Annotated in this window: 63 protein-coding genes and 1 riboswitch (1 of these 64 only partly in view); of the genes, 43 read left to right on the top strand and 20 right to left on the bottom strand. The window is 34.1% G+C overall.

The window, feature by feature from the left end; genetic code table 11:
* Both gldD and ACFSR1_RS11430 read left to right on the top strand, forming a co-directional pair.
* Window positions 1–236: the end of a gliding motility lipoprotein GldD gene (gene gldD / locus ACFSR1_RS11435; protein WP_378292570.1), read on the top strand. 337 nt of this gene lie to the left of the window's left edge; 236 of the gene's 573 nt are visible here — the last part of the coding sequence; the start codon falls outside the window, past its left edge; its stop codon occupies window positions 234–236.
* Window positions 237–319: 83 nt separating this feature from the next.
* Complete coding sequence (locus tag ACFSR1_RS11430; RefSeq protein ID WP_378292568.1) at window positions 320–1,195, top strand: DMT family transporter; 876 nt, start codon at window positions 320–322, stop codon at window positions 1,193–1,195.
* Between the two features lie 52 nt (window positions 1,196–1,247).
* Here ACFSR1_RS11430 and ACFSR1_RS11425 read toward each other — a convergent pair whose 3' ends face one another.
* Both ACFSR1_RS11425 and ACFSR1_RS11420 read right to left on the bottom strand, forming a co-directional pair.
* A complete protein-coding gene (locus ACFSR1_RS11425) occupies window positions 1,248–3,311 on the bottom strand; it encodes a M16 family metallopeptidase (RefSeq protein ID WP_378292566.1) in 2,064 nt (687 codons plus the stop codon).
* A gap of 13 nt (window positions 3,312–3,324) precedes the next feature.
* Entirely contained in the window at window positions 3,325–4,647 is a 1,323-nt protein-coding gene (locus ACFSR1_RS11420) for a M16 family metallopeptidase (RefSeq protein ID WP_378292564.1), read from the bottom strand.
* A 172-nt stretch (window positions 4,648–4,819) separates the two neighbouring features.
* Here ACFSR1_RS11420 and ACFSR1_RS11415 point away from each other — a divergent pair, with 172 nt between their 5' ends.
* From ACFSR1_RS11415 to ACFSR1_RS11400, 4 genes are all read left to right on the top strand, one after another.
* Complete coding sequence (locus ACFSR1_RS11415; RefSeq protein WP_378292562.1) at window positions 4,820–5,293, top strand: DUF4199 domain-containing protein; 474 nt, start codon at window positions 4,820–4,822, stop codon at window positions 5,291–5,293.
* Between the two features lie 97 nt (window positions 5,294–5,390).
* Window positions 5,391–6,080, top strand: a complete 690-nt coding sequence (gene rplU / locus ACFSR1_RS11410) for a 50S ribosomal protein L21 (protein ID WP_378292560.1) — start codon at window positions 5,391–5,393, stop codon at window positions 6,078–6,080.
* A gap of 44 nt (window positions 6,081–6,124) precedes the next feature.
* Window positions 6,125–6,385: a 50S ribosomal protein L27 gene (gene rpmA, locus ACFSR1_RS11405; RefSeq protein WP_378292558.1), complete on the top strand. Its 261-nt coding sequence runs from the start codon at window positions 6,125–6,127 to the stop codon at window positions 6,383–6,385.
* Between the two features lie 753 nt (window positions 6,386–7,138).
* Window positions 7,139–7,477 (top strand): hypothetical protein, encoded by a 339-nt coding sequence (locus ACFSR1_RS11400; RefSeq protein WP_378292556.1) that lies wholly within the window; start codon window positions 7,139–7,141, stop codon window positions 7,475–7,477.
* Between the two features lie 93 nt (window positions 7,478–7,570).
* Here ACFSR1_RS11400 and ahcY read toward each other — a convergent pair whose 3' ends face one another.
* Window positions 7,571–8,887, bottom strand: coding sequence for an adenosylhomocysteinase (gene ahcY / locus ACFSR1_RS11395; RefSeq protein WP_378292554.1), 1,317 nt, complete (start codon window positions 8,885–8,887; stop codon window positions 7,571–7,573).
* 138 nt (window positions 8,888–9,025) lie between these two features.
* Between ahcY and ACFSR1_RS11390 the strand changes: the two genes are divergently transcribed.
* From ACFSR1_RS11390 to ACFSR1_RS11350, 9 genes are all read left to right on the top strand, one after another.
* Window positions 9,026–9,658, top strand: coding sequence for a 4'-phosphopantetheinyl transferase family protein (locus tag ACFSR1_RS11390; protein ID WP_378292552.1), 633 nt, complete (start codon window positions 9,026–9,028; stop codon window positions 9,656–9,658).
* 35 nt (window positions 9,659–9,693) lie between these two features.
* A complete protein-coding gene (locus ACFSR1_RS11385) occupies window positions 9,694–10,068 on the top strand; it encodes a GxxExxY protein (protein ID WP_378292550.1) in 375 nt (124 codons plus the stop codon).
* Between the two features lie 100 nt (window positions 10,069–10,168).
* Window positions 10,169–10,429, top strand: a complete 261-nt coding sequence (locus tag ACFSR1_RS11380) for a hypothetical protein (RefSeq protein ID WP_378292548.1) — start codon at window positions 10,169–10,171, stop codon at window positions 10,427–10,429.
* On the top strand, window positions 10,413–11,045 hold the full coding sequence (gene pnuC / locus ACFSR1_RS11375) for a nicotinamide riboside transporter PnuC (protein ID WP_378292546.1): 633 nt from the start codon (window positions 10,413–10,415) through the stop codon (window positions 11,043–11,045). The genes ACFSR1_RS11380 and pnuC overlap by 17 nt, the downstream gene beginning before the upstream one ends.
* Window positions 11,006–11,569, top strand: coding sequence for an AAA family ATPase (locus ACFSR1_RS11370; protein WP_378292544.1), 564 nt, complete (start codon window positions 11,006–11,008; stop codon window positions 11,567–11,569). The genes pnuC and ACFSR1_RS11370 overlap by 40 nt, the downstream gene beginning before the upstream one ends.
* 1 nt (window position 11,570) lies before the next feature.
* Window positions 11,571–13,136: a DUF4301 family protein gene (locus tag ACFSR1_RS11365; RefSeq protein ID WP_378292542.1), complete on the top strand. Its 1,566-nt coding sequence runs from the start codon at window positions 11,571–11,573 to the stop codon at window positions 13,134–13,136.
* Window positions 13,133–13,534, top strand: a complete 402-nt coding sequence (arfB, locus tag ACFSR1_RS11360) for an alternative ribosome rescue aminoacyl-tRNA hydrolase ArfB (protein WP_378292540.1) — start codon at window positions 13,133–13,135, stop codon at window positions 13,532–13,534. The genes ACFSR1_RS11365 and arfB overlap by 4 nt, the downstream gene beginning before the upstream one ends.
* A gap of 199 nt (window positions 13,535–13,733) precedes the next feature.
* Window positions 13,734–14,063 (top strand): hypothetical protein, encoded by a 330-nt coding sequence (locus ACFSR1_RS11355; protein ID WP_378292538.1) that lies wholly within the window; start codon window positions 13,734–13,736, stop codon window positions 14,061–14,063.
* A gap of 184 nt (window positions 14,064–14,247) precedes the next feature.
* Entirely contained in the window at window positions 14,248–15,600 is a 1,353-nt protein-coding gene (locus ACFSR1_RS11350) for a sigma-54-dependent transcriptional regulator (protein ID WP_378292536.1), read from the top strand.
* Here ACFSR1_RS11350 and ACFSR1_RS11345 read toward each other — a convergent pair.
* Window positions 15,597–18,038, bottom strand: coding sequence for a hybrid sensor histidine kinase/response regulator (locus ACFSR1_RS11345; protein ID WP_378292534.1), 2,442 nt, complete (start codon window positions 18,036–18,038; stop codon window positions 15,597–15,599). The two genes, ACFSR1_RS11350 and ACFSR1_RS11345, sit on opposite strands and share 4 nt — an antisense overlap.
* A 324-nt stretch (window positions 18,039–18,362) precedes the next feature.
* Here ACFSR1_RS11345 and ACFSR1_RS11340 point away from each other — a divergent pair, with 324 nt between their 5' ends.
* From ACFSR1_RS11340 to moeB, 9 genes are all read left to right on the top strand, one after another.
* A complete protein-coding gene (locus tag ACFSR1_RS11340) occupies window positions 18,363–20,546 on the top strand; it encodes a TonB-dependent receptor (RefSeq protein ID WP_378292533.1) in 2,184 nt (727 codons plus the stop codon).
* A 62-nt stretch (window positions 20,547–20,608) separates the two neighbouring features.
* A riboswitch (TPP riboswitch) is annotated at window positions 20,609–20,706 on the top strand.
* Window positions 20,707–20,782: 76 nt separating this feature from the next.
* Window positions 20,783–20,983, top strand: a complete 201-nt coding sequence (gene thiS, locus ACFSR1_RS11335) for a sulfur carrier protein ThiS (RefSeq protein ID WP_378179411.1) — start codon at window positions 20,783–20,785, stop codon at window positions 20,981–20,983.
* Between the two features lie 46 nt (window positions 20,984–21,029).
* On the top strand, window positions 21,030–22,889 hold the full coding sequence (gene thiC / locus ACFSR1_RS11330) for a phosphomethylpyrimidine synthase ThiC (protein WP_378292531.1): 1,860 nt from the start codon (window positions 21,030–21,032) through the stop codon (window positions 22,887–22,889).
* 88 nt (window positions 22,890–22,977) lie between these two features.
* The gene (locus ACFSR1_RS11325) at window positions 22,978–23,586 is read left to right on the top strand and encodes a thiamine phosphate synthase (protein WP_378292529.1); all 609 of its coding nucleotides are present in this window, start codon (window positions 22,978–22,980) and stop codon (window positions 23,584–23,586) included.
* A gap of 7 nt (window positions 23,587–23,593) precedes the next feature.
* Window positions 23,594–24,349: a hydroxymethylpyrimidine/phosphomethylpyrimidine kinase gene (locus tag ACFSR1_RS11320; protein ID WP_378292527.1), complete on the top strand. Its 756-nt coding sequence runs from the start codon at window positions 23,594–23,596 to the stop codon at window positions 24,347–24,349.
* Window positions 24,350–24,355: 6 nt separating this feature from the next.
* Window positions 24,356–24,994, top strand: a complete 639-nt coding sequence (locus ACFSR1_RS11315) for a thiamine phosphate synthase (RefSeq protein ID WP_378292525.1) — start codon at window positions 24,356–24,358, stop codon at window positions 24,992–24,994.
* Between the two features lie 3 nt (window positions 24,995–24,997).
* On the top strand, window positions 24,998–25,780 hold the full coding sequence (locus ACFSR1_RS11310; protein ID WP_378292523.1) for a thiazole synthase: 783 nt from the start codon (window positions 24,998–25,000) through the stop codon (window positions 25,778–25,780).
* A 126-nt stretch (window positions 25,781–25,906) separates the two neighbouring features.
* The gene (gene thiH, locus ACFSR1_RS11305; RefSeq protein ID WP_378292521.1) at window positions 25,907–27,019 is read left to right on the top strand and encodes a 2-iminoacetate synthase ThiH; all 1,113 of its coding nucleotides are present in this window, start codon (window positions 25,907–25,909) and stop codon (window positions 27,017–27,019) included.
* Window positions 27,020–27,051: 32 nt separating this feature from the next.
* Complete coding sequence (gene moeB / locus ACFSR1_RS11300) at window positions 27,052–28,116, top strand: molybdopterin-synthase adenylyltransferase MoeB (protein WP_378292519.1); 1,065 nt, start codon at window positions 27,052–27,054, stop codon at window positions 28,114–28,116.
* Here the strand turns inward: moeB and ACFSR1_RS11295 are convergent.
* Window positions 28,109–28,543 carry a hypothetical protein gene (locus tag ACFSR1_RS11295; protein ID WP_378292517.1) on the bottom strand — a complete coding sequence of 145 codons (435 nt, stop codon included), beginning with the start codon at window positions 28,541–28,543 and terminating at the stop codon, window positions 28,109–28,111. The genes moeB and ACFSR1_RS11295 overlap by 8 nt on opposite strands.
* 166 nt (window positions 28,544–28,709) lie before the next feature.
* On the opposite strand from ACFSR1_RS11295, the gene greA reads away from it, so the two are divergent.
* The 3 genes from greA (at window position 28,710) to ACFSR1_RS11280 (ending at window position 30,114) form a co-directional block, all read left to right on the top strand.
* Window positions 28,710–29,186: a transcription elongation factor GreA gene (gene greA, locus ACFSR1_RS11290; RefSeq protein ID WP_378292515.1), complete on the top strand. Its 477-nt coding sequence runs from the start codon at window positions 28,710–28,712 to the stop codon at window positions 29,184–29,186.
* A gap of 119 nt (window positions 29,187–29,305) precedes the next feature.
* Window positions 29,306–29,695, top strand: a complete 390-nt coding sequence (locus tag ACFSR1_RS11285) for an HIT family protein (protein ID WP_378292513.1) — start codon at window positions 29,306–29,308, stop codon at window positions 29,693–29,695.
* Between the two features lie 2 nt (window positions 29,696–29,697).
* Window positions 29,698–30,114 (top strand): acyl-CoA thioesterase, encoded by a 417-nt coding sequence (locus tag ACFSR1_RS11280; RefSeq protein WP_378292512.1) that lies wholly within the window; start codon window positions 29,698–29,700, stop codon window positions 30,112–30,114.
* A gap of 5 nt (window positions 30,115–30,119) precedes the next feature.
* Here ACFSR1_RS11280 and ACFSR1_RS11275 read toward each other — a convergent pair whose 3' ends face one another.
* Window positions 30,120–30,479 carry a hypothetical protein gene (locus ACFSR1_RS11275; RefSeq protein WP_378292510.1) on the bottom strand — a complete coding sequence of 120 codons (360 nt, stop codon included), beginning with the start codon at window positions 30,477–30,479 and terminating at the stop codon, window positions 30,120–30,122.
* A gap of 36 nt (window positions 30,480–30,515) precedes the next feature.
* The gene (locus tag ACFSR1_RS11270; RefSeq protein WP_378292508.1) at window positions 30,516–31,727 is read right to left on the bottom strand and encodes a sensor histidine kinase; all 1,212 of its coding nucleotides are present in this window, start codon (window positions 31,725–31,727) and stop codon (window positions 30,516–30,518) included.
* Between the two features lie 136 nt (window positions 31,728–31,863).
* On the opposite strand from ACFSR1_RS11270, the gene ACFSR1_RS11265 reads away from it, so the two are divergent.
* The 4 genes from ACFSR1_RS11265 (at window position 31,864) to upp (ending at window position 34,678) form a co-directional block, all read left to right on the top strand.
* Window positions 31,864–32,739 carry a flavin reductase family protein gene (locus ACFSR1_RS11265; RefSeq protein ID WP_378292506.1) on the top strand — a complete coding sequence of 292 codons (876 nt, stop codon included), beginning with the start codon at window positions 31,864–31,866 and terminating at the stop codon, window positions 32,737–32,739.
* An 8-nt stretch (window positions 32,740–32,747) separates the two neighbouring features.
* On the top strand, window positions 32,748–33,122 hold the full coding sequence (locus ACFSR1_RS11260; protein WP_378292505.1) for a DUF3127 domain-containing protein: 375 nt from the start codon (window positions 32,748–32,750) through the stop codon (window positions 33,120–33,122).
* Between the two features lie 236 nt (window positions 33,123–33,358).
* Window positions 33,359–33,997 carry a leucyl/phenylalanyl-tRNA--protein transferase gene (gene aat / locus ACFSR1_RS11255; RefSeq protein WP_378294499.1) on the top strand — a complete coding sequence of 213 codons (639 nt, stop codon included), beginning with the start codon at window positions 33,359–33,361 and terminating at the stop codon, window positions 33,995–33,997.
* 27 nt (window positions 33,998–34,024) lie between these two features.
* A complete protein-coding gene (gene upp / locus ACFSR1_RS11250) occupies window positions 34,025–34,678 on the top strand; it encodes a uracil phosphoribosyltransferase (protein WP_378292503.1) in 654 nt (217 codons plus the stop codon).
* Between the two features lie 8 nt (window positions 34,679–34,686).
* Here upp and ACFSR1_RS11245 read toward each other — a convergent pair whose 3' ends face one another.
* Both ACFSR1_RS11245 and ACFSR1_RS11240 read right to left on the bottom strand, forming a co-directional pair.
* On the bottom strand, window positions 34,687–35,091 hold the full coding sequence (locus tag ACFSR1_RS11245; RefSeq protein ID WP_378292501.1) for an ACT domain-containing protein: 405 nt from the start codon (window positions 35,089–35,091) through the stop codon (window positions 34,687–34,689).
* Between the two features lie 2 nt (window positions 35,092–35,093).
* Window positions 35,094–35,657 carry a DNA-3-methyladenine glycosylase I gene (locus ACFSR1_RS11240; RefSeq protein ID WP_378292499.1) on the bottom strand — a complete coding sequence of 188 codons (564 nt, stop codon included), beginning with the start codon at window positions 35,655–35,657 and terminating at the stop codon, window positions 35,094–35,096.
* 101 nt (window positions 35,658–35,758) lie between these two features.
* Here ACFSR1_RS11240 and ACFSR1_RS11235 point away from each other — a divergent pair, with 101 nt between their 5' ends.
* Window positions 35,759–36,370, top strand: a complete 612-nt coding sequence (locus ACFSR1_RS11235; RefSeq protein ID WP_378292497.1) for a thioredoxin family protein — start codon at window positions 35,759–35,761, stop codon at window positions 36,368–36,370.
* A gap of 2 nt (window positions 36,371–36,372) precedes the next feature.
* Here the strand turns inward: ACFSR1_RS11235 and ACFSR1_RS11230 are convergent, their stop codons facing one another.
* From ACFSR1_RS11230 to ACFSR1_RS11205, 6 genes are all read right to left on the bottom strand, one after another.
* Window positions 36,373–37,080 (bottom strand): hypothetical protein, encoded by a 708-nt coding sequence (locus ACFSR1_RS11230; RefSeq protein ID WP_378292495.1) that lies wholly within the window; start codon window positions 37,078–37,080, stop codon window positions 36,373–36,375.
* Between the two features lie 33 nt (window positions 37,081–37,113).
* Complete coding sequence (gene truB, locus ACFSR1_RS11225) at window positions 37,114–37,821, bottom strand: tRNA pseudouridine(55) synthase TruB (RefSeq protein ID WP_378292493.1); 708 nt, start codon at window positions 37,819–37,821, stop codon at window positions 37,114–37,116.
* 9 nt (window positions 37,822–37,830) lie between these two features.
* Window positions 37,831–38,625, bottom strand: a complete 795-nt coding sequence (locus ACFSR1_RS11220; protein ID WP_378292491.1) for an undecaprenyl-diphosphate phosphatase — start codon at window positions 38,623–38,625, stop codon at window positions 37,831–37,833.
* Between the two features lie 62 nt (window positions 38,626–38,687).
* Window positions 38,688–38,954 carry a DUF3098 domain-containing protein gene (locus ACFSR1_RS11215; RefSeq protein ID WP_378292489.1) on the bottom strand — a complete coding sequence of 89 codons (267 nt, stop codon included), beginning with the start codon at window positions 38,952–38,954 and terminating at the stop codon, window positions 38,688–38,690.
* Window positions 38,932–39,348 (bottom strand): hypothetical protein, encoded by a 417-nt coding sequence (locus tag ACFSR1_RS11210; RefSeq protein WP_378292487.1) that lies wholly within the window; start codon window positions 39,346–39,348, stop codon window positions 38,932–38,934. Before ACFSR1_RS11210 ends, ACFSR1_RS11215 begins: the two co-directional genes overlap by 23 nt.
* Window positions 39,349–39,357: 9 nt before the next feature.
* Window positions 39,358–40,236 carry a cell division protein FtsX gene (locus tag ACFSR1_RS11205; RefSeq protein ID WP_378292485.1) on the bottom strand — a complete coding sequence of 293 codons (879 nt, stop codon included), beginning with the start codon at window positions 40,234–40,236 and terminating at the stop codon, window positions 39,358–39,360.
* A gap of 234 nt (window positions 40,237–40,470) precedes the next feature.
* On the opposite strand from ACFSR1_RS11205, the gene ACFSR1_RS11200 reads away from it, so the two are divergent.
* The 5 genes from ACFSR1_RS11200 to ACFSR1_RS11180 all read left to right on the top strand — a co-directional run bounded on the left by ACFSR1_RS11200 (window position 40,471) and on the right by ACFSR1_RS11180 (window position 47,000).
* A complete protein-coding gene (locus ACFSR1_RS11200) occupies window positions 40,471–41,400 on the top strand; it encodes a ketopantoate reductase family protein (RefSeq protein ID WP_378292484.1) in 930 nt (309 codons plus the stop codon).
* Between the two features lie 295 nt (window positions 41,401–41,695).
* Window positions 41,696–44,509 (top strand): leucine--tRNA ligase, encoded by a 2,814-nt coding sequence (gene leuS / locus ACFSR1_RS11195; RefSeq protein WP_378292482.1) that lies wholly within the window; start codon window positions 41,696–41,698, stop codon window positions 44,507–44,509.
* Between the two features lie 145 nt (window positions 44,510–44,654).
* Window positions 44,655–44,915, top strand: coding sequence for a SemiSWEET family sugar transporter (locus tag ACFSR1_RS11190; protein WP_378292480.1), 261 nt, complete (start codon window positions 44,655–44,657; stop codon window positions 44,913–44,915).
* Window positions 44,916–45,048: 133 nt separating this feature from the next.
* Window positions 45,049–46,164, top strand: coding sequence for an alanine dehydrogenase (ald, locus tag ACFSR1_RS11185; protein WP_378292478.1), 1,116 nt, complete (start codon window positions 45,049–45,051; stop codon window positions 46,162–46,164).
* Window positions 46,165–46,307: 143 nt separating this feature from the next.
* A complete protein-coding gene (locus ACFSR1_RS11180) occupies window positions 46,308–47,000 on the top strand; it encodes a zinc metallopeptidase (protein ID WP_378292476.1) in 693 nt (230 codons plus the stop codon).
* A 57-nt stretch (window positions 47,001–47,057) separates the two neighbouring features.
* On the opposite strand, the gene ACFSR1_RS11175 is transcribed toward ACFSR1_RS11180, so the two are convergent.
* Both ACFSR1_RS11175 and ACFSR1_RS11170 read right to left on the bottom strand, forming a co-directional pair.
* A complete protein-coding gene (locus ACFSR1_RS11175; RefSeq protein WP_378292474.1) occupies window positions 47,058–47,528 on the bottom strand; it encodes an Lrp/AsnC ligand binding domain-containing protein in 471 nt (156 codons plus the stop codon).
* Window positions 47,529–47,599: 71 nt separating this feature from the next.
* Window positions 47,600–48,970 (bottom strand): saccharopine dehydrogenase family protein, encoded by a 1,371-nt coding sequence (locus ACFSR1_RS11170; RefSeq protein WP_378292472.1) that lies wholly within the window; start codon window positions 48,968–48,970, stop codon window positions 47,600–47,602.
* Between the two features lie 153 nt (window positions 48,971–49,123).
* Between ACFSR1_RS11170 and ACFSR1_RS11165 the strand changes: the two genes are divergently transcribed.
* Together ACFSR1_RS11165 and pckA are read left to right on the top strand one after the other, a co-directional pair.
* Complete coding sequence (locus tag ACFSR1_RS11165; protein ID WP_378292470.1) at window positions 49,124–49,507, top strand: DUF423 domain-containing protein; 384 nt, start codon at window positions 49,124–49,126, stop codon at window positions 49,505–49,507.
* Window positions 49,508–49,574: 67 nt separating this feature from the next.
* Window positions 49,575–51,191, top strand: coding sequence for a phosphoenolpyruvate carboxykinase (ATP) (pckA, locus tag ACFSR1_RS11160; protein ID WP_378292468.1), 1,617 nt, complete (start codon window positions 49,575–49,577; stop codon window positions 51,189–51,191).
* A 92-nt stretch (window positions 51,192–51,283) separates the two neighbouring features.
* Here the strand turns inward: pckA and ACFSR1_RS11155 are convergent, their stop codons facing one another.
* Complete coding sequence (locus ACFSR1_RS11155) at window positions 51,284–52,030, bottom strand: uroporphyrinogen-III synthase (protein ID WP_378292467.1); 747 nt, start codon at window positions 52,028–52,030, stop codon at window positions 51,284–51,286.
* Between the two features lie 32 nt (window positions 52,031–52,062).
* Complete coding sequence (locus tag ACFSR1_RS11150; RefSeq protein WP_378294498.1) at window positions 52,063–52,659, bottom strand: DUF4271 domain-containing protein; 597 nt, start codon at window positions 52,657–52,659, stop codon at window positions 52,063–52,065.
* Here ACFSR1_RS11150 and ACFSR1_RS11145 point away from each other — a divergent pair.
* From ACFSR1_RS11145 to ACFSR1_RS11130, 4 genes are all read left to right on the top strand, one after another.
* Entirely contained in the window at window positions 52,595–52,732 is a 138-nt protein-coding gene (locus tag ACFSR1_RS11145) for a hypothetical protein (RefSeq protein ID WP_378294527.1), read from the top strand. The two genes, ACFSR1_RS11150 and ACFSR1_RS11145, sit on opposite strands and share 65 nt — an antisense overlap.
* Before the next feature lie 159 nt (window positions 52,733–52,891).
* The gene (locus tag ACFSR1_RS11140) at window positions 52,892–53,623 is read left to right on the top strand and encodes a polyprenol monophosphomannose synthase (protein ID WP_378292465.1); all 732 of its coding nucleotides are present in this window, start codon (window positions 52,892–52,894) and stop codon (window positions 53,621–53,623) included.
* 2 nt (window positions 53,624–53,625) lie between these two features.
* Entirely contained in the window at window positions 53,626–54,966 is a 1,341-nt protein-coding gene (locus ACFSR1_RS11135) for a dihydroorotase (RefSeq protein WP_378294497.1), read from the top strand.
* Window positions 54,963–55,505, top strand: a complete 543-nt coding sequence (locus ACFSR1_RS11130) for a DUF4296 domain-containing protein (protein ID WP_378292463.1) — start codon at window positions 54,963–54,965, stop codon at window positions 55,503–55,505. The genes ACFSR1_RS11135 and ACFSR1_RS11130 overlap by 4 nt, the downstream gene beginning before the upstream one ends.
* Here the strand turns inward: ACFSR1_RS11130 and ACFSR1_RS11125 are convergent.
* The gene (locus tag ACFSR1_RS11125; protein WP_378292461.1) at window positions 55,474–56,484 is read right to left on the bottom strand and encodes an NAD-dependent epimerase/dehydratase family protein; all 1,011 of its coding nucleotides are present in this window, start codon (window positions 56,482–56,484) and stop codon (window positions 55,474–55,476) included. The two genes, ACFSR1_RS11130 and ACFSR1_RS11125, sit on opposite strands and share 32 nt — an antisense overlap.
* Window positions 56,485–56,587: the final 103 nt, after the last annotated feature.

Raw genomic sequence — 56,587 nt, 5'->3', positions numbered from 1 at the left:
CTATACAGCCAAAGGACTTTATGTACCCGGAGAAAAAAGTATATGGTAGAATATACGAAGTGACCGGAAATGCAGCTTCTTCCTGTCAGTTTTATGTAACAGATAGCGTCAATAATTTTGTATCTGGTTCTGTTTATTTTAAAGTAAAACCGAACTATGATTCTATTCTTCCGGCAGCAAAATATTTACGAAATGATATTATTCATTTTATGGAAACGGTTCAGTGGAAAGAATAACGCTAAACGTTCGTTAATTTTTCTACATACTACGTAACTACTTTCATAATTTTAGTGATTTTTGCAGCTTATTCAAGAAGCCAATGCAAAACGCCAGATTAAAATGGATCTATTTAGCAGTCTTATCACTTGTTTGGGGTAGTTCGTTTATACTGATTAAAAAATCATTGATAGGACTTACACCAATGCAATTAGGAGCGCTACGAACATTGTTTGCAGCTGCTTTTTTGTTTCTGATAGGTTTTAGAAGTATGAGAACTATCAAGAAAAAAGAATGGAAATGGATTATTATTTCTGGTTTTTTGGGCACATTTGTTCCGGCATTCTTGTTCGCTTTTGCAGAAACCGAAATTGATAGTGGGATCGCTTCGGTTCTTAATTCTACAACGCCATTAATGACTTTGATTTTAGGTGCTCTAGTCTTTTCTATTCGCTTTAGCAGAAACCAATTAATAGGAGTCATTGTTGGGTTGATTGGTTGTCTTGCATTGATATGGGAAGGTGCTTCGGTTAATCCAAACCAAAATTATTGGTATGCTACTTTAGTGCTTTGTGCTTCTGTTTGCTATGCAACGAATGTAAATATTATAAAACGGTACATGCAGCAAATTTCTCCAATGGCAATTGCTAATGGTAACTTTATAGTTCTTGTCATTCCTTCTCTTATCGTTTTGTACTACGCTGATTTTTTTAATAAAAGTGTTATCACAAATCCAGAGATGCACACAAGTTTGATATACATTTCGATTCTTGCAATCGTTGGAACCGGTATTGCCAAAGTATTGTTCAATAAATTGGTACAAATCAGTAGCCCTGTTTTTGCTACTTCGGTTACCTATACAATACCGATAGTAGCTTTGATGTGGGGGTTGTTGGATGGCGAAGAGTTTTCTCTTTATCAGGTGCTTGCTGCCGGGATTATTATTTTGGGAGTTTATATTGCAAACCGAAAAAAATAAAGGTCCGATCTTAAGAACGAACCTTTATCATATTATTTAACAGCGATAGATTTTATTTGAAATCTTCATCACTCACTCCTTCGTTTATTTTAATTTCAGAAACATTGAAATCAAACTTTTGAGGACCTGCAGATATAGAGATGGTATGAGGAAACATGATTCCGTTTGCTTCTTTATAATTGCTATAAGCCACTGTAGAAGATACTTTTTGACCTCCTTGTTCCTGTATAACAACGTCTTTTACTTTTAATCCTGTTTCAGTATCAAAGAAAGAAGTTCTTTTTTCGCTCATTTTAAGTTTGTAAGCTTTTCCTCCCTCATAAGGTTCAATACCTTCTAGTTTGGCATCCTTATTATTAAGTCCAGAGAATGGATAGATTTCCTTCTTTGCATCGGTAATCTGGGCTTCGGTGTAGTCTATTTTTTGACCTTGAGCCATTACATATCCTTTAGTTCCATCAAATACATTTTTGTTTACAGAATTACCTCCAAATAATATATTTGTAAGTGATTGGTTTTTTGAGGTAACCTTCGTAATCATTTGAAGTGTCGCTCCACCCATAGAAGCCTCTGCCGTGGTAAAAGTTGATTGTACAGCTTCTAATTTATCTTTGCCTCCAATTGCTTTAAAATAAGTATCTAAAACTGATTGAGCAGTTACTCCTTCAGGTGTAGCAGCATTATAATCGGGCTTTTCTGTTTTGTTTCCGTATTTGTCAAAATATAAAACTGGTACTTTTTTGTTGTTAAAAGTTACTTTTTCAAGATTTTCTATGACATCACTTCCTTTACCGGTAACAACAATACGAGCATTACTTGAGCTAAAGTATTTTTTTGCTGCTTTTTGAACGTCTTCTACAGTAATAGCGTTTATTCGTTCTATATAGGTTTTGTAGAAATCCTTAGATAAACCTTCTGTTTCAATATTTAGAGCATATCGTGCAATAGTTTCTGGTTTTTCTAATGCAAGTACAAAATTACCGAGGTATTTTGCTTTAGTGTTCTTCAATTCTTCTGCAGAAACAGGTTTTTTAGTTATAAGGTCTATTTCTTTCAACATTTCGACAACAGAGCTATCTGTAACAACGTTACGAACACTTGCTGTTGCTCTAAATGTTGACGGAGCATATTTGTCATTTCCAATTCTGGAATAAGAGCCATAAGTATAGCCTTTGTCTTCACGAAGATTTAAGAAAAGACGCGCTTCTCCACCACCACCTAAAATTTGGTTAGCAACAAGTGCAGAAAAATAATCCGGATCGCTCATTTTAAGGTCAACTAGATTTTGAACAGCAATTTCAGATTGTACTGCATTAGGAACATCTACAAAGTTAATCTGCGTGTATTGCGCATTTGATGGTTTCGTATAACCAACAGATATTGAAGTCTTTTTTGTCCAAGGACTAAAATTTTTCTTAACTAATTTTTGTACTTCTTCAAATTTAACATCTCCTATTACAATTAAATACGAATTAGCAGAAGTGAAATAATCCGAATAAAATTTTTCTACGTCAGCAAGAGTTACATTGTTTACGGTTTCTTCTGTAGCAAATTCTCCGTAAGGATGTTTTACTCCATATGCTAAAGCATTTTGTACTCTACTAGCGATAGAAGCAACATCTTTTTCCTGAGATTTTAATCCTGTAATTAGTTTTGCTTTTTCTTTTTCGAATTCTTCTTGAGTAAAATTAGGATTAATTGCTGCATCCGCCATTAATTCCAAAATTCTCGGAAAATATTTAGAAAGTGAAGAAGCAAAAGCGCTTTGAGATCCAAAATTCATGCTAGCTCCTAAAAAATCCACTTCTTCATTAAAGTCGTCTTTGGAAATTGATTTAGAACCATTACCAAGCAAGCTAGAAGTAAGACTAGATACTCCTGCTTTTTCTCCTTCTCTGATAGGAGAATTGTCAATTTGTAATTGGATACTAACTCTTGGTAATTTGTGATTTTCAACTACCAGTACCTTTAGTCCATTACTTAACTCGAAACGTTGCGCTTCTTTTAAATTTATTTCTGGAGAAGGTCCCGGTTGTGGCATTTTACTCCTATCTACTTGTGCTTGTAGGTTTATGACCATAAAAGCCAAAACCAATGTTATAAGTACTTTTTTCATGTTTTAATATTTCTTAGTTTTTGGCTTTTTCTTTTGGCAAATAGTCTATTACTAGTCTTTGATTTGGCTTTAGATGTCTATCAGCAACCTCTTTAATCTCTTCACGAGTAATTGAACGGTAAATCTCTATTTCTTTATTAATTAGATTAGTGTCGTTATACAGCATATTGTATCTTGCTAAAGAATTAGCAATTCCTGCTACACTCGAATTAGAGTTAACAAAGCGATTTTCAAATTTGTTTTGTAATTTTTTATAATCTTTTTCAGAAATAAGCTCCGTTCTTATTTTGGCTATTTCTTCTTCCATTTCATTAATCAAAACATCAAGTTTTGTGTCACCAACAGGCAGTGCAAAAACTAAATACATTCCATAATCTTCTTGCGGAATACTAAATGCTCCTACTTGTAATGCTTGTTTTTGGTCGTCAACTATTTTTTTATAAAGTTTAGAGCTCTTTCCATCGCTTAGATATGTAGAAATCATTTCTAGAACATAGGCATCTCTTTCTTTAAAACCGGGAGTTCTATAAGCCAGACCGGTAGCCGGTATCTGTATATTCGCATCATATGCTTTAGCATTTATTTGCTGTGTAATAGGCTCTTCTTTTGGGTAGTTTCTAACCACTTCTTCTCCTCTAGGAATTGGAGCAAAATAGTCTTCTATTAGTTTTTTAGTTTGGTCAATATTGATATCACCTGCTACAACTAATACGGCATTGTTAGGAACGTAGTATTTTTTGTTATATGCAATTACATCTTCCAAAGTGGCAGCATCCAAGTCTTTCATATATCCAATGTTTGGATCCTTATATGGATGTACTTTGAATAAGTTTTTTCCTAAAACAGGTAAAAATTGTCCGTATGGAGAATTATCATAACGGAGTCTTTTTTCTTCTTTCACAACTTCTTGCTGCGTGTCTATACCTTTTTGATCAATTACAGGGTGTAACATACGTTCTGATTCTAACCATAATCCTAGTTGTAGATTGTTAGAAGGAAAGACTTCATAGTAATATGTTCTGTCTTGAGAAGTATTGGCATTGTTTTGCCCTCCGTTAGAAGACACGATTTCAAACCATTTTCCTCTTCCTATATTTTTTGTTCCTTCAAATAATAGGTGTTCAAAAAAATGAGCAAATCCTGTACGTCCTTCTGTACGATCTTTTCCGCCTACATGATACATTACTGAAGTTGTAACAACAGGTGCGCTATTGTCTTGATGTAGAATTACGTGCAGACCATTATCCAGGTCATATTCTGTAAATTCTACTTCTTGTGCACCACCAGACACTGCTATCAAGAGTCCACAAGCGATTGTGTAAAGTTTATTTTTCATTAGTAATAATTTTGTTTATAGAATTTGTGTGCAAAGATCGCATTTTGTTACGGTTTTCGCCAGAAAGAATTATCATGTTTTAAACTACTCAATTACAATAAATTAACAGTTTTTTAAGCCTAAAAACCGCTAATAATGCATAAATTTCTGTTAATTCCAAACAATAGAAACTATGAAAAAGTCTACTATCCCCGTTAAATATGGTATTTTGATTGCAATTGGACTCATTGCGTATTTTTTGATTTTGTCTTTAATAGGGGTGCAAACGAATCCTATTTTTAGTTTAGGTAATGGAATCATTGTGGCCTTCGGTTTATATAAGGCTATGAAAGACTATAAACTCGAAAAAGGAACTACATTTGAATATCAGAAAGGTTTTATGGCAGGATTGTTCACTGGATTTAATGCTACCCTTATTTTTACTATTTTCTTTGCTATTTATGTTACGAATATCAACACTAATTTCCTTCCTGAAATGCTTGCTAACTGGAGTTCTCACTATCATGTAGGTGTTGGAATTGTAGTGTTTGTTGCGGCTATTATGGGTTTTGCGACAACATTTGTATTGACCTTATCTTTTATGCAGCTATTTAAGGATAGTTGGAATATTAAAAAAAAACATAATTCACATCCCATAAAGGCGTAAAATATTTGTCATTTAATTAATTAGCAGTATATTTGCAACCGCTTATTTTCGAATAGGCAAGTTCTTTAGATATAAAAAATTAATTAAACGTTACGCTATGTACGCAATTGTAGAGATAGCAGGGCAGCAATTTAAAGTTGCAAAAGACCAAAAAGTTTTTGTTCATCGTTTAGCAGGAGAAGAAGGAGATAAAGTCTCTTTTGACAAAGTACTTCTTACTGCAGACGGAGATCAGGTGACTTTAGGCGCCCCGGCTATAGATGGAGCTCAGGTAGGAGCAAAAATCACGAGACACCTAAAAGGTGATAAAGTTATTGTTTTCAAGAAAAAGAGACGTAAGGGATACCGTGTTAAAAATGGTCACCGTCAATCTCTTACTGAAATCATAATAGAAAGTATAGTTGCCTCTGGAGCTAAGAAAGCCGCTCCTAAAAAGGAAACTAAGAAAGCTGCACCAAAGGCTGAGAAGAAAGTAGAAGCTAAAGCTGCTGCTCCTAAAAAAGAAGAAGCACCAAAAAAAGCTGCTCCTAAAAAGTCAGCTAAAGCGGATGATCTTAAAAAGATTGAAGGTATTGGACCTAAAATCGCATCTACATTAGTAGAAGCAGGTATCGCAACATTTGCCGACTTGGCAAAGACTGACGCTGCTAAGATTTCAGAAATTATTGCTGGTGTTCGTGGAAATCACGTAACAGACACTTGGCCTGAGCAAGCAAAATTAGCTGCAGACGGTAAGTGGGATGAATTAAAGAAATGGCAAGACGAATTGGATGGTGGAAAAGCTTAATCGCTACATTCAGTTTTAAGTTTAACATATAAAACCAAGAAATTATGGCTCATAAAAAAGGAGTTGGTAGTTCTAAGAATGGTAGAGAATCAGAATCGAAACGCTTAGGTGTGAAGATTTTTGGTGGTCAAGCTGCCATCGCTGGTAACATCATTGTAAGACAAAGAGGTACAGCACATAAACCGGGTGAGAATGTTTACGCTGGTAAAGACCATACATTACACGCCAAAGTTGATGGTGTGGTTAAGTTCACAAAGAAAAAAGATAATAAATCTTATGTTTCTATAGTTCCTTTTGAAGCATAAGGATATTTTCCTTTGTAATACATACAAAAACCTTTTCAAGATATCTTGAAAAGGTTTTTTTTGTTTTGTAAAAGATTTACATATGTAAAGAACACATATTGTTTTGTATTCTTTGATAAGTTTCACGAGATTAGAATATATAGATCGAACTTTTTTTGTTTCCAAAGTGTCGCAAACGATTTCCTCGTTTTCAAAATGATCTGATACACTCTTATTAGGTTCTTTAATATTTTCGTGAATGTCGATGTTGGTGTATCTGTTTGTTAGATATTTTATCGCTTTATTATTATCAAAATAAATTCTGGTTTCTGATGTACTCCAGTCTTCTTGTGTGACTAATAGCGCTCCTGTTTGTTTGTCATAGACAGAAGTGTCATTGTCTATGTGTTCTTCGGTAAAATAGAAGAATAAAAATTTGGTCCTTAACATAATATCTATTGTGCGAGGTATAATGTCCCTCATCATACGAGTGGATAATGAGTTTTAGGTCATTGTCTTTATAATAGTAAGTTATAGGCCTTCAATACTTAAATCTTTACATGAATAAGAAATCTCTTTTTCTTTAAGCTGATTTTTTTCTTTTAATTTGGAAATTAGTACAAATTGTTTTTTAATATTTTGAATGGCATCTTTATTACTTTGTCCTAAGATGATCGAGGTGAAAAAACAAAAAGTAAAAAGTAATTTCATAGCGAACTAGCTGAAAGGAATTGCCTAAATTTATAATCCTAAATCACAAAACTGAATAAAAGTATGAAAATTTCAATAATTCGTTTTTTCTGTTGCACTCTTTTAATGTTGTTTGTAATTACAGAAACGATAGGGCAAGACATTCCTAAATATGATTATCTAGAAGTTATTGTAATACAAAAAGCTAATAATAGTGGACGAGTAAAAAGAATAAAAGTTCAGGAGCAAAAATCATTAGAAGGGAAACAGATAACGATTAAGCAATTGGAAGATTTGGAAGGAACTTCGGATTTGCTAAATTATATGAATGCTGCCAACTGGGAGTTTGTAGATCGACAGTCTATAGTGTCTGAAGAAAATGATCCTGTGTGGATGAGTTATATTTTTAGGAAAAGGAAATAAGTCAAAATAAAACCCTCACTTTTTGGTGAGGGTTATTTCTATATTCTAAAAGCGAAGCGATCTAAAAATTCAGAAACGCCAGTACGCTAAAATCTAGTATCTGTAATGTTCAGGTTTAAAAGGCCCTTCTACAGTTACACCAATATATTCTGCTTGATCATTACGAAGTTCTGTTAATTCAACTCCGATCTTAGCTAAGTGTAATTTTGCTACTTTTTCATCTAAATGTTTTGGTAGCATATAAACTTCGTTATCGTATTTTTCACTGTTTTTCCAAAGCTCAATTTGTGCCAACGTCTGGTTTGTAAAAGAATTACTCATTACAAAACTTGGATGACCTGTTGCACAACCTAGGTTTACTAAACGACCTTCAGCAAGAATGATAATATCATTTCCGTTTACGTTGTACTTGTCTACCTGAGGTTTGATAGTATCTTTCGTATGTCCATGGTTTTTGTTTAACCACGCCATATCGATTTCATTATCAAAATGTCCAATATTACAAACAATGGCTTTGTCTTTTAAGGCTTCAAAATGATGACCTTGAACAATGTCTTTATTTCCTGTTGTAGTAATAACAATGTCACTGTTTCCGATAACAGTTTCTAGTTTCTTTACTTCAAAACCATCCATTGCAGCCTGTAGTGCACAAATAGGATCAATTTCAGTTACTGTTACGATGCTCCCAGCACCTTTAAAAGAAGCTGCAGTACCTTTACCAACATCACCGTATCCACAAACAGTTACTCGTTTTCCGGCTAGCATAATATCTGTCGCACGACGAATAGCATCTACCGCACTTTCTTTACATCCGTATTTGTTGTCAAATTTAGACTTAGTAACAGAATCATTCACATTAATAGCAGGCATCGGTAATGTTCCATTTTTTACTCTTTCGTATAGACGGTGAACACCTGTTGTAGTTTCTTCTGATAAACCTTTGATTCCCTCAGCAAGTTCTGGGTAACGATCTAAAACCATATTCGTCAAATCTCCACCATCATCAAGTATCATATTTAATGGTTTGCGATCTTCTCCAAAGAATAAGGTTTGTTCGATACACCAGTCAAATTCTTCTTCATTCATTCCTTTCCAAGCGTATACTGGTATTCCTGCATCAGCAATTGCAGCAGCAGCTTGATCCTGAGTAGAGAAAATGTTACAAGAACTCCAGGTAACTTCTGCACCAAGAGCTTGTAATGTCTCTATTAAAACCGCAGTCTGAATAGTCATATGAAGACAACCTGCTATACGGGCACCTTTTAGAGGTTGCTCGTCTTTATACTCTTCTCTAAGAGACATAAGACCTGGCATTTCAGCTTCAGCTAGTTCGATTTCTTTTCTTCCCCAGGCAGCTAAGGAAATGTCTTTCACCTTGTAAGGAACATAAGGTACTGTTTTGGTACTCATAGTATCTGTTTTATGTTTATGAAGTGCAATAATTCTAGTATTTCGCACTAAATTATTCTAAATTCGTTTCCTGAAAATCAAGTCACTGATGCCCTGAATTTCAGTTTGCAAAGGTACATAATAACTTTAAGAATTCGTATGCCTCTTTACAAAACTATAACAGTAGATGAAAGTACTAATATATTGATTTGGAAGATAGAAGAGTCTTTCGAAGTTCTTTCTGAAGGAATTCAGTTAACCGATCATTGTCAGAATAGAGTGGATAACATGAAATCAGATTTGCATAAGAGAGGGTTTATGAGCGTGCGACATTTATTGGCAGTTTTTGGATATACTGATCATGACTTATATTATGATGATTTTGGGAAACCGCACCTAAAAGACGGAAAGCAGATCTCAATTACACATTCTTATGAGTACGCTGCAGTTATTATTAGCGATAAACTTGTTGGAATCGATATTGAAAAACAACGTGAAAAAATTCTCAGGATTGCCCACAAATTTGTAGCGTCAGAGCAAAAATTTGTAGACCAGCATCAAGAAGAGAAGGTACGGGTACTTACTGTTATATGGGGAGCAAAGGAGTCGTTGTATAAATTGTATGGTACGGCAGGGTTGAGTTTTGAACAAAACATTCATATTATGCCGTTTGATCTTAATTTGCCATTCACTGCCGGAAGCATTCATCATCAAGAAGAAGTGAGTCATTATGATATCACATTTTTAGAATTTGAGGGTTTTACGTGTGTTTATGCTCTGCCATATGTCTAGTTATAATCGTTAAGCCACGAATACACGAATATTTTATGGGTGATATAATACATAAAAAAGAAAGTTACGAGGTATTAGGTGCTTTGTTTGAGGTACATAATAATTTAGGAGGAGGATTTTTAGAAATTGTTTATGGAGATGCACTAGAGTATGAATTTAATCTAAGAGGAATTCCTTTTGAAAGAGAGAAACGATACGATGTTAACTATAAAGATATTGTTTTAAAACACCATTTTTATGCTGATTTTGTGGTTTACGACAAAATTGTTCTGGAAATTAAATCTGTAAAATATACACATGAAGCTCATATAGCACAATGTTTAAATTATTTAAAAGTTTCAGGAAATAAATTAGCAATTCTTGCTAATTTCGAATCTGAAAGATTGGATTATCAAAGGATTGTTTTGTAACAATTTAAAACTTAGTTTTCGGATATTATACAGAGCTAATTTTGTAACAATAATAGAGAGTTATAAAAAACATTCGTGTATTCGTGGCAAATAAATATATATGCAAGTATCAATAGAATTAACACTTACACCATTACAAAATGATTTCGAACAACATATTATTCGATTCATAAAGAATTTGAGAGCTTCTGAATTTACCGTCTTAGAAAATCCTCTAAGTACTCAGGTATATGGAGAATACGATAAGTTGATGCCGTTTCTCACAGAAGAAATTAAGAAAGCTTTTGGGGATATGGAGCACGTTTTGGTATATATGAAAATGGTGAAAAGTAACAGAAGTGATTATGAGCCAAATTTTTGATTTTTTCTTTGGTCAATATTCCGAGTATTCTACATTGGATATTTCGTTAGAAATTATCGCGGTTACATTCGGTGTAGCGAGTGTTTTTTTTGCTTGGTTTAATAAAATTTGGGTGTATCCAACAGGTCTGGTAAGTACATCGATCTACGTGTATTTACTTCTAAAATGGTCATTGTTAGGAGATATGATGATCAATGCATATTATTTTATAATGAGTATATACGGCTGGTATGTATGGACCAGAAAGGTTGATGATACGCATACAACTCCTATTTCCAGAACAAATGCTAAAGAAAAGATAGCAGAAATAGCCATTTTTGGAGCTACATTGGTTTTTGTTTATTTTGTTTACAAGGCGTTTGACAAGTGGAATGATTGGACAGCATATGTGGATACATTGACTACAGCGATATTTTTCGTTGGGATGTGGTTGATGGCAAAAAGAAAAATTGAAAATTGGATTTTTTGGATTATTGGAGATATTATTTCTGTGCCCTTATACTTTTATAAAGGATTTACTTTTTCTAGTTTTCAGTATTTGATTTTTACAATTTTAGCAATTCAAGGTTATTTAGCATGGAAGAAAAGCTTAGACAAGATGCCAGTGACTGCATAAGAATAGTGTTGTTTGGACCAGAATCAACAGGCAAAACTACTTTGTCTAAACAATTAGCACAATACTATAATGCTTCTTGGGTGCCTGAATACATGAGAGAGTATCTCCAAAAAAAATGGGATACCACAAAAGAAGTGTGTGCTTACGAAGATTTACTTCCGATTGCAGAAGGGCAAATGAAACTAGAAAAAGAGATAACAAATAAGGAGAGTAGCATAGTGTTTTGTGACACAAATTTGCTTGAGATTAAGGTGTATTCTGAAGCGTATTATAATGGATCTGTTCCCGAAAGGATACATAAATTTTCATTAGAAAACACCTACGATTTGTATCTTTTAACTTATATTGACACACCTTGGGTTCCTGATGACTTGAGAGATAAACCGAATGAGAGAGAAGAAATGTTTTTACGTTTCAAAGAAGCTCTGGATAATAACAATTGTAATTATAGTATTTTAAAAGGAGATGCGGCATCTCGTTTTAAAAAAGCAAAAGAAATTATTGACCAACTAATAAACAACTAAAGTGAATATTACTGATAAAGACATTAAACTTATAACATCCAAAGGTTTAACTGTAGAAAAAGTATTAGCTCAGATTGAGACATTTAAGAATGAAATTCCTTTTGTAGCCCTTAGAAGCGCTGCTACATTAGATAATGGAGTCTTAAAATTCTCTGAGCATTATCAGACTGAGTTGACCAAGTTATACGAGTCAAGATCTTCTAATCTTGATACGGTTAAGTTTGTACCCGCCTCGGGAGCCGCGACACGAATGTTTAAGGAGTTATTCAAATTTTTGGATAATTACGAATATGAAAAAGAAAGTTTAAACTCTTACACCAATCATGAAAAGGCAACTGCAATACGACTATTTTTAATAGGCTTAGAAAAATTTCCTTTTTACGATATAGTAATGCAAAAAATAAAGAGTTCTTATCCTAATTTTGAATCTTTATCAGAAGGAAGACAGCTCTATATTTTTATAGAAATGATGCTAAAAGAAAAAGGATTGAATTTTGGTGCATATCCAAAAGGTTTACTTCCTTTCCATAAATATTCTAATAGTATATCTACTTCTTTTGAAGAACATTTGTTCGAAGCAGCAGGATATAACAAAAATGTTACAGGAGATTCTAAATTACATTTTACGATTTCTAAAGAGCATCTTGATGCATTTAAGGATGAATTCGAAAGGATAAAGAAAAAGGTAGAGGAAAAAACAAATACTAACTTTATAATTACATATTCATTTCAAAAGCCAGAAACCGATACAATTGCCGTAGATAAAAACAATGATCCCTTTAGAACAGAGGATGGTTCATTATTGTTTAGACCCGGAGGACACGGGGCGTTAATCGAAAACCTTAATGACCTTGATTCAGATATTGTATATATTAAAAACATTGACAACGTTGTGGTTCGTAAATATCAAGATGAGGTATCTGGATATAAAAAAGTATTAGCAGGAAAACTAATTGAGATTCAGGATGAAGTGTACAGGATACTAAACGCTATAGATAAAAAGGTTCCTACAGAAGCTGAACTTAAGGATATTAAGAAGTTTTTGGTACAGCAACTTAATGTAAGATTACCTTTAGATTTTGATAAATTCTCAGAAAAATATAAGCTTCAATTTCTGAAAGAGTCATTAAACAGACCGATTAGGGTTTGTGGTATGGTAATTAATGAAGGAGAACCAGGTGGTGGACCTTTCTGGATTAAAAAAGAGAATGGAAGATTGGTTTTACAAATTATAGAAGCCCCGCAGATAAATATAAAAGATAACAGACAACGCGAAATTTTAAAAAGCGCGACTCATTTTAATCCGGTAGATTTAGTTTGTGGTGTTCGTGATTATAAAGGGAATAAATTTAATTTACTTGATTTTGTAGATCCTGATGCAGGTTTTATAACAACGAAATCCTTGAATGGCCAAGTACTAAAAGCACTGGAGCTACCAGGCTTATGGAATGGTGCAATGGCTAATTGGATTAGTGTTTTTGTTGAGGTGCCACTCACAACATTTAATCCTGTAAAAACCGTCAATGATTTATTAAAGTCAGCACATCAGGTAAAACTTTTTTCGTGAATGTTTCGGTTGTCATAGATGAGTTAAAATTTAAAGGTATTAGAAGTTCTGGTGCCGGTGGTCAGCACGTAAATAAAGTATCGTCTAAGATAGAATTGAGTTTTAATGTAATAAATTCTGAAGGTATTACCGATGATGAAAAATTACGAATTACTAACAAGTTAGCTTCAAGAATTACCAAATCAGGAGATTTGATTCTGCAATGTGGTGATACCAGAAGTCAACATAGAAATAAGGAATTGGTAATAAGTAGATTTTTAGATATTTTAAAAGCTACTCTCCATATACCAAAACCTAGAAAATCTTCTAAACCTTCCAAAGCTTCTATTAGAAAGCGACTAGAAAACAAAAAAAAGCAAGCTCAGAAAAAATCTAATCGAAAAAACCCCTTGTTATAATTGCATTTAGATTGCAAAAACGTGTAAAATTTCTACACTTTTATGTGGATTCTACAGGTTTCTACAGGTTTTTAGTTTAAAGACAAAAACATAATAACCTGAATTTCAGGTAGTTGAAATGTTTTTTTAATCAATATATTTTTTGGAACAATTATTCCTCTATACTTATTCGTAAAACAAGTGTTTACAATATAATCAAATGAAAAATTTACAAATGATCATCGCTATAGTTGTTAGTATTATTTCGGCTCAAGGAGTGGTAGCGCAAGATGAGTTAGCTGAAAATGATGGATGGGAGTTCATGGATTATGAGTATGAATTACAAGAGTATACTGAAATTGAAATCGTAGAATTGCCTATGACAATCCAGGATGCAGCTGCCAAAGATTTTGAAAACTTACGTATTTACAAAGCATATATTTCTAAGGATAATACATACAAAATTATTCTTAAAGGTAAAGATAACTACACAAAAGTTGTATTTGCAAGCGCTAATGGCGAATGGATAAAGCCAGACGACAAATCTTAAATCTAGGGGTAGAAAAGGATATCGTTTTGCAACCAAAAGACGATATAAAGTTGTTTAGTGCTAAAAAGAGACCCAATCCCAAGGGTCTCTTTTTTATTTTTTACGTTTCTTTGATGTTAGAGAAGAATTAAATGTTTTTAATGTTTAATTTTATGTAATACATTTAGAATTAAATGATATCAATATGTCCAGATTACTGATAGTTGAAGATGATGTAGCCTTTTGTACAATGCTCAAAACTTTTTTGCAAAAAAAAGGATATGAGGTATCTACTTCATTCTCCGGTAATGAAGCTGTTTTACAAATCCAGGAGCATACATTTGATATTGTGCTTACGGATGTAAGATTGCCGGATAGAGATGGTATTACTTTACTAGACGATATTAGAGCCAAGAATCCAAAGACTCAGGTAGTAATCATGACTGGTTATGCAGAGATCAATATGGCAGTTAGTGCTATCAAGCAAGGAGCATTTGACTACGTATCTAAGCCTTTTAACCCTGATAAAATACTACAGATTATCGAAAAGGCGCTAAATACTGACGTTAAAGAATCTAGAGAAAGTGATAGCAAAGCTGTAAAAAAAGACCAGGTAATTACCGCTACAAATAATTCCTTTGTAAAAGGAATCAGCGATGCTTCTAAAAAACTGAATGAGTATGTTGCCTTAGTCGCTCCTACTCGCATGTCTGTTTTGGTTATTGGAGATAGTGGGACGGGAAAAGAATATGTAGCAAGCAGTATCCATAAAGCAAGTAAAAGGGCTGACAAGCCTTTTGTGCCGGTCGATTGTGGTGCTATTCCAAAGGAAATCGCTTCAAGTGAATTTTTTGGTCATATCAAAGGGTCTTTTACAGGAGCAGTAAACGATAAAGTAGGACATTTTGAAGCTGCAAATGGTGGGACGCTCTTTTTAGATGAGATAGGGAATCTTAGTTATGAGCTTCAGGTTCAACTCTTAAGAGCGTTGCAAGAACGAAAAATTAAGCCGGTTGGTAGTAACAAGGAAGTAGAAGTTGATATACGAGTGATTGCTGCTACCAATGAAGATTTAAGTAACGCTGTAAAAGAAGGAGAGTTTAGAGAGGATTTATATCATCGATTGAATGAGTTTTCTATAAAAGTTCCTCCATTGAAGGATAGAATTGAAGATCTTATGCTATTCGCAAATTATTTTCTTGAAGAGTCTAATATAGAACTGGACAAACATGTAGTAGGTTTTGCTGATGAGGTGTTGGATGCGTTTAAAAAATATGATTGGCCCGGAAACTTAAGAGAATTAAAAAACATTGTAAAAAGATCCGTACTACTTTCTCAAAAGGATATGATTACTTTGGATATTCTGCCTAATGACGTTGCTTATGCTTCTCATAATACCAAACAAACTTATGGATTGTTTAAGAGCCAAAATGAACAGGAGTTAATTTTGGATGCTTTAGAAAAAGCAAATGGAAATAAAGCAAAAGCAGCTAGAATGCTGGACATAGATAGAAAAACACTTTATAATAAACTAAAACAGTACGATATCAGCCTTTAGTTTTTGACTTTTAGTTGATCAATCAAATCTTCTATTTTGTTGATACCTTCTTCTGTAAGTGAAAGTATTTCCTTAGTGTTAAGTTCGTAATTATCCTGGTGCTCCAGTGTATCTAAAATTGGTACGATTTCTTTGGCTTTTAGTTGCTTAAACATTGGTAACATTTTATGAGCTAATCTTTTAATTTGCTCAATCTCTTGTTTGTTAACAGCTATTTTTAGCTCTTTCACATGGTCAATTGTACTATTGCAAAAGGTTTCTAAGATAGCATAGAGTGATTCAGAATCTCCTTGAGCAAAAAGCATCAAATCGCTTAAAGAATAGTTTGCGTTTTTTTCCTGTTCAGGAATTGAATTTTCGTAATCAAGATCAACAGCATCAATTTTTAAGATACTAGCTATTAAGTCGATTAAGGCTTGTGGAGCGTATGGTTTACGAAGACTTCCCGAAAAACCAGCTTCTTCATATTCTGATGTAGTAGTGTCTGTTCTACCTGATAAAGCAATAACAGGTAAATCTTTATAGGTAGTATTATTTCTAATAGTTTTTAAAAGTTCAAAACCGTCCATTTTTGGCATTTGAATATCTGTAAGAATTAAATCATATTGGTTTTTCTTTAATAGTTCCAAAGCATCCAAACCATTTTCACAAATATCGTAGGATAAACTAATTAAGGATACCACTTCGCTGGTTAAATCTAATTGGCTATGATCGTCATCTACAATAAGAACTTTTTTATTAGTGAAATGTTGAATTTTTATAGGTTCACTTTCCTCTTCATAAATTTGAGTTTTGGCAAGCTTAATTGGAATGCAAAAAGTAAAGTTGCTACCTTGTTCAGGGTGACTTTCGAGTTTGATTTTACCATTGAGAAGTTGTATTATTTTTTTAGTAATAGCCAATCCTAATCCGAAACCACCGTATTTTTTTTCGGTATCATCATCTCCTTGAGAAAATTCTTCGAATATATGTTTTTGTTGTTCTTTGGATATTCCAATACCTGTATCTATAACAGAAATAACAAGCTCTTTTTCGGCTAGACCATTTTGCGTGATTTTACTGTCAATAGATATAGACCCCGAGTCTGTGAATTTATAGGCGTTATTTAGTAAATTGGTGAGTATTTGCTTTATCCTAAATGGATCTCCTAAGTATTGCTTGTTAAGTTCATTGTCTGAATTTATGATGATTTCTAAGTTCTTATTGTCATTAACAGGAATAATGCTGCTAATGGTATTTTCTATTAATTTCTTTGGAGAAAAAGGTAATTCTTCGATGACCATTCTACCTGCTTCTAGTTTGGATAAATCCAAGAGGTCATTAACTAAATGAAGAATATAATCAGATGATTTTTTTAGGTGATCTAAATAATGTTTTTGTTTATTATTTAATCCTGTTTTTTCCAGTAGATCAGAGTATCCAATAACCGTATTTAAGGGAGAACGAAGATCATGTGTCACAGTATTGATAAGGGATTCTCTTGTTTTTAAAAGAGATTCTTTATAGATTTTTTCTGCCTCTAATTCATTTCTATATTTTTGACTTTTTGATACATCCTTTGTGATTAAAAAAAGAAAAATGATAGCGATCAATAAACTAATAGCCGTTATGATAATAATGAAATTAGCGGTTTTATCAAGGATATTATTAGATCGCTCCATTTTTGCTACATATTCTTTTCTTTCGCTATCTTCTATGGCAGCCATTAAATCACGTAGTTGTCGGGTAATTATCTGATCGTTTTTTAATAATTTGTTTTCTCTAGCAGTAATTTGGCGCTCATATCTTCTTTCCTTTTCTTCTACTTCAATTAATACTTTGTAAAAATGATTAGCAACAGAATCTAATGTCTGATTAGTCAATCTTTCTTGATTATCTTCTTTAGACCAGTCAATTAACTTTTTAACAAGCCTTTTGGTAGCTGGATTCTGTTTTTTAATATTTTTTATTCGTTTATCTAAATCAAGATAATTACCATATTCTTTACTCGACTTTTTAAGTTGATCTATTACATTTTCCTTTAACCCTTTTTCTTTTCGCTGTTCATATATAGAAATAAGCTTTTCGAAGTTTTTGTTTTTACTATCAATAAGTATTTTGATACTATCAATTTTATTCGATTGAACTTTATCAAAAGACATTTTCCCAACTTGATCGATTGTTGTAATTATAGAATCAATCTTTATTTTATAAGCTTCAAATTTTTCAGTATCCGAGGTTTGAATGATATTTCTAGTCAAACTTTCGGCTTCATATAAACCAGTAATGGCTTCTCCAACTAGTACCAGTTTTTCATTATTATCATTTTTAATTTTGGTAATTTCTGAGTAATTACCAAACTGCCTGTAAATAACCCAGAAAGCGATAATTGCCAATAGAATTGCAAGTGTATAGCCTGCAATTATCTTTAACGTTATGGAACGTTTTGTGTTTTTCATACTATACTAACTTCAAAAAAACCGAAGCATTGTTTTTATGTCGAATAAAGTTACGATAAATCAATTAAACGTAGTATTTTTGCGGCAAAATCTCAAAGGGGTGCCGAAATCCTGAAAACAATTTTTCAAGAAGAAGCTGAGATCATACCCGATGAACCTGGGCAGGTAATGCTGCCAAGGGACAACCAAAAACGAATGGTTTTTTTAAGATCCGTTAGTTTTATAGGGAAAATGAATAGTATTGTATAGTCAGTACAATTTCTTAATCAATTTAATTTTTAACCTTAGAATAATTACCCCTTTTATTCGTAATGATTTTTACGAATGAAAAACGTATTATTTTATCTTACCATTTTATTCCTGAGCTTTCAGTTATCCGCTCAAGAAAAACAAAAAGATTCCATAGCAGATGGAATCGAAAAATTAGACGAAGTTTTAGTGAAATCTGTTCGTGTGGATGCAGATTCTCCAATTACGCACTCTAACGTATCAAAAGAGGAATTAGCAACTCGTAATCTGGGTCAGGACATTCCGATTTTATTAAATTATTTACCGGGTGTTGTTACTACTACTGATGCAGGAGCAGGAGTAGGATATACCTATATTCGTGTAAGAGGTAGCGATGCATCCAGAGTGAATGTGACCTTAAACGGAATCCCATTTAATGATGCAGAAAGTCAGGGAACATTTTGGGTAAACCTACCGGATTTTGCTTCCTCGATAGAAAATTTACAACTTCAGCGAGGAGTAGGAACCTCTACCAATGGTTCTGGGGCGTTTGGAGCGAGTCTGAATTTATTGACTGATGCCGTTTCTGAAGAAGCAAACGGAGAAATTTCTAACTCATTTGGATCTTTCGGTACAAGAAGACATAACCTAAAATTTAGTACAGGATTATTGAATGATCATATTGAAATCGCGGGTCGTTTATCTGCAATTGCTTCCGATGGGTATATCGACAGAGCATCCTCTGATCTAAAGTCTTATTTCTTACAAGGTTCATATGTAGATGATAATACTTTGATTAAGGCAGTGACCTTTGGAGGGCATGAAATCACCTATCAATCTTGGTTCGGTATAGATCAGGAAACCTTAGAAACAGATCGTACATTTAATCCTGCAGGCCAATATACAGATGAGGATGGAAATACTCGTTTTTATGATAATGAAGTAGATAATTATAAGCAGGATCACTATCAGTTACATTGGAACCAAAAATATAATAATCACTGGTCTACTAATGTAGGTCTTAACTATACATATGGCCGAGGCTTTTTTGAACAATATAAAGAAGATGAAGATTTTGCGGATTATGATTTTACACCAATCGTTTTAGGTGGAGAGACCATTAATACTACTGATTTAGTTCGTCGCAGATGGTTAGACAATGATTTTTATGTGATTAACGCTACGGCAAATTATAGAAACAGTAATCTGGATATTGATTTTGGTGCTTTTTATAGTTTCTATGATGGAGATCATTTCGGAGAGGTAATTTGGGCACAAAATGCTGGAGGATCTGAAATAAGAGATCATTATTATTTCGGTAACGGAAAGAAAAATGAATTCACTATTTTCGGAAAAACCACTTACAGAGTGAATGATAAATGGAGTACCTTTATTGACTTACAAGGTCGTTTTGTTGGATATGAGACTTCTGGATTAACCTCAGATAGAGTTCCTCTGGAAGTTGATGAGAACTATGATTTTTTTAACCCAAAATTAGGCGCAACCTACCAAATCAATAATTCTAATCAGTTATATGCGTCCTACGCACGAGCAAATAGAGAGCCAAGAAGAAGTGATTTCGAAAACGGTATCAATACTGCAGAAAAGCTGAATGATATAGAATTAGGTTGGAGATTTAATAAAAAGAGAACTATTATAAACGCCAACCTGTACTATATGTGGTATAAAGATCAATTAGTACTTACTGGGGCATTAGATGATGTTGGAGCACCCATAAGAGCAACTAGTGGAGAAAGTTATCGTCTTGGTATTGAAATTGACGCCGATATCACTATTACAGATAAGTTTATAGTAAAACCTAATGTGGCTATTAGCACTAATAAGAACAAGGATTTTGTAACATCCAGAGACGGTAGTTTAGTGAATTTAGGAAATACAAACATCTCTTACTCACCAAATGTGGTAGCAGGAAATATGTTTATCTATCAGCCAGTTAAAAATCTGCAACTTGGATTTCTTTCTAAATTTGTTGGAGAGCAATATATGGGTAATATAGATAGTGAAACGTCTAAACTGGATAGCTTTTTTATCAATGATCTAAATGTTGTTTATGAAATTAAAAACATTCCTGTTTTTAAATCTATAGTATTAACGGGGTTAGTGAATAATATTTTTGATGTAGAATATGTGTCAAATGGTTATTTCTTCACTTTTGATGATGATTTTTCTAATCCGGGAACCGTAACGACTGTAGAGGGAGCTGGGTTTTATCCACAGGCTGGAATTAACTTCCTGGTTGGAGCAACATTTAAATTTTAATCCTAAAGCCCAGAAAATTTTTATTTCTTACTATAGTTTTCTGGGTTTTAGTATTTTTATAAAATAAACTTTAGGGGTGTCTCCGTAAGAAGGAGTCTGAGAAATACCCTTTGAACCTGATGCAGTTAATACTGACGAAGGGAAAAGTTAATATCATTTCTTATGTAAGACGTAAGAATTTGATTTTTCTTCTCAAATAGGTTTTACCTAAAGTTTATGGATTTTAAATTTTAAAAATGACCATAAACGTTAATAATCAAGAGCAAATTGTTTCAGAAAATAGTTCAATAATATCGCTGTTAGAACAGTTAGGTGTTTCTAAAGAGGGAATTGCTATTGCTATTAATAATGAAATCATTACCAAAAGTAGGTGGAGCCAAACCCTTATTCAAGTACAAGATAATATTACCATAATACAAGCTACTCAAGGAGGATAAATGAAACAGAAACTAGACCGCTACTAAGAGCTAAACCGACATATTTATGAAGAAAAAAGATACAGCACCACAAGAAGGGAAAATTACCACAACTCCGTTTCCTAATTCCAAAAAAATCTATGTGAACGGAAATATCCATCCAAAGATTAAAGTGGCTATGCGAGAAATAGAGTTAAGCGATACCGTAGATTCGATGACTCGTAAGAAAACACCCAATGAATCAGTAGTAGTATATGATACCAGTGGGCCATATACTGATCCGAGCAAAGAAATTAATGTGCTGGAAGGGATTGAGCGTATTAGAGAGCAATGGATTTTGGATCGTGGTGATGTAGAAGAATTGGATAATTTTTCTTCAGAATATTGTAATCAACGTCTGAATGATGCAAGCTTAGATCATCTTAGGTTTAACCATTTAAGAAAGCCTAAGAGAGCAAAAGCGGGAAAGAATGTTTCCCAAATGTATTATGCGAAGCAAGGAATCATAACCCCTGAAATGGAATATGTTGCTATTCGAGAAAATCAAAAAATTGAAGAAGCGACCAGAATAGCTAATCAACATCCCGGTCAGGATTTTGGAGCAAGTATCCCAAAAAAAATTACCGCAGAGTTTGTACGAGAAGAAGTGGCCAGAGGAAGAGCAGTAATTCCGTCTAACATAAATCACCCGGAAGCGGAACCTATGATTTTAGGAAGGAACTTTTTGGTAAAAATCAATGCGAATATTGGTAATTCTGCTACAACTTCTAGTATAGAAGAAGAAGTAGAAAAAGCTGTTTGGGCATGTCGTTGGGGAGCAGATAATATTATGGACCTTTCTACAGGGCAGAATATTCATGAAACACGAGAATGGATTGTTCGTAATTCTCCGGTACCGATTGGTACAGTTCCTATTTATCAAGCTTTAGAAAAAGTAAATGGTAAAGCCGAAGACCTTACCTGGGAAATTTTCAGAGATACTTTGATTGAGCAGGCAGAACAAGGAGTAGATTATTTTACGATACATGCAGGTGTTCGCTTAGCATATGTCCCAATGACAGCAAAAAGAGTTACAGGGATTGTTTCTCGCGGAGGTTCAATTATGGCAAAATGGTGTTTGGCACATCATAAAGAAAGTTTCCTCTATACACACTTTGAAGAAATCTGTGAGATTATGAAATCTTATGATGTGGCATTTTCGTTGGGAGATGGACTACGTCCGGGATCTATTGCAGACGCAAATGATGAGGCACAATTTGCGGAATTGGAAACGCTAGGTGAATTGACCAAGATAGCCTGGAAACACGATGTACAGACCTTTATAGAAGGACCGGGACATGTGCCAATGCATATGATCAAAGCTAATATGGATAAGCAATTAGAAGCTTGTGGAGAAGCACCTTTTTATACGTTAGGACCTTTAACAACAGATATTGCTCCAGGATACGACCATATTACATCAGGAATTGGGGCTGCAATGATCGGTTGGTATGGGACAGCGATGTTATGTTACGTAACTCCAAAAGAACATTTAGGCTTACCCAATAAAGAAGATGTACGTATTGGAGTAATAACCTACAAATTAGCTGCTCATGCTGCTGATTTGGCAAAAGGACATCCGGGAGCACAACATAGGGATGACGCATTGAGTAAAGCTCGATTTGAATTCCGTTGGGAAGATCAATTCAATTTAGCGTTGGATCCTGAAAGAGCAAGAGAATATCACGATGAAACATTACCGGCAGAAGGAGCAAAAATTGCACATTTCTGTAGTATGTGTGGTCCTAAATTTTGTTCTATGAAAATATCACAAGAAGTTCGTGACTATGCTGCTCAAAAAGAAATTGATGATCAAAAAGCACTAGAAGAAGGGATGCAGGAAAAGGCAGAAGAGTTTAAAGAAAAAGGAAGCGAAGTATATTTATAGGCATCAGTTGTCAGCTATCTGGTTTCCTAAGCTCCAAACCTGACACCCGAAACCTGATACCCGATACCCGAAAATCGACACCAAAAAGATGATTATAGTATTAACATCAGAAAAACCAGTTTCTAACGAAGCCAATCAGATTAATCAATTATTTAAAGCTGGTTTAGAAATATTACATCTTCGTAAACCGACTTTTACGATTGATGGATATCGCTCCCTATTGGATCAAATAGAAGCGAAATATCATAATAGAATTATGACGCATCAGTTTCCAGAATTAACTCAGGAATATGGGTTACGAGGGATACATTTACAGGAACAAGAACGTATAGATTTGGAAGATGCATTGGAGGTAACAATTCAGTTATATAAAAACAAAGGCTTCTCAGTTACAAGTTCTTTTCATTCTAAAGAGGATATTGTAGGGTGTAAGGCGGATTTCGAATATGTTTTGCTAAGTCCTGTTTTTGGTTCAATTTCTAAAGCAGGTTATGAAGGAAAAGGATTTAATGTAAATGATCTGAATCATACCATTATCGGAATGGGAGGAATTAATGAAGCTACATTGCAAAAAACCTATGATTTAGGCTTTAAAGGAGTAGGAGTTTTGGGAGGAGTATGGAATACCAAAGATCCTTTAGATAGTTTCATAAAAATAAAAGAAGCAAACAGTCAAGTCGTAAAGAATACTAACTAGAAGATACATGCAAAATCGCCCCAACGTACTCACGATAGCAGGTTTTGATCCATCCTCTGGAGCGGGATTAACGGCGGATATTAAAACTTTTGAAGCTTTAAAATGTTATGGTTTTGCAGTTTGTACGGCGAATACGATTCAGAGTGATACAGATTTTGAAGCATGTATTTGGAGCGAAGAAAAGGTTATAAAGGATCAGATAGAAGTTTTATTGAAAAGATTTAAGGTTGATTATGTAAAAATCGGGATTATCCAAAATTGGAAAGTACTTCTTGATATTATTGACTTTCTTTTAGAAAAGAATAGTAATATGAAAATTGTGTTAGATCCAGTTTTAAAATCCAGTTCTGCTTATGATTTTTATGAGCTTTCAATTGTAACCCCTGAATTCGAAGAGATATTAGATAAAATATATCTTTTGACTCCAAATTATAGTGAAATTAAGGCTTTTTATCCTGATAAAACTATTGAAGAAACGATACAACATATTTCTAATAAAACGAATGTATTACTAAAAGGAGGCCATAGAGAAGAAATGCTGGGAAAAGACGAATTATTTACCAAACAGGGAACATGCTTTGTGTTAAATCCTAAAAACAAAAACATGAATGAAAAACATGGAAGTGGATGTGTATTATCATCAGCTATAACAGCATATTTGTCTCAAGGTTTTCCGTTATTAAAATCCTGTTATCGAGGAAAGCGGTACATAGAAAAAGTGCTAAGTTCTAACACCTCGCTTTTGGGGTATCATAAATTCTAAAATATAATGACTACACTACAATATATCTCTCAAGGTGAATCTCCACAAGAACATTTACAACATATTGGGGAAGCATGTGAAGCTGGTGTTCGATGGGTACAATTACGTTTAAAGGATATGGATCCTGCTACGGTATTAAATACGGCTTTAAAATGTAGAGAAATCTGTGATCAATATGCAGCTGTTATGATTGTTAATGATAGCGTAAGCATAGCAAAAGCTTCTCAAGCTGATGGTGTGCATTTGGGATTAGAAGATATAAATCCTAAAGAAGCTAGAGCCATTTTAGGAGATAATTTTATTATAGGAGGTACCGCTAATACCTTACAAGATTGTTTGAAGCATAAAAATGATGGAGTTGATTATATAGGATTGGGACCGTTTAGGTATACCAATACCAAAAAGAAGTTAAGTCCAATACTTGGATTAGAAGGGTATCAAAAAATTATTTCAGAATTGAAAAATGATATACATATTCCAATAGTAGGAATTGGTGGAATAGAGAAAAATGATATATCTGAAATCTTGGAAACAGGAATCAACGGAATTGCAGTTTCAGGAATGTTAACTGATAAAGAAGATTTAGAAGAAAGAATTGAAACTATAAAAAAGCTAATGGTGAATAAGCTAGAAGCGAAAGGCTAGAAAATGGATACATTAAAAATTGCAGATAAAGAGTTTTCCTCTAGGTTATTTACAGGAACAGGAAAGTTTAGTTCATCTGATTTGATGAGAAAAGCATTGTTAACTTCAGAAAGTGAGTTAATAACCGTTGCGCTAAAACGTGTGGATGTCACTAACGAGGAGGATGATATACTCACTCATTTGGATCATCCTAGAATTAATTTATTACCTAACACTTCTGGTGTGAGAGATGCTAAAGAATCCATCTTTGCAGCTCAATTAGCAAGAGAAGCGCTAGAAACAAATTGGATCAAGTTGGAGATTCATCCCGATCCAAAATATTTATTGCCTGATCCTATCGAAACTTTAAAAGCTGCAGAGGAATTAGTAAAACTAGGTTTTGTTGTGATGCCATATATCCATGCTGATCCAGTTTTATGTAAACGATTAGAAGAAGTGGGTACTCAATGCGTAATGCCATTAGGAGCGCCTATAGGAAGTAATAAAGGTTTGAAAACAATAGATTTCTTAGAGATAATAATTGATCAAAGTAATGTGCCTGTTATTGTAGATGCAGGTATTGGTAGTCCATCACATGCCGCTCGCGCAATGGAAATGGGTGCCGACGCAGTTTTAGTGAATACAGCTATTGCGGTTTCAGAAAATCCAATTGCAATGGCCAAAGCTTTCAAAATGGCTGTAGAAGCCGGTCGGTTAGCGTATAATGCCAAGTTAGCTCCTATTAAACAACATGCAGAAGCGAGTAGCCCTTTAACTAGTTTTTTGACTAAAGAAATTAAAGAATAAATCAGTTCCTTCTCCCTTGAGGGAAAAGGTTAGAGCCTGTGCTGAACTTGTTGCAGTAATGAGGGTGTTACTAAAACCCCTCACCTTAGTCCTCTCCCCAAGGAGAGGAAACTCAAAACCCAAAACATGAAATCCTTTAAGCAAATATTCGATCAATATAATTGGGATAATACACTCTTTGATATCCTTAATAAAACAGAACAAGATGTTAAAAAGGCATTAGAGACGCGGAAAAGAACTATAGAAGATTTTAAAGCATTAATTTCCCCTGTTGCAAAGCCTTATTTGGAGCAAATGGCTCAATTAAGCTCTGAGATTACTAAGAAGCGTTTCGGAAATACGATACAGATGTATGCACCTATGTATCTAAGTAATGAGTGTCAAAATATTTGTACATATTGTGGGTTTAGTATGACTAATAAAATCCCAAGAAGAACCTTATCAGATGAAGAAATTTTAAAAGAAGTTGATTTTTTGAAGTCTAAAGGATATGATCATATTTTATTGGTTACAGGAGAAGCAAATCGAACCGTTGGAGTAGATTATATTAATAATGCCATCAAGTTAATTAGCTCTAAGTTCGCTAATATTACAATAGAAGTCCAACCAATGGATCAAATGGATTACGAATTGTTAATAGATAGTGGTTTATATGCTGTATTGGTATATCAAGAAACCTATCACAAGGATGAATATAAAAAACATCATCCAAAAGGAAGAAAATCAAACTTTGACTATCGACTAGATACTCCGGATCGATTAGGAAAAGCTGGTATTCATAAAATAGGTTTAGGAGCTCTGTTCGGTTTAGAGGATTGGAGAGCTGATAGCTTTTTTACAGCTTTACATCTACAATATTTACAAAAAACATATTGGAAGACAAAATATTCAATATCATTTCCAAGACTTAGACCTCATAGTGGCGGACTAGAACCCAAAGTGGAAATGACGGATTCAGATTTAGTACAACTAATTTGTGCCTTCCGTTTATTAGATGAAGATGTAGAATTATCTATGTCTACTAGAGAAAGTGAAGTTTTTAGGGAAAACATCGTAAACTTAGGTGTTACTTCTATCAGCGCAGAATCTAAAACAAACCCTGGAGGATATTTAGTAGAACCTCAATCATTGGAGCAGTTTGAAATTTCTGATGAGCGCTCAACAGAAGAGGTTGTGACTATGTTAAAATCTAAAGGATTAGAAGTGGTTTGGAAAGATTGGGCTCATAATTGGCAATAAATTGTAATATCTTTATAAGCTAGTTTTGTAATATGCTGAGCAAAGAGGAAAAAATACAATACAATCGTCATCTCATTCTTAATGAGATTGGAGAAGAAGGGCAAAACAAACTTAAATCTGCCAAAGTTTTGGTGATCGGAGCAGGTGGTTTAGGTTGTCCTGTTTTGCAATATCTTACAGCAGCAGGAATAGGTACTATTGGAATTATTGATGATGATGTAGTTGATCAAACCAACCTTCAACGTCAGATATTATATACTGTAGATGATATCGGAAGATTAAAAGCTAAAGCAGCTTCAGAAAAATTATCCAGATTAAATCCTTTTGTGTTTTTTAAAGTGTATGAAGAGAAATTAGATATAGATAATGTATTAGATCTTTTTCTCGAATACGATATTATTGTTGATGGAAGTGATAACTTTCCTACTCGATATTTAGTAAATGATGCTAGTGTACTGACAGGTAAACCTTTAGTTTTTGGTTCTATATTTAAGTTTCAGGGGCAGGTTTCTGTACTCAATTATAAAGAAGGACCTACGTATCGTTGTTTATTCCCCGATCCACCAGCTCCGGACGAAGTTCCTAATTGTTCTGATATAGGAGTTTTGGGTGTACTACCAGGGATTATAGGAAGCCTTCAAGCAAATGAAGTCATTAAAATAATTACTGGAATAGGTGAAGTATTGCAAGGGAAGCTACTCTATTTTGATGCACTTACCTTACAACAACAAGTATTGAGTTTTAAAAAAAATGAAAATATTGAAATCAATCAATTAGCGGATGACTACGATTTTTTCTGTGGGATTAAGTCAAATACTATTGAGGAAATTTCAGCTTCAGAATTAAAACAAAATCTTGAGGATTATCAAATTCTAGATGTAAGATCTTTAGAAGAAATGGATCGGTTTAATATTGGCGGAATTCAAATACCTTTAGATACACTACAGCAAAGAGTTTCAGAATTAAATGATCAAAAGCCAATTGTAGTATGTTGCCAATCAGGAATACGAAGCAAAAAGGCAATCCAGCTTATACAGGAACAAAGAGATGATCTGCATTTGATTAATCTTAAAGACGGTTTGTTGGCCTTTAATTAGAAATTGCCAAAATATTCCCTTCTCTTCTGACTTGATATCTTAAAAGAGGATATCCACCTTCTCCTTCTAGTTGTTGACCACTTACAATCTCATAGGCATTATCATTACCGCAATTAGATTCTGCACGAATTCCAGTTACACTAAGTGCAGAACAGTCACTTGGAGGAATATTAGGATCACTTAGTTCAAAAGCAGAATACAGCGTGTTATCTACATTATATACAATAACCCCTTTAATACCAACTCCTTCAATCCGAATGACTTCAAAATTCCCAGGAAATTTAAGACTATTGAATTGTGGTAAATCTAAATTGACGGTATGATTAAAACTTATAGATGGAAGATTGGGATTGTTTGAGCGACCGTCATCGCTGCTGCAAGAAAGCATAAACAGAGAAAGGCAAACTATTACTATTATTTTTTTCATCTTTTTGTAATTATTTAAGTGAAAGAGATTCTTTCTGATACGAAGCTTATTTTTTAAGTGACCAAATTAGGTAAAAATGTGATTCGGTATTATTTTTTATTATATTTGTTTATAGTTGAAGTCCCATAGCCATGGGATTTTTTGTATTTATATAAACGATGAAGTTATGAGCAAAGTATCTTATTACACTGCAGAAGGGCTAAAAAAATTAAGAGACGAATTAAATAACCTGAAGGATATAGAAAGACCAAAGGCGTCACAAGCAATTGCAGAAGCACGTGATAAAGGAGATTTAAGTGAAAATGCTGAATATGATGCAGCAAAAGAAGCACAAGGATTGTTAGAAATGAGAATTTCTAAATTAGAAGAAACCTTATCAGGAGCTCGTCTTATAGATGAATCTCAGTTGGATACATCAAAAGTGTTAATACATTCTACAGTTAAGATTAAAAATCAAACAAATGGTGCAGAGATGACCTATAAATTGGTTGCACAAAGCGAAGCTGATCTTAAAACCGGTAAAATATCGGTAGATTCGCCTATAGGTAAAGGACTTTTAGGAAAAAGTGTAGGAGAAGAGGCAGAAATTCAGGTTCCTAATGGAATTATGAAATTTGATGTGATTGAGATTACTCGCGAATAAAATTTAATACACATTATGGTTAAACCTTTCTTATTTTTTAAGAAAGGTTTTTTTATAACCTTTATTTTGCCAGAAATACCCTATATTTCGTATTGATAAACCAACTAAAGTTTTAACGAATGTCTACCCTGTTCACTAAAATTATTAATGGCGAAATACCCTCATATAAAGTCGCCGAAAACGAGAATTTCTATGCTTTTTTAGATATAAACCCTAATGCTAAAGGGCATACCTTATGCATACCTAAAAAAGAAGAAGATAAAATATTTGATCTTGACGAAGAAACCTATACAGAGTTGATGCGTTTTTCTCGTAAAGTAGCCATAGCATTAGAGAAATCAGTGACGTGTAAGCGGGTTGGTGTTGCAGTAGTAGGTCTAGAGGTTCCACATGTTCATGTACATTTGATACCGCTTAACAATATGAAAGAAATGACATTTCAGCACAAAGTATCCGTGTCAAAAGATGAGTTTGAGGCATTGGCAGCTAAAATTCAATCGAATTTATAAAAATGAGTACTACTTCTGATTTTAAATTGTCACTACAACTAAGAATTGATTGGAGTGAAATGGATACCTATCAGCATGTGAATAACGTGAATTTTATGAAATATATGCAAAGTGCCCGTGTTCAGTTTTGGGAGGTTTCCGGATTGGCAAAGTTATATGAAGAAACCAAAAAAGGGCCAATGCTGGTATCTACCAAATGTGATTTTAAGAATCCTTTGTTTTTTCCGGGAAATGTATTGATTAAAACAAAAGTAGAATTTATAAAAAACTCTAGTTTTGGATTATATCATGAATTATATAATGATGATGGTAAGTTATGTGCTATGGGTCACGATGTTGCCGTTTGTTTCGATTTTAATATTGATAAAACCTTTAGAATTTCTGATGAGTTACGAACAGTTATGAATCATTACGTTTAAATCAATTATAACTGAAAAAGCTCCTGGTGATAAAGAAAGATATATAAAACTCCGATGACTAATAGCATCAACGCAAATAAAATATAAAACAGACCTGTAAATCGAATACCAGACTTTTTAGGATCTATTGTTTTTTTGTGATAACTATACACTCTTTCAATATCATCAGTCCAGCGACCGGGAAATATAGTGGTGTCACATTTTTTGCAATCCATACTTTCAATAATCTCTCCCTTTGTCTTAATAAAAAGTTTAGAAAACAGTTTTTTTTGTCTGAATGATAGTAATAAACTTTCTTTAGCATAACATTCAGGGCAGTTGTTATTAAGAACAGCTTCTTTTAAAACAATATACTTGGTTTTCACTTTATTAATTTTTAGTATATAACGTTTGTAAAAGAATTATGTTATAATGGGTGATTCTGATTTACTCAATGTGATCTGAAAAGTGGTGCCTTTACCTATTTCGGATCTAAGCACTTTAATTTTACCAGAGTGATAGTCTTCAATGATTCTTTTTGCCAGTGAAAGCCCGAGTCCCCAACCCCTTGTTTTGGAAGTATAACCAGGTTCAAAAATCTTAGTAAATTTACTTTTCGGAATTCCTTTTCCTGTATCCGTTATTCTTATAAAAACACGTTTCGAGTCTTGAGACAATTCAATATTTAGGTCACCTTTACCTCTCATCGCATCGATAGCATTTTTTACAAGGTTTTCTATCGTCCAGCTATAAAGTTGAGAATTTAGATGTACAGGAATTGATTCTTCGGGTAAATTAAGTGAAAAATTAATGAGTTTAGAGCTTCTGGATTGTAAATAAGTATAGGCTTCTTTTGTTTCGGCAACAATATCCACCTCTTCTAATTTTGGAATAGACCCTATTTTAGAAAAGCGTTCGGTGATCACTTTTAATCTCGAAATATCCTTTTCTATTTCCACAATATACTCTGGATTCACATTTTCTACCTTGAGAATTTCATTCCAGCCGACCAAGGATGATAAAGGAGTTCCAATCTGATGTGCTGTTTCTTTGGCCATACCTGCCCATAACTTGTTTTGCTCGCTGGCTTTAGAAGTTGTAAAAAAGAAATAGATAACTCCAATCAGCAAAAAAATTATTAAAGCAATAGCAATAGGATAGTATTTCAATTTTTGTAGAATAGAAGAGTTTCCGTAATAAACGTATTGCACAGTACCTTGTAAATCTAGTGCTATGGGCTCATTCTCTGATTTCATCTGTTCCAGATAATCTGCTAGTTCCTCTTCTGTAATATCTTCAGGCAAATTTAATGTCGACAAAGCATCAATGTTGCCCTCCGCGTCCTTGATAAAATCCCTGTTGGAGTTGGTAATAATAGTCGGAATTGTATTATTCGAGCTATTAATGAGATTGGATAACTCAAGATATTCATCTAGATTTATATCTGTAGATCCATCTAGACCGGAGCTGCTTAGTGCCTTGAATGATTGAGCCCAAACTTGTACTTTTATAGTTTCATCTTTTTTTAATCGTTGTAAAAAAAGAGAAGTGTTCCAAAGTACAAGACCGGTAATCACAAGAACTGCAAAAATTATAAAATAACTAGCTAGATTACGCTCATCAGAAAAATTCATAAAAAAGGATGTGTTACCAGATCTTAAATATAAACGTTTTTAAATTATTTTATTGTTTCTGTACAAGGTAAGTAAAACCATGTAGAGAGTACTAGGAGCGGCAAACTTTAATTATCTTTGTAGAATAGATTTATGTATGTTACGTATAGACCCTTTAGAAGTTTCGACTGGAAAATTGCACGGAATGATGCTTGGAGCCATTGGTCCAAGACCGATCGCTTTTGCAAGCACCATTGATGAAGAAGGTAATCCAAACCTTTCTCCATTTAGTTTTTTTAATGTCTTTAGTGCTAATCCGCCAATTCTTATTTTTTCGCCTGCCAGAAGGGTTAGAGATAATACGACTAAACATACCTTAGAAAATGCATTAGCAACCAAAGAAGTAGTTATTAATGTTGTAAACTACGATATAGTGCAGCAGATGTCTTTATCCAGTACAGAATATCCTGAAGGTGTCAATGAGTTTGAGAAAGCCGGTCTAACAATGGTTGCTTCAGAAAAGATACAAGCTTTTAGGGTGGGTGAGTCACCTGTACAATTTGAATGCAAGGTGAATGAAGTAGTTGCTATGGGAGAAGAAGGAGGAGCGGGGAATCTTATTATTTGTGAGGTGCTGCTGATGCACGTAAAAAAGGAGATTATCGATCAAGATGGTAGGATAGATCAGCATAAAATTGATCAGGTTGCTCGTATGGGCGGAAACTGGTATTCAAGAGCAAATATGGGAATGTTCGAAGTTCCAAAACCACTTAGTACCATAGGTATTGGTATAGATGCTCTACCTGATGGTATAAAAAACAGTACAATATTTACAGGCAACGATTTGGGTAAGTTGGCCAATGTAGAAAGAATACCTAAAAATATAGACGCAAAAAATTTTGTTAATAACAATAGTGATATTAAGGATAAAATTCAGGATGCTAACCTAATAGAAATTCATAAATTTGCACAGCAGTATTTGGATAAGGATGATATGAATACTGCCTGGAATATTTTAGCAGCAATACAATAATTAAAAAGATGGAAGTACAAGGTAAAGTAAAGATGGTCGGTGAGACACAAACTTTTGGAAACAATGGTTTCAGAAAACGTGAGATAGTGGTTACTACAGAAGAACAATATCCACAGCACATAATGGTTGAGTTTGTTCAGGATAAATGCGATTTATTAAACAGCTTTCAGGTAGGTCAGGATGTAAAAATAAGTATTAATTTACGTGGTCGTGAGTGGGTAAACCCACAAGGAGAGACGAAATATTTTAATTCTATCCAAGGATGGAGAATTGAAAATTTACAAGCAGCAGCTCCTTCTGCAGCGGCTCCCATGCCTCCTGCTGATGCTTTTGAGCCAGCAACCGACTTAAAAGAAGAAGACCATGATGATTTACCATTTTAAGTGAATCAATACATAAAAAATGTACACTGAGCTTGTCGAAGTGTAAAGTAAAAAGTCCGATACACCAGTATCGGACTTTTCATATTGTGGTTTTAGGTTAACCTTTTAATCAAACTCAAAAAAGCAATGATGAACAAAATTTATCTTAAAAGGTTCTCACAAATATTGCGATTTTTTTGGTCAATTCAAACAACTAATTGATATTTAACGTTGTAGAAACTTTAGATGATTTTGATTTGTATATACTTAATAACTCTATAAACTTCCCACCCGTCACTGCTGCAGATGAAGATGGGTTATTAGCAATAGGAGGAGATCTTTCTACGTCTAGACTTATGAATGCGTATAATAGCGGAATATTCCCTTGGTATGACAAAGATCAACCCATATTATGGTTTAGTCCGGATCCGAGAATGGTGCTTTTTCCTGATGATCTCAAAATAAGTAAAAGTATGAGGCAGTTACTCCGTAAAAATTGCTTTGAAGTTACTTTTAACAAAAATTTTGAACAGGTTATTAATCATTGCGCTACTATCAGTCGTCCTGATCAGTTTGGTACTTGGATCACATCAGATATGCAACAGGCTTATATAAAACTTCATAAAATGGGGTATGCTATTTCTACAGAAGTTTGGCAAAATGGAGAGTTGATTGGAGGCTTGTACGGAATATGGTTAGCGGATAAAAACGTGTTTTGTGGAGAGAGCATGTTTGCTAAGGTTAGCAATGCTTCAAAATATGGGTTTATTAAATTAATAGAGCTTTTAAAGCAAAAAGAAGTTAAATTAATAGATTGCCAAATGTATACAGATCATTTAGCAAGTTTAGGAGCAAAAGAAATTTCCAGAGATGCTTTTATGGAATTTTTAAACTAGTTTTATAGATCTTAAATTTTAGTATGTATGATCATTCACAACCTTGAAACTGAAAATTCTGTTTTAAATCAATTTATAAGCGAAATTAGAGATAGTACTATTCAAAAGGATTCCATGCGTTTTAGAAAAAATATAGAACGTATCGGTGAGGTTTTGGGTTATGAATTAAGTAAAAGTTTGAAATACACGTCAAAAACCGTTCATACTCCTTTAGGAACAAAAGAGGTTTCTGTACCAGAACAGGATCTAGTGTTATGCTCTATTTTACGTGCAGGTTTACCATTACATCAAGGGCTTATTAATTATTTTGATACTGCAGAAAATGCTTTTATTTCGGCATATAGAGATCACACCGAAGATTCGGATGATTTTGAGGTTGTTGTCAATTACTTGGCATCACCTTCTCTAGAAAATAAAACCTTGATACTGGCAGATCCAATGTTGGCTACCGGAAAAACTTTGGAAAACACTATCAAGGCTATGGAAAATCATGGAAAACCAAAACAGATTCATATTGTATCGGTCATAGGTTCAAAAGAAGGAGTTGAGTATGTAAAAGATGTCTTTCCTGAAAGCACACAGCTATGGATTGCAGCTATTGACCCCGAATTAAGTAATAGAGGTTATATAATTCCAGGCTTGGGAGATTCTGGAGATTTATCGTTTGGAATAAAAATATAACCCAATTGCTATCCTGTATAGTTTTGAGATAAATTCTTAAGCACCTTAACTGCTTTTTTACTATCCTCTGTATTCACAAAAATGTGATCATGATAATAACCTGCAATCACATTGCAACTGATATTATATGCTGCTAGTTCTGCAGAAAATATAGCTGTTAAACCTACAGCATCAAGTGAAGAATGGATTTTTAACGTTATCCAAGAGGCAACATGTTCATATTTTAGGTTGAGGTTGTCGGCTTTTTCACGTGCTAGAATAAGTGTAATCCCTTCCTTTTCTTTAAACTCACAGATAATATCGTTCCTTGAGATTGTGTCGGTTGTTTTTACAGTTGTAAAGACATATTCTCCAGGTTGTAACTCTGGAGTCATTTTCTGTATGAGCGTAGTTAAATTTGTTTCTCCAGCCATGATTATACTTCTTTGTATCTGAAACAATCAATTGTATGATCATTTACCATTCCAATGGCTTGCATAAAAGCATAGATAATAGTTGATCCTACAAACTTAAACCCCCGTTTTTTTAAATCTTTACTAATAAGATCAGAGATTTCTGTGGTAGCAGGACAATCCTTATGATTTTTCCAGAAATTAACAATTGGTTTGTCGTCTACAAAACTCCAAATATAAGAGTCAAAACTACCAAACTCTTCCTGTATTTTCATGAAATTTTGAGCATTTGTAATTGCAGAATTTACTTTCAGTTTATTTCTAATAATACCTGCATTCTGAAGCAATTCTTCTTTTTTTGCATCGTTATATTGGGCCACCATTTTATAATCAAAATTATCAAAAGCAAGTTTGAAATTTGCTCGTTTTCTAAGAATAGTAATCCAGCTTAATCCCGCTTGAAAAGTTTCCAAAATAAGAAATTCAAATAGAAGTTGCTCATCGTGCAATGGTACTCCCCATTCATTATCATGGTAAGATTCATATAAAGGATCACCTATACACCAGCCGCATCTGTGTTTTTCCATAAAATTGGTTTTAAGAAATAAAGATATTAGATTAGATGTGAATTTAATGTGTAAGTTTCACATATTTGTATCGTCCTATAGGATAAGATATAAATAAAATTATGGAAACGACTACGATGACTATACATGAATTAATAGAAGAAGGGATAAACAATTCTTATTCTTATGAAGAATATAAAAATACGGTAAGCAAGCTGTTGTCTGAAGGCAAATCTACCGGGCAGGAACAATCAGAAGCACTTACTAATTATAGTATGTTAAATGATCGTAGAATGAAGCGATTGGATAAAACATTAAAAATTAATGGCTCTGTGGCAGAGGCTTTTTCTACTGTTAATACTAATATTACCTGGTTAGTATTAACAGAAGGTTGGTGTGGTGATGCAGCCCAATCGTTACCTGTAATTAATAAGCTTTCAGAAATGAATGAGGGGATTGACTTAAGAATCATATCCAGAGATGAGCACGATGAATTAATGAATAATTTTCTGACCAATGGAGGGAAGTCGATTCCTAAACTAATCGCATATAATAAAGAAACTCAGGAAGTAGTTAATACTTGGGGGCCAAGACCTTCAATTGCTACAAAAATGGTAAATGATTATAAAGAAGCTAACGGTAGTCTAGATGCGCAGTTTAAACAGGACTTACAAGTTTGGTATAATAAAGATAAAGGGAATAACATAGCCGAGGACTTGGTTGAACTATTATAAGTTTAACCACCGTAATTAAAATAATAGGTGATGTAACCTTTTTGCTCTTTTAAATCCGAGGAGGAGAATAATGCGTCCTGCGCATAATCCAATGCATTATCAAAAAGACACTCATTTCTGGTAGAGGATCTTTTTTTGTCAATCTTAGCATCAGTAACATAACCATTTTGGTTTACCTCGATTTTTACCACAACTTTTCCACTTCCGTTACAGGTATAAATAGGATTCGGGATATCTTTCTTTTCTCTACCTTTTAAAGTAAAAGTTACCGAGCTATTTCGGTTATTAACCTCTTCTGTTATTGGTTTTTCCTCTTTTTTTGCTTCAGGAACTTCTTCGGGGGTTATGTCTTCGTTAATAGCCTCTTGACCTTCTGCTAGTTGTTCGTTATTAGAGGTTTCTTCTGTTGCTTCAGCAGTCTCTGTTAAAGACTTGATTCTTTGCTCAAAATCTTCAGAATCTTCAAAATCTTCATTAAAAGCATCATGGGTTCTTTTGGAAGCGATTAATTCTCTTTCCTGTTCCTCAACAGGTGGCTCTATTTCTTCTTCTTTCGCCAATTCTTCCATCAGCTCTTCAGGAATTTCCATTAGAATTTCAGACTGCTCTTTTTTCTTATTTACCATATTGATGTTATAGAGTGTCATCACAAAAATACCCATCAACATAGATGTGATAATCAAAGCTTTATGTTTTTCTATAAATTCCATAGGTATCTATAACTTCTTTTTTTCTACTATATTTTATGTAGTTTCAATTTCTATTCGCAACTGATTTTCAAATGTTTCCGGGTCAATAGCATCAGCAACAGAAAATTCTCCGATTTTAGTTCTCCTTAGAGCGCTTAGGTGAGCACCACTTTGCAGTGATTTGCCAAAATCGTGTGCTAGTGACCTAATATAAGTTCCTTTTCCACAAACAACTCTAAAATCGACTTCTGGTAATTCGATTCTGGTAATTTCAAATTCCTCAATAGTGATTTTTCTTGCTGATATTTTGACTTCTTCTCCTTCTCTAGCATATTCATATAGCCTTTTCCCATTTTTTTTTAAAGCTGAAAAGACAGGAGGGTATTGTTCAATTTCTCCAATAAACTTTTTAGTGGTCGATATTATACCTTCTTCTGAAATATGATCAATGGCAAAAGTTTCATCCACTTCTGTTTCCAGGTCATAAGAAGGTGTGGTTGCTCCTAATGTAATGGTTCCTGTATATTCTTTGGTTTGCCCCATAAACTCTTGTATCCGTTTGGTAAACTTACCAGTACAAATGATAAGTAATCCCGAAGCTAATGGATCTAATGTTCCGGCGTGACCTACTTTTATTTTTTTGATCCCAAAGTTTTTACGAATTAACCAGCGTAGTTTGTTGACCACCTGAAAGGATGTCCATTGAAGCGGTTTATCGATCAAAAGAATTTGACCGTCTTTATAATCTTGTTCGGTTAGCATTATCGGGGACTATTTAATAAAACCAAAGATGATGGCCGTAACGCCAACAATAACACAATATAAGGCAAAATATGATAATTTACTCTTTTTTACGAGGGAAATCATCCACGTACAGGCAAAAAGACCAGAAATAAATGCGGCAATAAAGCCTACTAGTAAAGGGGTACTACTTTCTGTAGTAAAGTTAAGATCTCCACTTAAAAGGTCTTTACCAATTTTCCCAAAAATTAAGGGTATTACCATTAAAAATGAAAAACGTGCAGCTTTGGTCTTGTCATTACCAAGTAATACAGATGTGGAGATCGTAGCACCACTTCGGGAAATACCAGGTAACATTGCTATCGCTTGAGCAACTCCAATGATAAAAGCATTAGAAGTGGTAACGATTTTAGCAGTGTCCTTTGCTTTATCAGCTAACCATAGAAGAATCGCTGTGATGATAAGCATACAACCAACAAACAGTATGTTTCCACCAAAAAGTTGTTCTAGTTGTTCTTCAAAAAATAAACCGATTAGAACCGCGGGAATCATAGAAACGATAATTCTTAGAGAGAACATCGTTTCATCATTTTTTTTGAACTGTAACAGACCTTTGATAATCTGAAAGATATCCTTCCTAAAAACTACAATGGTACTTAAGGCCGTCGCAAAATGCAAAACCACGGTAAAAAGTAAGGATTCTTCGGGAACACTTTGATCACCCAGAATAGCTTTTCCTAATTCTAAATGGCCACTGGAAGAAACAGGTAAAAACTCTGTAAGTCCCTGAACTATACCTAAAATAATTGCATCAATAATTTCCATGCAGAAAGATTTCTAAAATTAGATGCAAATATATAATAACTACCGGAAGAGGAATTATTTAATTATTGGTTTTTCTTCTTATCAGGATTTAATAAAATGGCATATACTTCGATACCAAAACCAATCAGGACAATGGTAGGTGCCAATCGAATTCTTCTAAAATTGTATATCTCAGGATTAAATACATTAGGATCGTCACTTCCTCCGCCTGCCATCAAAATAAATCCTAATGCAATTACAGCAATACCAATAGCCATTACTACATAGTTCTTTTTTCCAAAAACGAAATCTGGTTTATGTGGAATATTATTGTTGGATTGTTTGCTCATGAATGTCGTTTTTAAGTTCATTAAAAATCACCCGATCTTCGATCATTAATTTTGAGATATGTCCCATAATCTTGTCGCGTGTAAATATAGTCCATCTATGAATAGGATACAAAGTAACCTTTTTATTTAGGATTTCTTTTTGTAAATCTTCTACACTGAGTCCTTGTTCCAAGCCGCGATTAATGTAATAATAATGATCGTCATTTTCTAATGTTATGGCAATATCAAAACCACTTCCCTCCTCTATTTTTGCAACAATGCCTGTAATTTCTATTACATCTTCCGGTTGTACATTACGCACGGGTTTAAATGTCTGAATCATTGCCCACATAAAAATAACAAATAGCACAAAAGATATAGAAAAGAATATTTTACCTGTTTTTTGCGTACTCATACAATAGTGTTAATAATATAATTCATCCGTTCTAAGATTCAGAAAACGTTGTGTTGCAAAAAATGTGCTAATCCATGTAATTAAAACACCAATCCCAAAAACACTTGCAAACAAGCCAATCAATAGTATTTCATCACTAAGCAAAGCTAATTCCGGAAAAGCTTTATCCAAATAGTATAAAACTACTCCAACCCCAATTAGTGCTACAATGGCGCCTATCATTCCGAGACGAACACTTTTCCATATAAAAGGTTTACGAATAAATCTTTTGGTGGCGCCTACCATTTGCATAGTTTTAATAATAAAACGTTTAGAATATACGGATAGTCGGATAGAGCTATTAATCAGAAGTACGGCGATAAAGGTAAAAATTCCACTAATTAATAGAACCCAAAAACTTATTTTTTTAATATTGTCATTTAGCAAAGAAATCAAAGGTTTATCATACGTTACTTCATCTACAAAATCTTTTTTAGTGATAGATGTTGTTATTTCATCAATCTTTACCTGATCTACAAAATCGGCTTTTAGATACACATCAATCGAATTCTGAAGCGGATTGTAACCCAGAAAATCCATAAAATTTTCGCCTATATCTTTGCTATGTTCTTCGGCAGCTTCATCTTTAGAGATATAAGTGGTGGATTTGGTGTATTCTGCCAGAGCCAAACTTTTTTCCATTTGTTTGATCTCAACATCTTTGGCAGTGTCTTTTAGATAAATAGTTAGTGCAATTTTTTCTTTGAAATGGTCAGCAACTTTTTTCGTGTTCAATACCAAAAGTCCTAGTAAGCCTAATAAAAAAAGTACCAGAGAAATACTAATAACCACAGAGAAGTAAGAGGAAATTAGTCTGCGTTTCTGATATTTTTCAAAAGAGGAGCTCATATATATCTGTTTTGCAGGTAAAAATAATAAAGTTAACGAGACTTTTTATTCTAAAACGGATCACATTTTAGAATTAATTGCGCTTTATTATAGAACCTGTTTATTATGATGTTTTAATTAACTTTGATACATACAAATAACGGTTAATAAGACATAAAATTTTTGAAGTCACAATAAAGATTATATTTCTAAGAGCGCAGCAATCTAATCAATCTAATAATCTAAAAAAAGAATATGCATATAGTTGTTATTGGAGTTGGCGGTGTCGGAGGATATTTCGGAGGAAAGATTACTCAATCAGGTCAAAAAGTGTCTATGATCGCCAGAGGAAAACATCTAGAAGCGATACTTCAGAATGGGTTGCAGGTTAAAAGTATTGAAGGTGATTTTGTTACGAGACCTTTTTTAGTTACTGATGATATACACAAAGTTGAAAAAGCAGATTTAATATTAATTTGTACAAAGTCCTGGCAGGTCAAAGAAGCTGCAGCACTCATCAAACCAGTCCTGAAAGCAGATACTATTGTAATTCCGTTACAAAATGGTGCGGATAATGCCGAAAAAGTAATGTCTGTGATTGATGAAAAACATGTGCTGGGTGGATTATGTAAAATCTACAGTAAAATTGAAGCTCCCGGAATCATATCGCATTTTGGTCATCCACCAGAGATTGTTTTTGGAGAATTAGATAGAAGTAAATCAGATCGTTTACAAAAGGCAAAAACAGTTTTTGATACAGCAGGATTTAAAAATAAAATCTCGGCAGATATTCAGGTAGATATATGGAGCAAATTTATGTTCATCGCCACTGTTAGCGGTTTAGGAGCCTTAACCAGAGCAACAATCGGAGAAATGTATGAACATCCTGAACTGAATAAGATGCTTAGAGCAACAGCTACTGAGATTTATAAAATAGCTATAGCCAAAGGAATTGAAATGCCTTCGACTATTGTAGATGGAATTATGACTTTTATTGGCAAACAACCTTTTGATGCCACTGCTTCTACACAAAGAGATATAATGGCAGGCAGACCTTCAGAACTGGATAATTTTAATGGTTTTGTTGTAGAAGAAGGTAAAAAACTAGGCATAGATATACCTGTAAACACATTTATTTATAGTTGTTTACAGCCAATGGAAGTAAAAGCCAGATTAAAATCTTAGAATTTAGCGAAGCTTTTTTATCCTTTTACACAGAATATATACTCAAAAGCTTCGAGATTCAGGAGCTGAGGTACGAGGCGACGAGAAGTTTTGAGTATGGTTTTATGAGATTTATCGAATAAAAATTCCTTGTAAAAGGTGTCTTTTTCTTTGTTTCGTTTCTTTTGGACAAGCAAAAGAAATGAAAGATATAATGTTGAAGGTTTAAATTTGAAAATCAAATTAGAAAGAACTTAAAAGTGATCTGTCGTTTAACTCGCATAAAATCGTAAATTTGCGGTCTTAATTTCAGATCATGAGTTACGATTTTAATACGATTGAAGCCAGATGGCAAGCCTTTTGGGCAGAGAATGGAACGTTTAAAGCTGAAAACAACAGCGATAAACCAAAATACTATGTGCTAGACATGTTTCCTTATCCTTCTGGAGCAGGATTACACGTTGGGCATCCACTAGGATATATTGCCAGTGATATTTATGCAAGATATAAGCGTCATAAAGGTTTTAATGTATTGCATCCGCAGGGATATGACTCATTTGGTTTACCGGCAGAGCAGTATGCGATCCAAACGGGGCAACACCCAGCAATCACTACCAAAGAAAATATCGCTAGATATCGTGAGCAATTAGATAAGATTGGATTTTCTTTTGATTGGAGTCGCGAGGTAAAAACCAGTGATCCCACATTTTATAAATGGACACAGTGGATCTTTACAGAACTTTTCAATTCCTGGTATGATAATGATGCCGATAAAGCCAGACCAATTAGTGAATTAGAGCAATTATTTTCTGAAGAAGGAAATGCAAAAGTAAATGCTGTTTGTGATGAAGATATAACCGAATTTACTGCTGCTGACTGGAATGCTTTTTCATCAAAAGAAAAACAAGAGGTATTACTAAAATATAGATTAACATATTTAGCAGAAACCGAAGTAAACTGGTGTCCGCAATTAGGAACTGTATTAGCTAATGATGAAATCGTAAACGGTGTTTCTGAACGTGGTGGATATCCCGTGATTCGCAAAAAAATGACGCAGTGGAGTATGCGAATTTCTGCGTATGCACAACGTTTAATAGATGGATTAAATACTATTGATTGGCCACAGCCATTGAAGGATTCTCAAACCAATTGGATTGGTCGTTCTGAAGGAGCAAGTGTTACTTTTAAGGTGAAGGATCATGACGAGGTGATCGATGTGTTTACGACTAGACCTGATACCATTTTTGGAGTAAGTTTTATGACATTAGCTCCAGAGCACGAGCTAGTATCCAAAATTACTACTCCAGAACAAAAAGCTGAAATAGATGCTTACATAGAAGCGACTGCAAAACGTAGTGAGCGTGATCGTATGGCAGATGTAAAGACCATTAGTGGTGTGTTTACAGGGGCTTATGCAGAGCATCCGTTTACCAAAGAGCCGGTTCCAATCTGGATTGGAGATTACGTATTAGCAGGTTATGGTACTGGAGCTGTAATGGCTGTACCTTGTGGAGATCAACGTGATTACGACTTTGCAAAACATTTTGGTATCGATATTCCCAATATTTTTGAAGGAGTAGATATTTCTGAAGAGGCCTTTGCGGATAAAGATAATACGATCATTGCCAATTCTGACTTTCTGAATGGTTTGAAATATAAAAAAGCAGTAAAAACTGCCATTTACGAGCTAGAGAAATTAGGTCAGGGAAAAGGTAAAATCAATTATAGATTACGTGACGCAGTATTTAGCCGTCAGCGTTATTGGGGGGAACCGTTTCCTGTATACTATGTAGACGGAATGCCACAAATGATTGACTTAAAGCATTTACCGATAGAATTACCTGAAGTAGAAAAATATTTGCCTACCGAAACTGGTGAACCACCATTAGGTCGTGCAGATGTTTGGGCCTGGGATCTAGAAAATAGTAAGGTAGTAGCAAACGATCTAATAAATCATACAACGGTATTTCCTTTGGAGTTAAATACCATGCCGGGCTGGGCAGGAAGTTCTTACTATTTCAATAGATATATGGATCCTCATAACGAAGATGAGGTATTCTCGCAAGAGGCGATTAACTATTGGAAAGAAGTTGATCTATATATAGGAGGAAGTGAACATGCAACCGGTCATTTATTATATGCACGTTTTTGGCAAAAGTTTTTATTTGATAGAGGTATTGTGCCAGTTGATGAATTTGCAAAGAAACTGATCAACCAAGGAATGATTTTGGGGACTAGTGCAATTGTATATAGAGTTAATGGTACAAATAAATACGTTTCTAAAGGATTGAAAGATCAATATAATGTTGAAGAGCTGCGCGTGGATGTAAATATGATCAATGCATCTGATGAATTACTTCCTGAAGATTTGAAAAATTGGCAACCGCAATTTAAGGAAGCAGAATTTGAATTGGAAGATGGTAAGTATATTGTAGGAAGAGAAGTAGAGAAAATGTCCAAAAGGTGGTTCAATGTCGTAAATCCAGATGGTATTTGCGAACAATATGGCGCAGACAGTTTACGACTATACGAAATGTTCTTAGGGCCATTGGAGCAAGCAAAACCTTGGAACACAGCAGGAATCACAGGTGTACATGGTTTTCTAAAGAGACTTTGGAAACTATATCATAATGGAGATGTTTTCAGTGTAACTGATGCAGAACCTACTAAGGATAATCTGAAGACATTACATAAAACCATCAAAAAAGTAGAAGAAGATATAGAGAACTTTTCTTTTAATACTTCGGTAAGTACCTTTATGATTGCAGTGAATGAATTAACTGCTCAGAAATGTAACGCCAGCGCCATTTTAGAACCATTATTAGTGCTAGTTTCTCCATATGCTCCGCACATCGCAGAAGAGTTGTGGAATAAGTTAGGACATAATGAATCAATCGCAACGGTAGCATTTCCAGTTTTTGAAGAGAAGCATTTGGTAGAAAGCACAAAGCAATATCCAATTTCTTTTAATGGGAAGATGCGTTTTATGATGGAATTATCTTTAGACTTAAGCAAAGAAGATATTGAAGCAGCCGTAATGGCTCATGAAAAAACGCAACAGCAACTTGATGGTAGAACACCTAAAAAGGTAATCGTAGTACCAGGTAAGATTGTAAATGTAGTAGGGTAAATATCAATCCTTATGTAATTAAGTTTAAGAGTTCCTTCTCCTTGGACGACAATGCGTAGCGATGGGCGAGAAGAGGCGAAGGAGTTAGGATTAGGGGTTTTTGACATCGACTCTCTTATTTTGATTTTCTTTTATCTCAAAAAATATGATCAACTCAATAGAAATACTTGGGTTAATAGCAGCAACATTAACTACAGCTGCTTTTTTACCACAAGTTTATAAGACCTGGAAAACAAAATCAGCTGATAGTTTATCTATGACAATGTTGTTAGCTTTTGTTTCAGGAGTCTTATGTTGGTTGGTTTATGGCTTTTTGATAAAAAGTTTACCGATAATTTTGTGCAACTTTATTACTGCGATATCAGGTTTTTTGTTACTTTATTTTAAAATTCGCTATAAAAAGTAGCATAAATTGAGAACTCTAGTCTTTTTTTAACAGCTTTCCGTGTGTTTTATCAAATTACGGATAAGATATTTTTTAAATACATTTTATTGTTTTATTTCAAGAAAACATCTATTTTCGACCCAAAAATAAGAATATGATAATTGGTGTTCCTAAGGAAATCAAGAATAACGAGAATCGAGTAGGTGTTACACCTGCAGGAACGATGGCACTCGTTAGTCATGGTCACACTGTTTTCATTCAGCAAGATGCTGGTCTTCAGAGTGGTTTTAGTGATGATGAATATATCGGTGCAGGAGCAAAGATCCTCCCTACAATCGAAGAGGTATATGCTACCGCTGAAATGATTATTAAGGTTAAGGAGCCTATAGAACCGGAATATAAGTTGATTAAGAAAGATCAATTATTATTTACTTATTTTCATTTCGCATCCAGTGAGCCATTAACTAAAGCAATGATAGAGAGCGGAGCGGTTTGTATTTCTTACGAAACTGTAGAAGATCCTGATCGTAGTTTGCCATTATTAACACCAATGAGTGAAGTGGCAGGACGTATGTCTATCCAACAAGGAGCTAAATATTTAGAGAAACCATTAAAAGGAAGAGGAATTCTTCTTGGAGGTGTTCCTGGAGTTGCTCCTGCAAAAGTGTTAATACTGGGTGGAGGTGTAGTAGGAACTCAGGCTGCTAAAATGGCAGCAGGAATGGGAGCGGATGTTACTATTCTTGATATTAGTATGAAACGATTACGTTATCTAGATGATGTAATGCCTGCTAATGTAAATACCGAGTTCTCTAACGAATATACCATTCGTGAACATATAAAAACTTCTGATTTAATTATCGGAGGAGTACTAATACCGGGAGCAAAAGCACCAAAGCTTATCACCCGTGATATGCTAAAAGATATGCGCGCCGGAACGGTATTGGTGGATGTTGCAGTAGATCAGGGAGGCTGTTTTGAAACAACAAAACCAACTACGCATCAAGATCCTGTTTATATCATTGATGACGTGGTACACTATTCTGTAGCAAATATGCCAGGTGCGGTACCTTATACGTCAACTTTGGCATTAACTAATGTTACTTTGTCATATGCGGTACAATTAGCAAACAAGGGTTGGAAAGCTGCTTGTGCAGATAATGAACCGCTTAAAAAAGGATTAAACGTAATTAACGGAGATGTAGTGTATCCTGCTATTTCAGAAGCATTTAACCTTCCTTTGGAAGATGTAAATAACTATTTAAGTTAAACTCGACTTATTGGCTAACTCAAGTTTATTTAACTGAAAACCTCGTCTTTATGGCGAGGTTTTTGCTTTTAATATTGTAAATTTAATGAACTCTTCTAAAGAATAACTTGAGAAGAGTTCGGTAACAAAAAAAGTTTACAATTATGATGGGATATTATGTCTTAGCCGGAATTATCTTTTTAGTAAGTTCATTTGTTAGTAGTAAGCTAAAAAGCAAATTCAAGCATTACTCTAAAGTGCATTTGCAGAATGGAATGAGTGGGGCAGAGATTGCAACAAAAATGTTGCAAGATAATGGGATTCGAGATGTAAAAGTAATTTCTACTCCAGGAATGCTAACAGATCACTATAATCCAAGAAATAAAACAGTGAACCTAAGTGAAGGGGTATATAATCAAAGAAATGCCGCTGCAGCTGCTGTTGCAGCTCACGAAGTTGGACATGCGGTTCAGCATGCTACAGCATATAGTTGGTTAACGATGAGGTCCAAGATTGTTCCTGCTGTAGGGATCGCTAGTAAGCTTTCTAATATAGTGATTATGGGTGGTTTGATTCTATCGGCAACGGGTTCATTGATAGGTAATACGATTTTTCTAGTAGGAATTATTTTATTTGCCGTGACCACATTGTTTGCTTTTATCACGCTTCCTGTAGAATATGATGCCAGTAACAGAGCGTTAGCGTGGTTAGAAGATAATAGAATGGTAAATCAACAAGAATATGCCGGAGCCAAGGATGCATTAAAATGGGCGGCAAGAACATACGTAGTGGCTGCATTAGGGTCGTTAGCTACGCTCTTGTATTTTATTTCTATTTTTATGGGCAGAAGAGATTAAGTCTACCTTATTTAGATGTTAGATAAGTCTCAGAGTTATGAAAACTTTGAGACTTTTTTATATCTTAATTTGCCTATTTATTTGTTGATCTAATGAAATGAAAGTTTCTGTTCGAGAAACACCTTCTATAGCTTGAATTTCTTTGTTTAATACATTCATTAAATGCTCATTGTCCTTACAAAGAATTTTAATAAAGATAGACCAGTTACCGGTAGTGTAATGACACTCAATTACTTCAGGGATATCCTTTAGTTGTTTAACTGCTTTGGGATTGCTTACGGCCTTGTCTAGATAGACTCCTACAAATGCCATGGTTTTATATCCTAATACTTTTGGATCAATAATAAATTTAGAACCAGCAATCAAACCGGAAGCCTCTAATTTTCTTAATCTTTGATGAATTGCTGCGCCGGAAATTCCGATTTTTCTTGCAATTTCCAGAATAGGTCTTCGAGCATCTTCCATAAGATTACGAAGAATCTCTTTATCGATACCGTCTATTTTTAAACTACCATATTGTCCTTTCATAACCAGAATACATTACAATTAATAATCAAAAATAGTGGTAAAGATTTAAAAATGAAACTTTTCGAGCTTGATTATCCTATTGCGCCGTCGGGGTTGTAACCCAAGTACTCACACTCTTTTTCTTTAAATATAATACCGTATTCTTCTAGCTCTTTAAGGATTGGAGTGTAAATTTCTTCTTGTATTGGTATCTGAACTCCTGTAGACGTGATTTCATTGTTAAGTATTCTTAGCGTAGCCATAGCAACAGGTAGTCCAACCGTTTTTGCCATGGCAGTATATTTTTGGTCTTCACCAATACTAACCATCGTAGCGTCTATTTGTTTACGTTCTCCATTAATTTCGTATCCAAACTTATGGTACATCACAATCATATCTTTATCTCCATCATCCAGTGTCCATTTATCCATGAGTATCTTTTGTAATGCTTGAGCAGGTGTGGCGTTAGGAATCCCTATTTTTTTATCCGTATTAAAAATGTCAAGTTCCAGGAGTTTATCCCAGATAATATCATCCTGATCAATTTTTAGATAATGACGAAGCTTTAATTCTACAGAATCTGTTGGAGAATATGCAAGAAAGGAGTTTGTAAAATCACGATAACTCATATGTTCGGAATTTGTCAATGTGTAGTCATCTGCTGTCATTCCTAATTGTACGAAAATGTTCCACGCCTTCGAAAATCCTACTCTTCTTATAGTTCCTCTGTAGAGGGTTAAAATATCATCTAAACCATAGATGCTTTGATATTTTAAAGAATTTCTATTGGCGTATGCTTCAAATCGGCCGTATTCTTCTACTTCTAAAAACTCAGTTCTCCTGAATAATTTGTGGTATGGAATATATTTATAAGTTCCCTCTTGCAGAAATTCTGCGGCACTCCCTTGACCTGCTACTACCACGTTTCTTGGATTCCAGGTAAATTTGTAATTCCAAAGATTGGTATCGCTTTCTGGAGCTACTAATCCTCCGGTAAAAGATTCAAATAAGATCACCTTTCCACCTTGATTACGGATTCGATCAATCACTTGCATAGCACTCATATGATCAATACCGGGATCTACACCAATCTCGTTCATAAAAACAAGTCCTTTTTTCTTTACTTGGTCATCAAGTTCTTGCATTTCTTTACTTACATAAGAAGCTGTAACCATTGATTTTTCTAATCTAAGACAATCTTTAGCAACTTCTATGTGAAATCTTGCAGGAAGCATAGATACTACTATATCCGCATTTTTAATTGCATTTTCTCTAGAGTTTTTATCAAAAACATCTAGTTTAATAGCAAGGGTGTTTGGATGATCTGCTGCCAGTTCTTTAGCATTATCAATAGAAATGTCTCCAATTGTTATATGTAAATTTTCAGATTTTGATTTGTCCTGAAAATATTTAATTAAAACCGCAGTCGATTTACCCGCACCGATGACCAGTATCTTTCGCATACCTAATGATTATTTTGATAACTTTGATGCGAATGTAGTAAATAGATCAAAAAGTAAGTTCTCAATTTTAAAGGATTCGTTATATCTTACGAGAAAATATGTTGAAAATTTATTTTTCATTTAAAAATAAAGTCAATTATTGCTAAAAAAAGAATGAATAAAACAATTTTGATTACAGGTGCGGTGGCTGCTTTATTAGCAGTATTGTTAGGTGCGTTTGGTGCACACGGGTTAGAGAAACTTGTAGACTCAGACAATATTGACTCCTTTCAGACGGGCGTTCGATATCAGATGTATCACGCAATCGTTTGCATAATTTTAGGAAATATGACGATGGTAAGGGACGTTGCCAAAAAAAGAATTTTTTATTTCTTCCTAAGTGGAATCACCCTTTTTTCTGGGTCTATTTACCTTTTGGTATTGGATGAGGTTTTGGGAATTTCTTTGTCAGGTATAGGTTTTATTACACCTTTGGGAGGTTTTATGTTAATTTTAGGATGGATTTTCTTTATTACTTCGCTAATTAAGATTAAGTGATATTTATAGCCGCTAGTGTAATTTTTATTTATAATTTTGCCAGACATAACAAACACAACATATTTTTATGGAACCACTGTATCCAATTACGAAAACGATTTCGTTAAAGCATTACGGTATTAAAGATGCTACAATACGTTACCAATTATCTCCTGATGAGCTTCAGGAGGAAACGGTACAAAAAGGTCAAGGGAAAATCACAAAATCTGGAACACTAGCAGTAAATACCGGAGAGTTTACCGGCCGTTCTCCAATGGATCGCTTTATAGTGAAAGACGAAATAACCTCAGATAAAGTATGGTGGGGTAATATTAACATTCCTTTTGAGCCAGACGCTTTTGATGCGTTGTATGATAAGGTAACAGCTTATCTTTCTGAAAAGGAAATATTTGTAAGAGACAGTTACGCGTGTGCAGATCCTGATTATAAATTGAACATACGAGTGATCAATGAATATCCTTGGTCTAATATGTTTGCTTATAATATGTTTTTAAGACCTACAGAAGAGGAATTAAAAGATTTTGATCCTGAATGGACAGTAATTAATGCTCCAGGCTTTATGGCTGATGCCGATATTGATGGAACACGTCAGCATAATTTTGCAATCTTAAACTTCACAAAAAAAATAGCACTTATAGGTGGAACCGGGTATACGGGTGAAATCAAAAAAGGTATTTTCTCGGCATTAAATTTTATATTACCTGTATATAAGGATACACTTCCTATGCATTGTTCAGCTAATGTTGGAGAAAAAGGAGATACAGCTATATTTTTTGGACTATCAGGTACTGGAAAAACTACATTGTCTACTGATCCTAATCGCAAGTTAATCGGTGACGATGAGCACGGTTGGACAAAAGAAAATACTATTTTCAATTTTGAAGGTGGTTGCTATGCAAAAGTGATAGATCTTTCTGCAGAAAAGGAACCAGAAATTTATGGTGCTATTAAGAAAGGTGCTATCCTTGAGAATGTGATCATCGACAATAATGGAGAGGTAGATTATGCTGATACTTCAATTACTCAGAATACACGTGTAAGTTATCCTATTTATCATATAGATAATATTCAGGAATCTTCTATTGGTAAAAACCCTAAGAACATCTTCTTTTTAACAGCAGATGCTTTTGGTGTTATGCCACCTATTTCTAAGTTAACTCCAAGTCAGGCAGCATATCACTTTATTTCGGGTTATACTGCAAAAGTAGCAGGAACAGAAGCAGGTGTAGTAGAACCTACTCCTTCATTTTCGGCTTGTTTTGGAGCGCCTTTTATGCCATTACACCCAGCAAAATATGCCGAAATGTTAATAAAAAAAATGAAAGACACCGGTGTAAATGTTTGGTTGGTAAATACTGGATGGACTGGCGGACCTTATGGTGTGGGAACCAGAATCAAGCTAAAGTACACACGTGCTATGATACAGGCAGTGCTTAACGGTGATTTAGGATTATATTCTTACGATAACTATCACATTCACTCCGTGTTTGGAGTTGCGCAACCAAGAGAATGTCCCGGAGTTCCAACAAGTGTATTGAGCCCTAGAGCTACTTGGAATAATGATGAGGAATATTACAAAACCGCGTTTAAATTAACGAATGCTTTTAGAGAGAATTTCAAAAAATTTGAATCATATGCTAATGAGGAAATCCGTAGAGGAGGACCACAGCGTTATGCTTTCTAACTTAAGTGACATAGTAATTCTATAAAATAATAAAGCCTGAAATTTAAATTTCAGGCTTTATTATTTTTATTCTATTCTAAAAAAGAAACAGCTTATTTTTTATTAGCTTCTTTAATGTATTTCTGAAGTGCCATGGTCATCGATGGAGTTTCAGGAGTTGGTGCTTGTATGTTTACCACCAAATCGTGTTCTTCTGCAGCTTTTACTGTAGAATTTCCAAAAACAGCGATGCGGGTATCATTTTGTTTAAAGTCCGGAAAGTTTTCAAATAAAGATTTGATTCCTGAAGGACTAAAAAATACCAAGATGTCATAAAAAACATCTCTTAAATTAGAAAGATCACTAACAACAGTTTTATAGAAAATTGCTTGTTTCCATTCAACTTTTAAGTTGTTTAACGTATCAGGTATTTCTGGCTTTAGTTGGTCAGATGAAGGCAATAAAAACTTTTCGCTTTTATATTTCTTAATCAAAGGAGTAAGCTCTTGGAATGTGCGTTTACCAACGTAAATTTTTCGCTTTCTGTAGACTACATACTTTTGCAAATAATAAGCAACAGCTTCACTTTGACAAAAATATTTAAGTGAATCAGGAACTTTAAAACGCATTTCTTCAGCAATTCTAAAAAAATGATCCACAGAATTTCTACTGGTAAGAATAATAGCTGTGTATTGAGATAAATCTACCTTTTGTTGCCTCACTTCTTTAGCATCTACGCCCTCTACGTGAATAAACGGTATAAAGTCAATTTTTACCTTTTCTTTCTCCTCAAGTTCGAAATAAGGTGAATTTTCTACTTTAGGCTCTGGCTGTGAGACCAAAATCGTTTTCACTTTCATATATAGTCTTTATTTGTAAATAACAACCTAAATTATACAATTAGCTTGTACAGTATAAAATAGGGTGCGATTTCAAGTGCGCAAAGATACAAAATAAAATAAAACAAGTGGTTTAAAATAACGTTTTCATTCTTTCTATAGACAGAAAAAAGCACGATTAGGTTGAGGATCAATAAAGATATTATTAGAATAATAATAACAATTTTTGAAGGTTTTGCAGTATAAATGAACAATAAGTTGAGAGGTAGCAAAATTAACCCCAAAAAATTGCGATATGATATTTTATAGAATAAGTAATCTTCAATTAAAATTTCTATTGAAAAAATTGTAGAAATTATTTTTTCCACTAAAATTTTACAGATAAAAATAAATAAATACAGAGATGCGATCTTTAAATAGAGCGTCAGGTCGATAACTTGATCTTTCCATTCTAATACATCGATAGAGAGGTAGATAAATAAGGATACAGATAGAATCTGCACCAAAATTAGAATACCATTAAAAAAAGTAGATAGCTTATTTCCTTTTTGATTAATGACAATGTATTTATTCGTATTAAAAAGCATGACAAACTCAGAAAACCTGGCGGAGTTTATAAGCTTTGCTGTTGCCAAAAGGGCAAGACACACTATAATTACTATAGTGATCCAGTCTGTCGATATGATTTCTCTTGTAATAACTTCCATACTCAGAATGGGATAAAATTAAGCCATAGTTACAACATAATAAAATAAAGTATAGTAAATAAGAATGCAACGCTAATTTAAATAGATAGTCATATACTTGTAAACATAATATAAGAGCAAAAAACTGAAAATAATCTAGTAATTATTTAGTTATATTTGCCTGAAAACACTTTAAATGGTAGATGCCGTTGTAATTATACCTACCTATAATGAGATCGAAAATGTGGAGCGTATTATTAAAAATGTGCTTGCACTTCAACGTGATTTTGATATTCTGGTTGTAGATGATAATTCTCCAGATGGAACAGCAGTAAAGGTAAAAGAACTGCAGGAAGAGTATCCCGAACATCTTTTTTTATTGGAGCGTAAAGGAAAATTAGGATTAGGAACGGCGTATATCACTGGATTTAAATGGGCGTTAGAGAGGTCTTATGAGTACATTTTTGAGATGGATGCGGATTTTTCACATAACCCGAATGACCTAATAAGATTATATAATGCGTGTGCAAAAGGAACATCGCAAGTAGCAATTGGATCTAGGTATGTTACTGGGGTAAATGTGGTGAACTGGCCAATGAGCAGGGTGTTGCTATCCTGGTTGGCCTCAAAATATGTTCGGTTTATTACAGGAATGGATATCCACGATACAACTGCAGGTTTTATCTGTTATAAGAGAGAAGTGTTGGAAAAAATTAATCTGGATAAGATCAAATTCGTAGGATATGCATTTCAGATTGAAATGAAATTTAAGGCATACCTTTTGAAATTTAAAATAAAAGAGGTGCCCGTAGTATTTACAGATAGAACTCGTGGGACTTCAAAAATGAGTAAAGGAATTATCTCTGAAGCTGTGTTTGGAGTTTTAAGAATGAAATTTAAGAGTTTGTTTAATAGTTATGAGATATGATCATGAATAATGTATTGATTAAGAATGCTAACATTGTCAATGAAGGAAAGATTTTGAATGGTGATGTGTATATAGAGAATGGTTTTTTTAAAGAAATTGCTCCTCAAATTAGTGCCAAATCACCTAACGTACAAGTTTTTGATGCTGAAGGAAAATATCTTTTACCGGGCGTTATCGATGATCAGGTACATTTTAGAGAACCGGGACTAACACACAAGGCAACGATAGAAACTGAATCAAGAGCGGCTATCGCCGGAGGGATTACATCTTTTATTGAGATGCCTAATACAAATCCTCAGACAACTACTATAGAAAAGCTGGAAGAAAAATTCGAAATAGCATCGAAAACCAGCTATGCTAACTATTCTTTTATGTTTGGAGGAACCAATGATAACCTTGAGGAAATATTAAAGGTAGATTCAAAAAATGTAGCAGGACTTAAACTATTTTTAGGTTCTTCTACCGGAAATATGCTGGTAGATAATCCTGAAGTACTAGAAAAGATTTTCTCATCCACAGATTTGGTGATATCAGTACATTGTGAAGATGAAGAAACCATAAGAAATAATACTGCAATATATAAAGAGAAATATGGAGACGATATACCTATTGAGCTACATCCAATTATCAGAAGTGAGGAAGCGTGTTATATATCTTCTTCTAATGCCGTAGCACTGGCCAAAAAAACGGGGGCTAGATTGCACGTTTTTCACTTGTCTACAGCAAAAGAACTGGAATTGTTCTCGAATAAAATTCCATTAAAAGATAAAAAGATAACAGCAGAAGTATGTATTCATCATCTTTGGTTTTCTGATGAGGACTATAAAGAAAAAGGAACATTGATTAAATGGAATCCTGCAGTAAAAACGTCAAAGGACAGAGACGCATTGTTTGAAGCATTATTGAATGATAAATTAGATGTAATCGCTACAGATCATGCGCCTCATACAAAAGAAGAAAAAGATAACGTCTATACGAAAGCACCTTCTGGCGGTCCGCTCGTACAACACGCATTGCCTGCTATGTTGGAATTTTACCACAAGGACAAAATTTCACTAGAGAAAATTGTAGAAAAAATGTGCCACAATCCTGCAATTTTGTTTCAGGTTGAGAAGCGAGGTTATATTAAAGAAGGATATTGTGCGGATGCTGTATTAGTAGATCTTAATGCGCCTTGGACTGTTAATACCGATAATATAGCTTATAAATGTGGTTGGTCTCCATTTGAAGGAACTACATTCAAATCAAGAATAACTCATACTTTTGTGAACGGAAGTTTAGTCTATAAGAATTTTAAATTCTATGATGTTAAAAATGGACAACGATTAACTTTTGACCGATGAAAAAAAGAATCATATACAGTCTCTTTCTTTTAGCGCTTCTTGTTTTTTCTTGTCAGGATCTTGATAAGCCCTCTAAGCCGGATAATCTTATTGCTGAAGATAAAATGGTAGAGATACTTACGGATATTGCATTTATAAAAGCAGCAAAAGGAAGCTACAAAAAGGTTTTTGATATAGAGAAAATTAATCCGGAGGAATATATTCTAAAAAAACATGGGATTGATAGTTTAGTGTTTGCAGAAAACAATAGCTGGTATACAGCTCAGTTAGATGAATACGAGGAGATTTTTAATAAAGTGAAAAAAAATATAGAGGGATCAAAAATTAAATTTGAAAAACTAAAAAAAGAAGAAGACTCCATCAAAAAGATAGAGGATTCTATTAAAAGAGCAAAGAAAGGTCTAAAAGACGCAAAAGTATTACCCTCAGACTTAGATAAGATTAAATTAACAGATGAAGAGTTAATCGAACAAGAAATAGAAACTGCAATTAAGAAAAGGAGTACATCTAATGCTCCTTTAGGAAAAAAGAAGCAGTAGTCTCAATGGCTTTTTGAACAGGAGTAAAGCTATAGGTGAGTTCTTTCTTTATTTTTTCGTTTTCATAAAAAGAATTAGAAAAAGCACTCTTTATTGAGGATTTAAAAATGACTCTTTTCGTTCTAAAAAAGAAGTAACTAAACTGTTGTAAATAATATGCGGTTTTCATTAAAAAAGGAGAAACTTTCTTCTTTGGAGCAGGCTTGTTAAGTGCTTTCGCGATGAGGGAAAATGCATTTTTAAAACTTAGGTTTTCACCCACAACTATATATCGTTCGTTGTTAACTTCGCTATTCATTAGGCGGTGCATAATTTTAACAACATCAGTAACAGCAACATATCCCGTGGTTCCCGTGGTGTAGTATTTCATTCCTTTACGGATCTTTTTAAACAAATATCCACTTCCAGCATCGTAAAAACCTCGACCTATAATAATACCCGGATTTACAATCACGGCGTTAAGTCCTTCCTGCGTGCCACGCCAGACTTCCATTTCTGCACCATACTTGGTAATGGCATATACAGAATCGGATATTTCCGGATTCCATTCGGCAGTTTCATCAATAGGGTTTTGCAATGTGTTTTCACTTAATGTAGCAATAGTGCTTACATAGCATAGTTTTTCTACTTTATTTATTAGCGATAGATTTACAATATTTGCGGTTCCTTCGATATTAATTTTACGAAGTTTTCTATAATGTGAAGGGTTAAAAGAGATCATGGCAGCACAATGGTATACACGGGTAATACCTTTAAATGCAGAGGAGAGTTTAGGAATGTCATTCAGTTCACCCTGAATCCAATCAATAGCATCAAAGGCAAGTTGATCTTCGGGTTTACAGCATTTGACAAACACGCTCTTGGCATATTCTTTTTTAGTGTCGGTTCTATATAATGCTCGTATCTGATATTTTTCTTCTACCAGTTTGATCAATAAATGAGTACCTACTAAACCTGTTGCTCCGGTAACTAATATCATCGTTTTTGTTCTATGATACTAATGTACACAATTAGCAATAAAAATTGTTATCGCATTGAGATATGTTTTTTTGTGCAATTAAGGTTTGGATTTCTGCCTGGGG

This window comes from Aquimarina rubra (assembly GCF_042684305.1).
Lineage (GTDB): Bacteria > Bacteroidota > Bacteroidia > Flavobacteriales > Flavobacteriaceae > Aquimarina > Aquimarina rubra.
This window is presented reverse-complemented; position numbering and strand designations above follow the sequence as displayed.

Bases quoted from the DNA above. Each gene is read 5' to 3' on its own strand.
- ACFSR1_RS11430 (WP_378292568.1), top strand. From the start codon at position 320: ATGCAAAACGCCAGATTAAAATGGATCTATTTAGCAGTCTTATCACTT.
- ACFSR1_RS11425 (WP_378292566.1), bottom strand. From the start codon at position 3,311: ATGAAAAAAGTACTTATAACATTGGTTTTGGCTTTTATGGTCATAAAC.
- ACFSR1_RS11420 (WP_378292564.1), bottom strand. From the start codon at position 4,647: ATGAAAAATAAACTTTACACAATCGCTTGTGGACTCTTGATAGCAGTG.
- ACFSR1_RS11415 (WP_378292562.1), top strand. From the start codon at position 4,820: ATGAAAAAGTCTACTATCCCCGTTAAATATGGTATTTTGATTGCAATT.
- rplU (WP_378292560.1), top strand. From the start codon at position 5,391: ATGTACGCAATTGTAGAGATAGCAGGGCAGCAATTTAAAGTTGCAAAA.
- rpmA (WP_378292558.1), top strand. From the start codon at position 6,125: ATGGCTCATAAAAAAGGAGTTGGTAGTTCTAAGAATGGTAGAGAATCA.
- ACFSR1_RS11400 (WP_378292556.1), top strand. From the start codon at position 7,139: ATGAAAATTTCAATAATTCGTTTTTTCTGTTGCACTCTTTTAATGTTG.
- ahcY (WP_378292554.1), bottom strand. From the start codon at position 8,887: ATGAGTACCAAAACAGTACCTTATGTTCCTTACAAGGTGAAAGACATT.
- ACFSR1_RS11390 (WP_378292552.1), top strand. From the start codon at position 9,026: ATGCCTCTTTACAAAACTATAACAGTAGATGAAAGTACTAATATATTG.
- ACFSR1_RS11385 (WP_378292550.1), top strand. From the start codon at position 9,694: ATGGGTGATATAATACATAAAAAAGAAAGTTACGAGGTATTAGGTGCT.
- ACFSR1_RS11380 (WP_378292548.1), top strand. From the start codon at position 10,169: ATGCAAGTATCAATAGAATTAACACTTACACCATTACAAAATGATTTC.
- pnuC (WP_378292546.1), top strand. From the start codon at position 10,413: ATGAGCCAAATTTTTGATTTTTTCTTTGGTCAATATTCCGAGTATTCT.
- ACFSR1_RS11370 (WP_378292544.1), top strand. From the start codon at position 11,006: ATGGAAGAAAAGCTTAGACAAGATGCCAGTGACTGCATAAGAATAGTG.
- ACFSR1_RS11355 (WP_378292538.1), top strand. From the start codon at position 13,734: ATGAAAAATTTACAAATGATCATCGCTATAGTTGTTAGTATTATTTCG.
- ACFSR1_RS11350 (WP_378292536.1), top strand. From the start codon at position 14,248: ATGTCCAGATTACTGATAGTTGAAGATGATGTAGCCTTTTGTACAATG.
- ACFSR1_RS11345 (WP_378292534.1), bottom strand. From the start codon at position 18,038: ATGAAAAACACAAAACGTTCCATAACGTTAAAGATAATTGCAGGCTAT.
- ACFSR1_RS11340 (WP_378292533.1), top strand. From the start codon at position 18,363: ATGAAAAACGTATTATTTTATCTTACCATTTTATTCCTGAGCTTTCAG.
- thiS (WP_378179411.1), top strand. From the start codon at position 20,783: ATGACCATAAACGTTAATAATCAAGAGCAAATTGTTTCAGAAAATAGT.
- thiC (WP_378292531.1), top strand. From the start codon at position 21,030: ATGAAGAAAAAAGATACAGCACCACAAGAAGGGAAAATTACCACAACT.
- ACFSR1_RS11325 (WP_378292529.1), top strand. From the start codon at position 22,978: ATGATTATAGTATTAACATCAGAAAAACCAGTTTCTAACGAAGCCAAT.
- ACFSR1_RS11320 (WP_378292527.1), top strand. From the start codon at position 23,594: ATGCAAAATCGCCCCAACGTACTCACGATAGCAGGTTTTGATCCATCC.
- ACFSR1_RS11315 (WP_378292525.1), top strand. From the start codon at position 24,356: ATGACTACACTACAATATATCTCTCAAGGTGAATCTCCACAAGAACAT.
- ACFSR1_RS11310 (WP_378292523.1), top strand. From the start codon at position 24,998: ATGGATACATTAAAAATTGCAGATAAAGAGTTTTCCTCTAGGTTATTT.
- thiH (WP_378292521.1), top strand. From the start codon at position 25,907: ATGAAATCCTTTAAGCAAATATTCGATCAATATAATTGGGATAATACA.
- moeB (WP_378292519.1), top strand. From the start codon at position 27,052: ATGCTGAGCAAAGAGGAAAAAATACAATACAATCGTCATCTCATTCTT.
- ACFSR1_RS11295 (WP_378292517.1), bottom strand. From the start codon at position 28,543: ATGAAAAAAATAATAGTAATAGTTTGCCTTTCTCTGTTTATGCTTTCT.
- greA (WP_378292515.1), top strand. From the start codon at position 28,710: ATGAGCAAAGTATCTTATTACACTGCAGAAGGGCTAAAAAAATTAAGA.
- ACFSR1_RS11285 (WP_378292513.1), top strand. From the start codon at position 29,306: ATGTCTACCCTGTTCACTAAAATTATTAATGGCGAAATACCCTCATAT.
- ACFSR1_RS11280 (WP_378292512.1), top strand. From the start codon at position 29,698: ATGAGTACTACTTCTGATTTTAAATTGTCACTACAACTAAGAATTGAT.
- ACFSR1_RS11270 (WP_378292508.1), bottom strand. From the start codon at position 31,727: ATGAATTTTTCTGATGAGCGTAATCTAGCTAGTTATTTTATAATTTTT.
- ACFSR1_RS11265 (WP_378292506.1), top strand. From the start codon at position 31,864: ATGTTACGTATAGACCCTTTAGAAGTTTCGACTGGAAAATTGCACGGA.
- ACFSR1_RS11260 (WP_378292505.1), top strand. From the start codon at position 32,748: ATGGAAGTACAAGGTAAAGTAAAGATGGTCGGTGAGACACAAACTTTT.
- upp (WP_378292503.1), top strand. From the start codon at position 34,025: ATGATCATTCACAACCTTGAAACTGAAAATTCTGTTTTAAATCAATTT.
- ACFSR1_RS11245 (WP_378292501.1), bottom strand. From the start codon at position 35,091: ATGGCTGGAGAAACAAATTTAACTACGCTCATACAGAAAATGACTCCA.
- ACFSR1_RS11240 (WP_378292499.1), bottom strand. From the start codon at position 35,657: ATGGAAAAACACAGATGCGGCTGGTGTATAGGTGATCCTTTATATGAA.
- ACFSR1_RS11235 (WP_378292497.1), top strand. From the start codon at position 35,759: ATGGAAACGACTACGATGACTATACATGAATTAATAGAAGAAGGGATA.
- ACFSR1_RS11230 (WP_378292495.1), bottom strand. From the start codon at position 37,080: ATGGAATTTATAGAAAAACATAAAGCTTTGATTATCACATCTATGTTG.
- truB (WP_378292493.1), bottom strand. From the start codon at position 37,821: ATGCTAACCGAACAAGATTATAAAGACGGTCAAATTCTTTTGATCGAT.
- ACFSR1_RS11220 (WP_378292491.1), bottom strand. From the start codon at position 38,625: ATGGAAATTATTGATGCAATTATTTTAGGTATAGTTCAGGGACTTACA.
- ACFSR1_RS11215 (WP_378292489.1), bottom strand. From the start codon at position 38,954: ATGAGCAAACAATCCAACAATAATATTCCACATAAACCAGATTTCGTT.
- ACFSR1_RS11210 (WP_378292487.1), bottom strand. From the start codon at position 39,348: ATGAGTACGCAAAAAACAGGTAAAATATTCTTTTCTATATCTTTTGTG.
- ACFSR1_RS11205 (WP_378292485.1), bottom strand. From the start codon at position 40,236: ATGAGCTCCTCTTTTGAAAAATATCAGAAACGCAGACTAATTTCCTCT.
- ACFSR1_RS11200 (WP_378292484.1), top strand. From the start codon at position 40,471: ATGCATATAGTTGTTATTGGAGTTGGCGGTGTCGGAGGATATTTCGGA.
- leuS (WP_378292482.1), top strand. From the start codon at position 41,696: ATGAGTTACGATTTTAATACGATTGAAGCCAGATGGCAAGCCTTTTGG.
- ACFSR1_RS11190 (WP_378292480.1), top strand. From the start codon at position 44,655: ATGATCAACTCAATAGAAATACTTGGGTTAATAGCAGCAACATTAACT.
- ald (WP_378292478.1), top strand. From the start codon at position 45,049: ATGATAATTGGTGTTCCTAAGGAAATCAAGAATAACGAGAATCGAGTA.
- ACFSR1_RS11180 (WP_378292476.1), top strand. From the start codon at position 46,308: ATGATGGGATATTATGTCTTAGCCGGAATTATCTTTTTAGTAAGTTCA.
- ACFSR1_RS11175 (WP_378292474.1), bottom strand. From the start codon at position 47,528: ATGAAAGGACAATATGGTAGTTTAAAAATAGACGGTATCGATAAAGAG.
- ACFSR1_RS11170 (WP_378292472.1), bottom strand. From the start codon at position 48,970: ATGCGAAAGATACTGGTCATCGGTGCGGGTAAATCGACTGCGGTTTTA.
- ACFSR1_RS11165 (WP_378292470.1), top strand. From the start codon at position 49,124: ATGAATAAAACAATTTTGATTACAGGTGCGGTGGCTGCTTTATTAGCA.
- pckA (WP_378292468.1), top strand. From the start codon at position 49,575: ATGGAACCACTGTATCCAATTACGAAAACGATTTCGTTAAAGCATTAC.
- ACFSR1_RS11155 (WP_378292467.1), bottom strand. From the start codon at position 52,030: ATGAAAGTGAAAACGATTTTGGTCTCACAGCCAGAGCCTAAAGTAGAA.
- ACFSR1_RS11145 (WP_378294527.1), top strand. From the start codon at position 52,595: ATGACAAACTCAGAAAACCTGGCGGAGTTTATAAGCTTTGCTGTTGCC.
- ACFSR1_RS11140 (WP_378292465.1), top strand. From the start codon at position 52,892: ATGGTAGATGCCGTTGTAATTATACCTACCTATAATGAGATCGAAAAT.
- ACFSR1_RS11135 (WP_378294497.1), top strand. From the start codon at position 53,626: ATGAATAATGTATTGATTAAGAATGCTAACATTGTCAATGAAGGAAAG.
- ACFSR1_RS11130 (WP_378292463.1), top strand. From the start codon at position 54,963: ATGAAAAAAAGAATCATATACAGTCTCTTTCTTTTAGCGCTTCTTGTT.
- ACFSR1_RS11125 (WP_378292461.1), bottom strand. From the start codon at position 56,484: ATGATATTAGTTACCGGAGCAACAGGTTTAGTAGGTACTCATTTATTG.